This window comes from Fusobacterium varium (genome assembly GCA_021531615.1).
Taxonomy (GTDB): Bacteria; Fusobacteriota; Fusobacteriia; order Fusobacteriales; family Fusobacteriaceae; genus Fusobacterium_A; species Fusobacterium_A varium_C.
In genome coordinates, this window is record JADYUE010000011.1 from 1 (window position 1) to 50,079 (window position 50,079).

Sequence of the window (50,079 nt, forward strand, 5' to 3'; positions counted from 1 at the left end):
CATGTGAATAAACTAGGTTTACTTCATCTTCTATAAATACTTTTTCTATTAAATAATGTTTTCTTAACTCTTCTGTTGTATAGTGTTTTGAATCTTCTGGATGATTTGCATATCTTACATCTAATCTCATTTATTTTACCTCCATTATTATCCTATATATTTTAAAGCTTCAGCTAATGCTACTATTGTTAAAGATTGTCCATAAGCCATTGGAGCAATTATTATATTTTTATAATGCTCTTTATTCATTCCTATTCCTGTTCCACCTGAAACATTTAAAACTGTTCCATCTTCATCTATGTTTTCTAAGATAAATTTTAATCCTTTCATTGCAACTTCTTCATATTTTTTATCTAAAACTCCAGCTTGAATTCCTTTAAAAATTCCAGCTACTATACTAGCTGTTCCAGATGTTTCTAAATAACTTTCTGGATCATCTAATACAGTGTGCCAACCTCCATTTTCATTTTGTAACTCTGCTAGTTTTTCAACTTGTGCTCTATATGTAGCTAACATAAATTCTTTTGTTCCTTTTTCTATATACTCTTCTGAACTTTCAATAAATTCCATAAGTCCTAAAGTAAACCAAGAGTTTCCTCTGCACCAGAAGACTTCTCCAAAGTTATTATTTTCTATAAAACTCCATCCATGATAGAATAATCCATTTTTCTTTTCATATAGATATTTTATGTGAATTAGAACTTGATAAATACTTTCAGCTATCCAATCTTTTCTTTGATATTTTACTCCCATTTTATTTAAATATAATGCCATCATAAATAGAGTATCTATCCATAGTTGTCCTTCATTTAATGTTATTCCATCTCTCCCATGAAGAGCACTTGTTACATGTTGGAATCCATTTTCTTTTGTTTTTGGCAATTCATTCATTAACCAATCTGCCCATTCCAGACATAGATCTTCAAATTCTCTATCTTTATAAATGTCACATACATCAATTAAAGTAAGTAATGGTGTTGTTGTGTTTACATTTTTTGTTGGTAATCCTCTTTCTATGTTCTTTTTAAACCAATTATAGAAAAATTCATTATTGTTTTCTAAAATATTTAACTTTTGTAATTTATTGATTCCATATAATCCTACACCTTGTGGCCAATCCCATTCATCTATTCCAAAATCTCTCTCTATAACACCTTTTGCTAAATCTTCAGCCTTTGCATTTTTTATATCTCCTAATTTAGGTGGTTGTAAATTTTTCAATTTATCTAAAACTTTATTTAATTTATCTATTAATATTTCTCTTTCCATCAGAACTCCTCCTTCTATATAATCTTATATAAATGCTAATATAATATTAGGGAAAAATGTTATTATGAACAATACTGCTATTATTGCTACATAATATGGTATCAATGTTTTCATAACATTTTCAACCTTCATCTTAGCCACACTTGCTCCAACAAATAATCCTGTTCCAACTGGTGGTGTAATTGTTCCTATACATAGATTATACACAAAAATTACTCCAAAATGAACTGGATGCATTCCTACTTTTAAAGCTATAGGTAAAAATATAGGAGTGAATATTAAAATTGCTGGTGCTATATCCATAAATGTTCCTATTATTAGTAATAGGATATTTATTAATATCATTATTACATATTTATTTTGTGATATACTTAATATTCCTTCACTTATTGCTGCTGGTAATCCTGTAAATGCCATAGCAAAAGACATTATTGAAGAAGCAGCTATTAAAAACATTATTACTCCTGTCATATGGAAAGTCTCAACTAAGATTCCATACATATCCTTTACAGTTACAGTTTTATAAAATACCATTGATAGAATTACACAATAAAGTACACATACTGCTGAAGCTTCAATAGCTGTAAAGATTCCTGTTACTATTCCAATAATTACCACTAAAATCAATATAACACTAGGGATTCCTTCTATTAAAGTTTTTATAACTTCTTGTTTAGTTGGTCTTTCACAAACAGGATATTTATTCTTTTTAGCAAATATCCATGCTACAAACATTACTGCTAATCCCCATAATATTCCTGAAATATATCCTCCTATAAATAGAGCTGCTATTGAAGTTCCTCCACTTATTAGAGAATAAATTATAAACCCTGGGCTTGGTGGTATTAACATTCCTGTTGGAGCAGAAGCTATATTTACTGCTGCTGAATATGATTTTTCATATCCATCTTTTTCTTCTAAAGGAATAAGAGTTCCACCAACTGCTGTTGATGCTGCAATAGCAGAACCTGATATAGCTCCAAATAACATATTTCCTATTATATTTGTATGAGCTAGAGCTCCTGGAATTCTTCCTCCAATAAGTTTAGCTAAATTAACTAATCTTATAGCTAATCCCCCTCTATTCATTATAGTTCCTGACAAGATAAAGAAAGGAACAGCTATTAGAGAGAAACTATCTAAACTTGTTGCCATTTTTTGTGCTGATGTAAAAACTGAAATATCTCCTGGAGTAACTAATAAAATAGTAGCTAATGAACTAAATGCTATACTTATTGCTATTGGTATTCCTACCACAAATAATGTTACAAAAGTTATAGTTAAAACAATACTTGCTTCTAATATCATCTTATTCTCCTCCTTTATTTCTTAAAGATAGATCATCTTTTATATTTAAAATTGAATAGATTATTATCATTACTCCTGAAATAGGAAGTGATAAATATACAAATCCCATTGGTATTCCTAGAGCTGGTGAGATTTGATATAGTGCAATACTTACAGCATTAGCTCCCCCTTTTACCATAACAAAGAAAGCAAATATTATAAAGATTATATGAAAAACTATGTCTACTATTGCTCCCTCTTTTATATTTAACTTATCTTTCATAAAAGTTATTGCTAAGTGACTCTTCTTTCCAAAAGCATATGCAATTCCTAACATAGATAACCAAATTATTGAAAATCTTAAAAATTCCTCTGAAAATGCACTTGGATTTTTTAATACATATCTACTTAGTATTTGATAAAGAGAAACTAAAACCATGATTACAAATAGTAAACAAGCAAATATTTCTGTCAATTTATCTAATGTTTTTCTCATCTTTTCCTCCTATTTTTTATCCCCTAATTCTCTTATTTCTGTATATACATCTTTTGTTTTTTCATTTTGTTTAAATTCATCATGCATACTTGATGTTAATTCTCTAAATCTACTCTTATCAGGAATAGTATTTATTTTTACTCCAAATTCCTCTATCATTTGTTTTTGTGCTTCTGCTACTGCATCTTTCCATTTATCTTTTTGATAGATTGTTGATTCTATAGCAGCTTCATATACTGCTTTTTTCTCCTCTTCAGTTAACATATCTAAAGTACTTTTACTCATAACAACAATATCAGGAACTCTTGTATGCTCATCATATGAATAATATTGAACTACCTCTCCATGTCTTGCTGTTGTTATAGCAAATTCATTACTTTCTGCTCCATCTAATATCCCTTGTTGTAAAGATGTATATGTCTCACTATTTGACATAGGTACTGGAGATCCCCCCATAAGAGATATCATTTTTATTGCAGTCTCACTTTGCATAACTCTTATTTTCATACCTTTTAAATCTTCTGGTTTTGTTATAGGTCTTCCTTTAGTATAAAAACTTCTTTGTCCACTGTCATAATAAGTCAATCCTACAAATCCTAAATGCTCTGTTGAATTATAAAATTTATCCATTATATCTTTATTATCCATAACTCTATAAAAATGTTCCTCACTATCAAATAAATATGGTAAACCAAAGATTGAATAAATACTTGAGAAACTTTCTAATGCTGATCCACTAACCTTTGTAAAATTGATTACTCCAGTTTGAACCATTTCTATAAATTCTCTTTCTGTTCCTAATTGTCCGTCAGGATAATATTCTACTACTAATTTACCATTTGTTTTTTCCTCTAGTAATCTTCCAAATTCTGCCATAGATTTTTTTACAACTTCACTATTACTTCCATAAGCATATTTCAAAACTTTTCTATCAGTATTACGTCCTTTAAGTATAAGAAACCCTGATATTAAAATTCCTACTAACATTAAACTAAATATTTTTTTCATTTTCTCCTCCTCTTTCTCTATTCCTTTTTTATTACTCTAAGTGAAACATCTCTTTTAACTCTATTGTTACTGGACTATTATCTTCATTTGTTTCCATAATATCTGCCATAAATTTCCACCATTTTTTACATATTTCTGTCTCAGCACTTTTATTCCATAACTCTTCATTTTCTAATTCAATATACCCAAACAAAATACTTGTCTCTTCATCTAGGAAAATAGAGTAATTTCTTCCACCATGCTCTTTTATCATTGCTTTCATCTCATCACAAATTTCATCATGTCTCTTTTTATACTCTACTTCTTTCCCTTTAAATAGTTTCATTTTAAATGATTTTCTTATCATATTGTACTCCTTTCAATCATTTTTATTTTTTTCTTAACAATATCATAGTATTTTATTATATGTAAAAAAAGAACGTAATTTGCAAAATAATACGTTCTTTTTTACAATTTATTCATTTTCTAAATTATTTTTTCTAAAATTAGCTGGTGAAATTCCATATTTTTCTTTAAATTTTTTGTGGAAATAACTGTTGTTTTCATATCCTATGTTATTTACAATATCAGCTATGGATAAATTTGTTTCAAGTAATAATTGCTCTGCAATTTTAAATCTTTTTTCTTGCAATAACTCTTTAAAATTTTGTCCAAATTTGCTCTTAATAAGTCTACTTATTTGAAAAATAGAACTATTTAATTGCTGAGATATCTCTGATAAAGTAGCTGTTTTATATGTTGTTTCTATATAATTTTCTATAATTTTTATCATCATCTCTTCATAGTTTACTTTTGAATTCTTCTCTAAAGTAAAAGTATAATGAGATAAATACATAAAAAGAAGCCCCATTAACTTCTTATTTATATTACGTTCATCTAAAGATTTATTACTTATAATTGAATAAATCAAATTTTCTAATATATTTTCAATAGGAACTATTCCTTCAGTTTTAAACAATAAAAATTGTCCTTTAGTAGTATCATTTCTTAATGTATCTACAATAAAATTACTTATATAATTCTCTTCTTCTAACATTGACAATGCTTCATCAAAAAAACTAGGTTTTATAATAAAATTTATTGCTATATCATTTTTTCCACATGCTTTTATTCCATGAGAAGCGTGACAATTTAAGAAAAGTAGATCCCCTTTTATAAGAGTTAACTCCTCTCCATTAATTATATTTGTAATGCTTCCTTTCAACACATAAATCGCCTCTACATAATCATGTTTATGCTCAGCAAAATCAATAAATCTAGTATGAGTTCTTACAGATATTAAATTTCCAAATTTTAAAAGTTTATCTGCTTCAACAGTAACAAACTCTTTCTTGTTAGTATATATATCTTTTTTTAAAACTTTTTTTCCTGCTAATATTTCCTTTTCTTCCTCTGTAATCTTCTCCAAAAACTTCAATATCTCTATATTCAATTATATTTCTCCTCTTAGCCTTTTTATTCAAATTATACCAAAAACATTCTTTTAAGACAACTTTTTGTTGCAAAAAAAGACATATTTTCATTTAAATAGAGTCCTTATTTTATAAAATCTCTTGTAGTAAAATTTTGTTAAGTTATTAAGGAGGATGTTATGGAACAAAATAGATATTTTTTAGCTATTGATATTGGTGCTTCTAGTGGAAGACACATATTAGGTTATATTAAAAATCAAAAGTTACAATTAGAAGAGATATATAGATTCAAGAATGGAGTATATAATCAAAACAACCAATTATGCTGGGATCTAAAAAGTCTTTTTAATGAGATTCTAAATGGTTTAAAAAAATGTAAAGAAATAAATAAGATTCCTTCTACTTTAGCTATAGACACTTGGGGAGTTGATTTTGTTCTATTAGATAAAGAGGATAAAATTTTAGGTGAAACTGTTAGTTATAGAGATAGCAGAACTAATGGTATTCCAGAAGAGATCTTTAAAACAGTTTCTAAAGAAAATATATATCAAAGAACAGGAATTCAAAATTTAGTTTTCAATACCATTAATCAACTTTACTCTATAAAAAAAAATTCTAATATTTTAGATAAAGCTTCTACTTTCTTAATGATACCTGATTACTTTAACTTTTTATTAACTGGAAAAAAGGTAAATGAATATACTAATGCTTCTACAACTCAACTTTTAAATTTAGAAAGTTCAAATTGGGATTTTGAATTATTAGATAAATTAAATATCCCTAAAAATATATTCCAACCTATTGTTCCTGCTGGTACTTCTCTTGGTTTTCTAAAAAAAGAGATAATAGAAGAGATTGGATTTGACTTAGAAGTTATTACAGCACCTTCTCATGATACAGCTTCTGCTGTTTTGGCTGTTCCATGTTCTAAAGATAATTTTCTTTATCTAAGTTCTGGAACTTGGTCTTTATTAGGTACTGAAAGTAAAAAATACAACTCAACTTTAGAAAGTTTAAAATCTAACTTTACAAATGAAGGAGGATACAATAAAACTTATCGTTATCTTAAAAATATTATGGGACTTTGGATAATGCAAAATGTAAAAAAAGAACTTAATGATAAATACTCTTTTCCTGAATTAAGTCAAATGGCAAATGATTTTTGTGGTGAAAAATATATTATAAATGTTAATGACAATGAATTTTTAGCTCCTACATCTATGATTGAAGCTATAAAAGAGTATTGCAACAAAAAATTTAACCATATTCCTAATTCTATAGAAGAGATTGTAGCTATTATTTATAATAGCCTAGCTCTAAGTTATGCTAATACAATTAAAGAGATTGAAAAACTTACATCTCAAAAATTCAATACCCTATATATTATAGGTGGAGGTTGCCAAGATAATTATCTCAATTATTTAACTGCTAAGAAAAGTGGAATAGAAGTTTTTGCTGGACCTATTGAAGCTACTGCTATTGGTAATTTAGGTTCTCAATTATTAAATAAAAAATATTTTAGCTCTGTAAAAGAGTTTAGAAGTTTTGTATTAAATTCATTTGATATAAAAAAATATAAATAAAAAATTTAGGAGGATATAAAACTATGTCTAGATATGAAGAAGCAAAAAAAATTTACTCAAGAATTGGAATAGATACAGATAAAGCTATTGAAACTTTAAAAAATATCCCTATTTCAATTCATTGTTGGCAAGGTGATGATGTAATAGGATTTGACACTAAAGGAAGTCTTACTGGTGGAATACAAACAACAGGAAATTATCCTGGAAAAGCTAGAACTCCTGAAGAATTAATGGCAGATATTGATAAAGCTTTCTCTTTAATTCCAGGAAAACACAAACTTAATCTTCATGCTAATTATGCTATCTTTGAAGATGGTGAATTTGTAGATAGAGATAAAATAGAACCTAAACACTTTAAAAAATGGGTAGAATTTGCTAAAGAAAGAGGACTAGGACTTGATTTTAACCCTACTTTCTTCTCTCATCCTAAAGCAAGTAGTTTTACTCTTTCTAGTCCAGATGAAGAGATTCGTAAATTTTGGGTAAATCATGCTATTGCTTGTATTAGAATTTCTGAATACTTTGCTACTGAATTAAATCAACCTTGTGTTATGAATATTTGGATCCCTGATGGATATAAAGATATTCCAGCTGATAGAATATCTCCTAGAGCTAGATTTAAAAAATCTTTAGATGAAATATTAGATATTGATTATGATAAAGAAAAAGTTCTTGTATGTCTTGAATCTAAAGTTTTTGGTATAGGTATGGAAAGTTATACTGTAGGTTCTGCTGAATTCTGTTTAAGTTATGCAGCTTCAAAAGGAATTATGCCACTTATGGATAATGGACACTATCATCCAACAGAAGTAGTTTCTGATAAAATATCATCTCTATTATTATTTAATAAAAATTTAGCTCTTCATGTTACTAGACCAGTAAGATGGGATTCTGACCATGTAATCCTTCTTGATGATGAAACAAAAGAGATCTGTAAAGAAATTGTTCGTTGTGATGATATTTCAAGAATTAAAATAGCTACTGATTATTTTGATGCTAGTATTAATAGAGTTGCTGCTTGGATTATTGGAGTAAGAAATCTACAAAAAGCTTTATTATTTGGATTACTTCAACCTAACAATCTTTTATCTAATTTACAATTAAAAGGTGAGCTAACAGAATTGATGATGCTACAAGAAGAGATTAAAACTTATCCTATGGGAGATATTTGGGAAGAATTCTGTAAACAAAATAATGTTATTGCAACTGAAGAATGGTTTAATGAGATAAAAACATATGAAAAAGAAATTTTAAGTAAAAGAGCGTAATATTCAAGGAGGATCTAAAATGGATTATAATATTAAATTTATAAAAGAATTTATTCAATTAACTATTAATGGTTATGAACAAAACTGGCACGAACGTAATGGTGGAAATCTTAGCTATAGATTAAAAGATGAAGAGGTTGAAGCTATTCAAAAATATTGTGATTTTTCTGGTGAATTTAAACCTATAGGAACTTCTGTCCCTAAGTTAGCTGGAGAATACTTCTTAGTTACTGGTTCTGGAAAATTCTTTAGAAATGTATCTCTTGATCCAGAAAATAATATTTGTATTATTCAATTAGATGAAAAAGGAGAAAATTATCGTATCCTTTGGGGATTAAAAAATGGAGGTAGACCTACAAGTGAACTACCTACTCACCTTATGAACCATGAAATAAAAAAGGTAACAACTAATAATAAACATAGAGTAATCTATCACTGCCATCCAGCAAATATTATAGCTTTAACTTTCACTATGCCTTTAGATAATAAAATAATTACTCGTGAGTTATGGGAGATGGCAACTGAATGTCCTGTAGTTTTCCCTAGTGGTGTTGGAATAGTTGAATGGATGGTTCCTGGTGGAAGAGATATTGCTGTAGCTACTTCTAAACTTATGGATAAATATGATGTAGTTATCTGGGCTCATCATGGAATTTTCTGTTCTGGTGAAGATTTTGATACTACTTTTGGACTAGCTCATACTGTTGAAAAATCTGCTGAAATTCTAGTTAAAGTTATCTCTATGGGAGGAAACAAATTACAAACTATCACTCCTCAAAACTTTAGAGATTTAGCTGTAGACTTCAAAGTAACTTTACCTGAAGAGTTTTTATTTGAAAAATAATATATCTAATCTTGAATGGACTGTTGTAAAAAATAGTCCATTTTTTATTTTTTGAAAATAAAAAAGACAAGTAAGTTTAATTTTCCTACTTGTCTCAAGGTATATTAAATTAATAGATTTACTACTGAAAGTGCTCCTATAACCCACATAGTAAGTGAGATCTTTTTAAAGTCCGCACAGGCTACGTTTATAATAATATAAGAGATAAACCCTATACTAAGTCCTATTGCTATACTGTGAGTCATTGGCATAAATATTATTGTCATAAAGGCTGGTATTGATTCTTTCATAGTTGAAAGATCTAATTGAGAGATATTTCTAAACATAAATATTCCAACAATTACTAATGCAGGTGATACTGCAAATACTGGTATAGCTTCAACTATTGGTGCTATAAATAGAGCAAGTAAGAAGAATAATCCTGTGAAAATAGAAGCAAGCCCTGTCTTAGCTCCAACTTTTATTCCTGCTATTGATTCTCCATAAGTTGTAACTGTACTTGTTCCTAATAAAGCTCCTATTATAGTTGACGAGCAGTCTGCTAAAAGCATTCTTCCTAATCCTTTTTTTCTCTCCTCCTCATTTCTAAATTGAACCTCTTTGTATGTAAACATCAGTACACTTAAAGAATCAAATAGATCTATAAACATAAATGAGAAAATAGATCCTAAAAGACTAACTTTTAATACTCCAAAAATATTTAGTTTAAAAAGTAATGGTGTCATACTTGGTGGTGATGATAATAGTTTCTCTGGAATATCCACTTCCCCTAAAAACATTCCTATAATAGAGATCACTATTATACTTATTAGAACTCCACCTCTAACCTTTTTCATATCTAGAATATACATTAAAAATAATCCTGCAAAAGAAAGAGCTACTGGTAATGTTATAGGTGCTATCTTTACTAAAGTTTCTGGATTAGCCTCTATAACTCCCATACTTTTTAATCCTATCAATGAAAGAAAAAGTCCTATTCCTACTGTTGCAGCTGTTGAAAGTTGTTGAGGAATAGAGTTAATTATCTTCTCTCTAACTCCACAAATTGCCAGTATCAGATAAAATACCCCTGAAAAGAAAACTACTCCTAAAGCATCTTGCCAAGGAATTCCATTTCCCTTTACTAAAGTAAATGTGAAAAAGGCATTTAATCCAACTCCAGGAGCTAGGGAAATAGGTACATTCCCTAGAATACCCCCTAAAAATGATCCTATTGCAGTTGCTACACAAGTAACTGTTACAAGTGCTCCCTTATCCATTCCTGTCAATGAAAGAACAGCAGGATTTACAAAAATAATATAAGAAATTGTTAAAAAAGTTGTTAATCCCCCAAAAAATTCCCCTTTTATACTTCCACCTCTCTCAGAGATTAAAAATTTATCATCAAGGAATTTTACAAAATTATTTTTCTCCATCATTCATTCCCCTCTTAATTATTATTTATTATTCCAATATCCTATATGAGCTCTTGCTATCTCTTTAGCTAACTCTTCATCTGCAATTGGTCCAATTACCTCTATATTTTTTTGCCCTCTTGCTAAAATTTCTCTACAAGGCATATCAAAAGTTGGGTTATCTTCATCAGCTCCTGTTAAAGCTAAAAGTTGTTTTTCACTTATTCCATAGACAATTCTTCCTACATTTCCCCAATAGATAGCTCCTGTACACATACAACAAGGCTCAGCTGTAGAATAAAGAGTACAATCCCATAAAAACTCTCTTGAATAAAGTTTTACAGCTTTTCTCATAGCAGTAGTTTCTGCATGTCCTGTGCACTCTTTTTCAGTCACTTCAATGTTACCTGATTCAACAATAATATTTCCATCTTTGTCAACTATTAAAGCTCCAAAAGGATGGTTTCCTGATGCTACAGATTCATCTGCAATTTCAATACATCTTTTGATGTATTTAATGTGATCTAAATTACTCATAACTTCCTCCTAAAAAAATTAATAATAAAAAAGGTAACCTCTAAGGGTTACCTTTAACTTACATACACACTTCACCCTTGCAAGATGAGCAGTATTTTCACCTGCCTAATGAGTCTCTTGTGGGCGCCATTGTTACTTAATATTTAGTTTCATATAATTTATGTTAAATTATATCATACATACTTTAAAATTTCAATTAATTTTATTTTAATTTCTTCTTAAGTCCTAAAATATTTTTATTTAATGACTTTAAATAATTTATTCTTAAATCTCCATCTCTAAAAGAGCTGACGACAAACTTTTTCCATGTTTATCTAAGGCTAAAGATCTTGTTACTCCTCCCCCTAGTGCTTCATCCATTACAAAGTTTAAAGCTCCTAAATTAGGAAGTTCATATCTAATTACCTCCCCTTTTACAATATCTTTAAAGTATTCTTTTACCTTTTCTGCTGTTACTTTTTCACAAATTAGATCATAATCTTTTTCATCATAAACTATTAAAGATATATTTGAAATATTTCCCTTATCTCCTGTTCTTGAATGAGCTATTTCTAAAAGTTTCATCTTAAACCTCCTCATATATAACTTCTAATTCTATATCTTCTCTTGGAATAAATATTGAACAAATAGATACAACTTCACTTGCACTTTTTGTTACTCCTCCTCCACCTGAAGGTCCATTAGTATAAAGTGTTTCTACTTCATTTCCTATTTTCACTGCATCTTCTCTTTTTACAGTTCTACCTGCAACTCTTAATCTAACTTCTCCTAATAAAGATGGATCACACAATTTTTTTCCTATACTATTTCCATATAAAGAGTTAACTCCAATTAAATCTACTTTTAATTCATCATATTTTACTCCAGTAAAATCCAATCTTTTTTTAACTACTTCACCTGCTAATTTAGCTTTTTCATAAGCTGTAGATCCACCATAACTGATCTCTCCTGTTCCAATAAAACAATCTTTATAACCTATACTTACCTTTAAAGTAGCTGGTTTTTTCTTACCTGTTGCTCCTGTTAAAAATACTTTATTTTTTTCTAATTCTTTTAATGAGATAGTTGTAAAATTAGCTACTCCATCAGGTGTCATATAATTTTTAGGATCATGAATTTCATAAATAAGCTGTTCTTTACATGTATGAGTACTTACAACTCCACCACTAGTTTCTGTTTTAGTAATAACTACATCTCCATTTTCACTTACCTCAGCAATAGGAAAACCTACATTCCAAAGATCTTCAACCTCATTATATCCAGGTACAGCAAAATATCCACCACAAACTTGAGCTCCACATTCAAGAAGATGTCCTATCATTATACCTTTTCCTATGAGATCATAGTTTTCTACATCCCATCCAAACTCATAAATTAATGGTGCCATAAATATTGCTGGGTCTGCACAACGTCCTGTTACAACTATATCAGCTCCATTTTTTAATGCTTCTACTATTCCATCAACTCCTAAATATACATTTGCTGAAACTAATTTATCTTTAATTGTATTTAAAGGAGTTTTTAATTCAAGAACTTCACAATCTAAATATCTATCTAATTTATCAGAAATATCATCTCCAAGAACTGCTGCAATTTTCAATCCTTTTATATTCATCTCTTCTGCCATAGATTTTATCTTTTTTATTGCTCCTAAAGGATTAGCAGCTCCCATATTTGTAATTACTTTTATATTTTTTTCTTTACAAATAGGTAATATCTTTTCAAATCTATATTCAAGTAATCCATTATATCCCTTATTTGGATCTTTTAATTTTTCCTGTTGTGCAATAGCTATTGTTCTTTCTGCAAGACACTCAAAAACAATATAGTTTATATTCCCATTTAACATTAAATCAACAGCAGGTTCTATTCTATCTCCAGCATATCCTGCTCCTGAAGCTATTCTTATTTTTTTCATTTTAACCTCCTAAAATCCAAACTTTATTTATACAATACTCCTGTTATTACAGCTACAATTAACATCACTATTGTTGTTAAAAAAGCATATGGTATAGTTTTCTTTTGATGCTCTCCCAATTCAACACCTGTAAGTCCTATTAACAAGAATGTTGAAGCTGTAAGTGGACTTACTGGGAATCCAGTTGTCATCTGTCCTAAAATTGCAGCTCTAGCAACTGATATTGCAGAACTACCAAGCTCTTGAGCTGTTGTTGCCAATACTGGTAAAATTCCAAAATAGAATGAATCTGGATCAAATAATAGACTAGCTGGCATACCAATAACCCCTACCAAAATAGCCATAGAACGTCCTAACGATTTTGGTATAATATCAACCATTACTGTTGACATCTCTTTTATCATTCCTGAACCCTGCATTATTCCTATAAATGCTCCTGCTGCAAATAGTATACTAGCCATCATTAAAGCAGCCTTAGCATGTGAATCTACTCTCTCTTTTTGCTCTTTTACTGAAGGATAATTTATTACTACTGAAATACAAAATGCTATCATGAATACCACTGCTGGTGGAAGTTTACCTGATATTAAAACTCCTATTGCTAATATTATAGTAATAATATTTATTCCAAAATTTCTACTTTCTTTCTTTTCTCCTAGATTATCTGTATTAATATTTAAGTGCTCTATATTTCCAAGTCTTTTCTTTTCATCTCTTCCTAATTTTACAGCTACAAATAAAACAAAAACTATTCCTGCTAAAACAGGTATAAATAATGGATTAAATAACTCTGTAACTGAAATTTTTAGTGATGTTGCTGCTCTTAAAGTAGGTCCTCCCCAAGGAAGTACATTCATTACCCCTGCTCCCAGTCCTACAATTGTTGCAAGTGTAGTTTTTCTCATTCCAAGAGCTTCATACAATGGAAGCATTGCTGGAACTGTTACTAAAAAAGTTACTGCTCCTGATCCATCTAAATGTACAATCATTGATAAAATTGCTGTTCCTACTGCTATTTTTACAGGATCTTTTCCTACTACTTTTAATATTTTGTCTATAATTGGTTGAAATGTTCCTGCATCTGTTAAAATACCAAAAAATAAAATTGCAAAAATAAACATTGTTCCTGTAGGAGCAATAGATTTTACCCCATCATTTATAAACTTTCCAATTTTCAATCCATGTCCACCTATAATAGCTGTTATAATTGGAACACTGATAAGAGCTACTAGCGGAGATAATTTTTTCATCATTATTACTGCTAATAAAATAAAAATAGTTAAAAAACCTAATGCTGCTGCCATAATTTCCTCCCTTTAATTATATGTTTTATTTAATTCCTTTGCTTTTATAATGAAGCAAATATCATGCCAAATATATTAGCCTAATTTTTGAGAGTTTTTCTAATTTTTTTCTAATTTTTTAGAAATAAAAAAGGAAGATCTATCTCTTCCCTTTAAAATAAGATATTTTATTGTCATTCTAAAAAGTTAGAATTCTTGTTAAAATTTTCTATTTTTTTAGAAATTATCTGTTCAATTTATTATAAAAAGTAGCAAGAGAGATTCCCAATGCCTTTGCTGCCTTTTTCTTTCCTTCAACACTATCACCATATTTGGCAATAGCTTTATTTATATATTCTTTTTCTACTTTATTTATATATTCATTTAGTTCAATTATCTCACTATCTAAAATATTTTCTTCAACTTTAATTGGTAGATGCTCTTTTAAAATTACTTTTTCTTCCCTCATATTAAAAGTAAATTCTATTATATTTTTTAATTCTCTTATATTTCCACACCATTCATATTCTTTTAACAATTGAATTGCTTCTTGACTTAAAAACATATCTTTTTTGTACTTCTGCGAAAGGTCAGATATGAATTTATTAGCCAATGCAGGTATATCATCTTTTCTCTCTCTCAATGGTGGTATTGTTAAAGGGATAATAGCTATTCTATAATATAGATCCCTTCTAAATTTTCCCTCTTCCATCAATTTAAAAAGATCTTTATTTGTTGCACATATAAGTCTTACATCTATTGGTATCTCCTTACTTCCACCTATTTTTCTAATACTTTTTTCTTGCAAAACACGTAAAAGTTTTCCTTGAAGTCCATATTCTAACTCTCCTATCTCATCAAGAAAAAGTACCCCACCATTTGCTAGTTGAAATAATCCTGTTTTTCCATTTTTTTTAGCTCCTGTAAATGTTCCTTCCTCATAACCAAAGAGTTCACTCTCTATAAGACTTTTTTCAAAAGATGCACAATTTACTGGAATAAAAGGAAAATCTTTTCTTAAACTAAAATTATGTATAGCACTAGCATATAGTTCCTTTCCTGTTCCACTTTCACCTGTTATAAGAACATTTGAATCTGTAAGAGCTATTCTTTTAGCAAACTCTTTTATCTCAACACTTTTTTTATCTACTGCTATAATATCATCAAAATTATATTTTCCACTTCCTAAAGATTTTACATGCTCTTTAAGATTTTGAATTATAATTTTAGAAAGGTTTAATTTCTCAGTAAGCTTATATACATCATTAAGTTCATTAAGTAAGGAAATTCCACCAAGAACTTTATTTTTTTTCCCATAGATTGGTACCATATTTACAATATACTCAACTTCATCCATTTTTCTATGAACATTTAATTGCAACTTTCCACTTTTAATAACTTCAGTAAGATAACTTCCCTTTCTTACATCGGATAATTTTTTTCCTATAATATCTTCTTCTTTAACTTTAGTTATTCTAGTATAAGCTGGGTTTATATATCTTACTATCCCTTCAGAATCTATTATTAAAATTCCATCATATAATGAATCTAATATTATCTTTACCCATTCAGTTATCTTTAGCATATTTCCCCTTTACTTAAATAATTAATATTTAATTAAAGCTGCTGAAAATTATAATTTCCAACAGCTTTATATTTCGACAGTCTATTTTTCCAATTCCACAGTATATTTTAATCTCTTCAATCCATTTTTTATAGCTTTTATCTTCAATTTACTTAATTTAGTATCAGATAACTCCTCAATAGGTGCATCTTGAATAGATGCAAGCTCTCCATAAGTATTAATTAACTTATCAATATCCTTCTTAGTTAGCTTACTAATCTTTCCAAGAACTCTATACCCTTTAGGGCTAATCTTATTATCTAAATTGCTATAACTTTTTCTATATCCTAAAGCACTAGAAAAATTCTCTATCTCTAACAACTCTATATTTGTAAGATTTGCTATTTGTGACATAACATCTTCATAAGTTGTATCACTACTCATATAGTCACTTAAAAACTCTTCCATATCTTCATTGATATCTTGCTCCAAATCTTTAAGTTGAAGATCCATCAATCTTCCCTCTGTTCCAAGCTCTACAACATACCCTTTTAATTCATCATCAATTCTTCTCATCATCTCAAATCTTTGAAGAACTTGAGCTACATCATATAGTGTTACAATATCATCCAATTCCAATATTGTAAGATTAGCTAAAGATTTGTCTAAAACATATCTATATCTTTCCATAGTTTTTAATGCCTGAGCAGCTTCACTTGTTATCTCTGATGTATTTTTTAATTTATATCTTATATCCCCTTTATACAGGCTTACAACTTTTTTTCTTTCTGAAACAGCTATTACAAGCTTCCCTGTCTGCTTTCCTGCCCTTTGAGCTGTTCTATGTCTAGTTCCACTTTCCTCTGATGAATATTTCCTATCAACTTGTAGATGTACATTGGCATAAAGTATTTTTTTACATTCATCATCAACTATTATGGCTCCATCCATTTTAGCTAATTCAAAAACTCTCTCTGGTGTATAGTCACAATTTATTACAAATCCACCATCAAGCATTTTCTCAACTGTTTCATCAATTCCTACTACAATAAGAGCTCCTATTCCACCATCTAGTATGTTATCTATTCCATCTCTAAGAGGTGTCCCTGGAGTTATCTGCATCAACATTGATTCTAGCTTTTTATTGATCATCTTTATTCATCCTTTCTAAAAGTTCTTCTAAATTTTTTAAATATATTAATTTTAATTTATATTTGTGACTATTTTTTTCTATCTCTTTTCTATTAGCCTCTGGAATATAGACACCTTTAAAACCTAATTTTTCTAATTCTCTCAATCTTTTCTCAATAAAGAAAACCTTTCTTATCTCTCCACGTAAACCTAGTTCTCCAATAGCAGCTATTTTTTGACTTATCTCTACCCCTTTATATACAGACATTAGAGATATCAACACAGCTAAATCTGCTGCTGGATCTGCTATACTCAAACCACCAGGAATATTTACAAAGAGATCTTTCATTCCCAATGCCATGTGCATCTTTTTCTCAGCTATCGCTGTTAAAATCTGGATTCTATTTCTATCAAACCCTTGAACTATTCTTTTAGGTATTCCTATGGTAGTTTCTGTTATCAGAGTTTGTATTTCAAGTAAAAATACTTTTGTTCCTTCCAATACAGGTACAACCATACTTCCTGCATTTTTTTCATCTCTTTCACTTAAAAAATATTCAGAGGAGTTTTTTATCTCTTTCATTCCATCCTCTTCCATACTAAAAACTGCCAACTCATTAGTTGATCCAAATCTATTTTTAGTACTTCTTAAGATTCTATAAAAGAGTCCCTCTTCTCCCTCAAAGTTAAATACAGCATCAACCATATGTTCTAACATCTTAGGTCCTGCTACCTTACCATCTTTAGTTATATGACCAACAATGAAAAAAGAGATATTATATTTTTTAGCAAGTTCTATGATTTTTAAAGTGCATTCTCGAATTTGTGTAGGTGTTCCTGGAATTGAATCTATATTTGAATTATATAATGTTTGAATAGAATCTACAACTACAACTTTAGGTTTTTTTGAAATTAGATACTCATATATATTAGCCATATCTGTTTCAGCCATTAAAAATAGATTATCACTCTCTATTTTTAATCTCTCACCTCTATTTTTTACTTGAGAGGGAGATTCTTCACCTGAAATATAAATTACACTTCCATAAGCAGTATACTCTTTAGCTACTTGTAAAAGAAGAGTAGATTTTCCTATTCCAGGGTTTCCAGTAACTAATACTACTTCACCTTGAAGTAGCCCTCCACCTAAAATTCTATCAAACTCTCCAATTCCTGTGATATATCTATAAGTTTGTTCCTGTTTTATCTCTTTAAAAGAGAATACCTTTTCAGATATCTCTTTTACTGATGCTGTTGTTGCCACAACTGGAGCTCCAACAGTTACACTTTCTATCTCCTCTTCAAAAGTTCCCCACTCATTACATTGAGGACATTTTCCCAACCATTTAGGAGATTTATATCCACATTCACTACACACATAAAAACTTTTATTTTTTGCCACAACAACACCTATCCTTTGATAGTTTTTGCTTTTTCCCTCACTATCTCAGCAATTTTATCATCAACAAATATATCTAGTCTTGCTCCTACCATAGCAGCTTCCCTTACAGAACTTGAGCTTAAATACATATATTCTCTTGCTGCTGGAATAAATATTGTATCAACATCTCCATCTGAAAGATCATGATTTGCAAAAGCATAACCTAACTCATACTCATAATCTGATACAGCTCTCAATCCTCTTATTATTATATCAGCATTATTTTCCTTCATAAAATTAATTAGAAGTCCATCAAAACTTTTTACTTCTATCTTGTCACTATCTTCTCCAACTAAAAGCTTTATCATATTTTTTCTCTCTTCTAAAGAAAACCAACATTTCTTATTAGTATTATTCATAACTGCAACAATAAGTTTATCAGTTATTTTAAGAGATTTTTTTATTACATCATAATGTCCTTTTGTTATTGGATCAAAGCTTCCTGCATAAACACCTATTTTCATGTTCTCTCCTCTATTTAACTAGAATTATCTCATATTGAGTATCGTTATTTATTCCTACTTCTAGCTCTATACTTTTCCCTTTATTTTTTAGATATTCTCTCATTATATCAAAATATACTTCAGTAAAAGAGTCTTTAAGTCTCTTTGAAAGTACAACTTTTATCTTACTTATATCCCTATCATCTGAAGATAATTTTATCTCTTTTATAAGCTCATGAACTAAAGCATCTTGAGATTTTACCTTACCAGTTCCATTACAATATGGACATACCTCTTGATAGTAATAAGCTAGTGGCTTTCCAGTTCTCTTTCTTGTCATCTCAACAAGACCTAAATCTGTAAAATGCACTATATTATTTTTAATTCTATCTTTTTGTAAATTTTTCTCTAGCTCTTCAATAACTCTAACTTTATCCTCTTCCACTCTCATATCAATAAAGTCAATTATTATAATTCCACCAAAGTTACGAAGCCTCAACTGCCTTGGTATCTCTCTAGCTGCCTCTACATTGGTATTTACAACTGTTTCCTCTAAATTATAACTACCTGTATTTTTTCCTGTATTTACATCTATACTTATTAGTGCTTCTGTCTTTTGAATTACAAGATAACCTCCACATTCAAGCCATACAACTTCATTTAAAGCCTTCTCTATCTCTTCACTTATTCCATACAGATCAAAAATCTCTTTCTCATCACTATCTCTATATAGTTTAATCTTAGTTTTCAATGTCTTTTCACTAAAAGCATTTACATAGTCTATTATCTCCCAATAAACCTCTTCATTATCAACTATAAGTTCATCTATATCATTTGAAAAGATATCTCTCAATACAGTTGTCACTATTCCATTATCTTTATATAGAACCTCTCCTATCTTAGCTCCCTTAATTTTTTTCTCAATATCTTCCCATTTTTTTACAAGATACTCTATCTCTCTTTCAAAATGAAATTCACTTTTTCCATAGGCAGCTGTTCTAATAATTACTCCCATATTAGCAGGCTTTATATCTTTAAAAATATTTTCTAATCTTTCTCTCTCTTCCTCATCTTTAATCTTTTTAGAGATAGCTATATGATCATTATTTGGCATCAATACCAAATATTTTCCTGGTATTGTAAAGTGTGTTGTTACTCTTGCTCCCTTATTTCCACGAGGTTCATTTAAAATTTGTACTACTACTTCATCACCAACAGTTAAAATATCCTCTATTGGTCTATTGCTATTCAAAATTCCATCTAAATATTTCTCTTCAAACTCTCTTAAATCATTTACATAAAGAAATCCATTTTTTTCCAATCCTATATTTACAAAAGCTGATTCCATTCCTGGAAGAACATTGGCAACTTTTCCCTTATAAATACTTCCATTTATTCTTCCTTCCTCTTCTCGCTCCACTAGGATTTCAACCACTTTTCCATCTTCAATTATAGCTGCTCTAGATTGAAAGTCATCTATATTGATTACTATTTGATTCATTGCTCTCCTCTCTAAGGATCTCTACTCTTGAATATATTTTTCCATTTACAACAACTATATCTTTTGATAAACTGTTGTCTATTTTTATATTAAAATACTCCTTTAATCTTAATCTATTCGCTTTTTTTATTCCAACTATTTTAGATATATTTACCTCTGCTGTTTCAATATCTAATTTTTTCTCTCTATCTGCAATTTTTTTCAAAAAATTATAATAGATCTCTGTTTCAACTAATTCTCTAAAAGCAGGGTGAAATGGACCACCTAAAACTACACCATCTTCTCTTAGATCTTCACTTGGTTGAAGTCCAACTCTAATTACATTAACACCATTTAATTCAAGAAGTGTATATATTTTTCTAGTTCTTTCTACAGCCTCTTCAATAGAGAGAGCATGATACTCCCCTTTTAAAAACATCTCCTCTAACTTAGTATTTTTTATAACTAAAGTTGGGTATATTCTAGCTACATCTGGTTGCATCTCTAAAGCTCTCAATGCTGTTAAATAATCACTTTCTATTGTTGCCTCTGGTAATCCTATCATCAGTTGAATTCCTAGCTCTATTCCATACTCCTTTAAAAGTTTACAAGCCTCTGCTACCACTTCAACTGGATAATATCTCGCTGTTGCCTTTAAAACTTTCTCATCTAAAGATTGCACCCCTAGTTCAACAGATGTTACACCATACTTTTTTAATTGCTCCACTATCTCTCTGTTGATACAATCTGGTCTTGTAGACAGTCTTATTCCATCTATTAACCCTTTTTTTATATATTCATATACTGTTTCTAAATATTCTTTTTGAAGTTTTAAAGAAATTCCTGTAAAAGTTCCACCAAAAAATGCCACCTCTTTCTTGGAATTTTTTGGAAGAGTTTCTAAATACATTTCTATAATTTTTCTGACATCTTCCATAGTCACATCAGTTTCACGACCATTTATCTTCTTTTGATTACAGAATACACAAGCATTTGGACAACCAAAATGGCTTATAAATATTGGTATATTATAGTGTTTCATGGATTTTTACTCCTAATTTTTTACATAGTTCTTTAGCTGCAGATTGCTCAGCACTTTTCTTATTTTTTCCAGTTCCACTTCCAACCATTTCCCCAACTGTTACTGCAATTTCAAATACTTTTTGATGATCTGGTCCTGTTTCATTTACAACTTGATAAATAGGTATTAATTTATACTCTCTTTGACTATACTCTTGTAATATAGTTTTAAAGTCTAAAATATCCTCATTTTTATCAACATGATCTATCGAATCTTGTATATGACTTAAAGCATATTTTTTAGCAGTTTCAAAATTTGAATCTAAATAGATAGCCCCTAAAATAGCTTCAAAAGCATCTCCTAAGATAGAACTTCTATCTCTTCCACCTGTCATCTCTTCTCCCTTACTTAAAAGAAGATATTTTCCTACATCCATTTTCTTTGAAATCTCTGCTAATACTGGCTCACTTACTACCATAGATTTTATTTTGGCTAAATCTCCCTCTGTTGAGTTCTCATGACTTTTATACAAATATTCAGTAACAACAAGATCTAGAACTGCATCTCCTAGCAGTTCTAGTCTTTCGTTGCTTATTTTTTTGTATCTTCTGTGTTCATTTCCAAAAGATCTATGGATAAGTGAATTTTTTAAAAGCTCTTTATTCTTAAATGAGTAACCTAAATTTTCTTCTAGCTCTAAATAATTCTTCTTCAACTTATCCTCCTATATTTAATTACTTATATTTTCTCATTGCTATTACAGCATTATGTCCACCAAATCCAAGAGAACTTGACATTGCTACATTAATTTCTCTTTCTACTGGTGTATTTGGTGCATAGTTTAAATCACATATTGGATCTGGATTATCATAGTTAATTGTTGGTGGTATTATTCCTGTATCTATTGCCATAGCTATTAATACAGCTTCAATTCCTCCAGCAGCTCCTAGTCCATGTCCTGTTGCTCCCTTTGTAGATGAAACAACTAATTCATTTGCTCTATCTCCAAAAGCTGTTTTTATTGCCATTGTTTCGTTTTTATCATTAGCAGGTGTTGAAGTTCCATGTGCATTTATATAGTCAACTTCTTCAGGATTGATATTTCCCTCTTTCATAGCCATTTTAAATGCTCTTGCTGCTCCTTCTCCTCCATCAGCTGGTGCTGTAATATGGTAAGCATCGCAAGTTTCTCCATATCCTACTACTTCAGCATATATTTTAGCTCCTCTAGCTTTTGCATGTTCTAATTCTTCAAGAATAAGGATTCCTGCTCCCTCTCCCATTACAAATCCATCTCTATCTGCTGAGAATGGTCTTGATGCTTTTGCTGGCTCGTCATTTCTAGTAGATAGTGCTTTCATATTCGCAAAAGCATTCATAGCAAATGGAGTTATAGCTGCCTCTGCTCCTCCAGCTATCATAACTTTAGCTCTTCCATTTTTTATCATTTCAAAAGCATCTCCTACTGAATGAGTTCCAGCAGCACATGCAGTTACTATTGATTTATTAGGTCCTTTTGCTCCATAATAGATTCCAATGTTTCCAGCAGCCATATTAGCTATCATTCCTGGGATTGTAAATGGAGATATTCTTCTAACTCCTTTTTCTATCATTGTTCCATGTTGAGCTTCAAATATCTCAATTCCTCCTATACCAGAAGAAACAATAACTCCAACATCTTCACAGTTATTTTCATCTATAGTTAATTTAGAATCTTCTAAAGCCATTTTTGTTGCAGCTAAAGCAAATTGAGTATTTCTAGCTAATTTTTTTATCTCTTTTTTCTCAATTCCAAATTCTAAAGGATCAAAATCTTTAACTTCTCCTGCTATTTTTACTGGCATATCTGTAGTATCATATGATTTTATTAGATCTATTCCAGTTTCCCCTGCTAAAATTCTTTTCCAACTTTTTTCTAGACCTGTTCCCAATGCTGTTATTAGTCCTAGTCCTGTAACTACTACTCTATTCATCTGTTCACCTCTATTTTTTTTAATATATATAAGTAACGGGGTACTTTTTGAATACCCCGTTACTTAAAATATCTGATTTTTTTCTTATTTGTGAGCTTCTACATAATCAATAACATCTTGAACTGTTTTGATTTTTTCAGCTTCAGTATCAGGAATTTCTACTCCAAATTCTTCTTCGAAAGCCATTATTAATTCAACTGTATCTAGTGAATCTGCTCCTAAATCTTCTACAAAGCTAGCCTCTGCAGTTACTTGTTCTGGATCAACGCTTAGTTGTTCAACAACTATTTCTCTTATTTTATCTAACATTTTTTTCCTCCTTAAGTTTCTTATATCTATAGTATTATACTTAGATTTTACATTATATTTTCAAAATCTTCAAGCTTTTCTATATTTTTTACTTGGATTTCTTTATCTATTTTTTTAATAAGTCCAGCTAAAACTTTTCCTGGTCCAATTTCATAGATTTGTGTAACCCCTTCAGCTTTTAGTTTTTGAATAGTTTCAACCCATCTTACTGGACCAAAACTTTGTTTATATATCTCTTCTTTTATCTCATCTACATTTTGAAGAACTTCAGCTGTAGTATTAGCAACTAATTTAACATCTGTCATTTGGAAGTTATATTTTTCAGCTTCCTCTTTTAATTTCTCTCCTGCCTCTTGCATAAGTAATGAGTGGAAAGGTCCTGATACAGCTAGTGGCATTGCTCTTCTTGCTCCAGCTTCTTTTAAAGCTACACAAGCTCTTTCAATAGCATCTTTTTGCCCAGCTATAACTGTTTGTTTAGGCTCATTAAAGTTTACTGCTTCAACAATTCCTTCTACTGTTTTTAATGTTTCTACTATTTTATCTGAATCAAGTCCAATAATTGCAGCCATTCCACCATTAACTTTAACAGCTACATCATTCATGAACTTTCCTCTTGCACTTGTAAGTTTTACTGCTTCATCTATACTTAAATATCCTGCTGCTCCAAATGCTGCATACTCTCCAACAGAGTGTCCTGCTACAAAATCAGCTTTTATTCCTTTTTCTTCTAGTAATTTAGTAAGTATTAAACTCATTGAAACTATTGCTGGTTGAGTATTTTTTGTTTCTTTTAATGCTTCTTCTGGTCCTTCAAACATAACTGTTTTTAGATCAAAATCTAAACTTGAGAAAAGTTTATCAAACTCTTTTCTAGCTAGTTCATTATTTTCATATAATTCTTTTCCCATTCCTACATATTGAGCTCCTTGCCCTGGGAAAACAAAAGCTATTTTAGACATAATACCGTTGCCAAAAATCTATAAAAATATAGAAATTCGTTTATTTCCTTCTTCACAGAATCCGATTTTGCCGTAGCTACTTTCGTTTGATATAACTCTCCAAAGGCTTAAATTCGGATACAACGAATCCTACACATTAGCATTTTCTTATTTGTGAAATTATGCTAATTTATACATAGATAAATTTAGTGAAGCATTATAATCTCTATCAATCACTGCTCCACAATGTGGACACCTATAAATTCTATCTTTTAACTTTAAATCTCTTTTTATAAAACCACATTTACTACAAGTTTTTGATGATGGATAAAATCTATCTGCTACTACTAATTCAATTCCATTTAATTCTGTTTTATATGTTAGATATTTTTTAAACTTATTAAAACATTGTTTTCTTACTGAATCAGACAGATGTTTATTTTTCATCATTCCAGAAACATTTAAATCTTCTATTACAATTCTGTTTGGTTTGGTTTTCACTATACTTGTTGTAACTTGATGAAGATAGTTATTTCTAATATTTGTTAATTTCCTATGTATTAGTTTTGTTGTATTTTCTAACTTTTCTATATTTTTAGTTTTGATAAATTGACAACTTCCTCCTTTCATAATTTTATTTAATTTATATTTTCTACTAATTTGCCTTTGTTTATGTTTTAATCTTTTTTCTAATTTTTTAACTTCTTTAGTTTTATTAATATTTTTAAAAACTTTTCCATCTGAACAAATAGCTAAATCTTTTAATCCTAAATCTACACCTAATGAAATATCTGTTAATTCTTCCTGAATTTTATTAACTTCTACTCCTACAGATATATACCAATACTTATTATCATAAGTAATTCTAGGATTATTATATTTAACTTCAACAGGTATTTGTTCATTTGTTTTTATCCAACCTACTTTTTCAATTAATACTTTTTTCTCTTTAACTTTTAATTTAATAGGGTCATTATAAAAACTAGCTTTGCTTTTCTTTCTACTTTTAAATTTTGGCTTATTAGCTAAACCTTCAAAAAATCTTTTATAGCCATTACAAGCATCTTTTACAGCTTGTTTAGTTACATTATTCGATACTTTATTTAACCATGATAGTTCTGACTTTTTAAGTTGAGTTAATTCTTTTCTAATGACTCCATCGCTAATAAACTTGCCAGCATTTCTATAATTTTCTTCTTGTTTTGCAAGAGTATAATTATAGATAAATCTAGCAGTTCCAATAGATTGCCACAATTTTTGTTCTTGCTCTTTAGTTGGATAAAGTCTAACTTTCTTTGCAAGTATCATCTTCTATTAACTCCTTAATCATTTTTTATTTTAATTAGGTTTGTACAATAAACTATAAACTATTTAGATATTATTATAGAAATTTATATATTTTTAATACTAGTTCTAACCCCCTTCTATTAATTACACCTGTTTTTTTAATATATCACAGCTTAAAAATTATGTCAATAATTAATAAGCCCATTTCATTATTATTGATCCGTAAGTAAGTCCTCCACCGAATCCAGTAAGGGCTATTAAATCTCCTTTTTGAATTAATCCTTTTTCTTTTGCTTCACCAAGTGCTAATCCTATTGATGCAGCAGAAGTATTTCCATATTTATTTAAATTTAAATAGAATTTCTCCATAGGTACATGAATTCTCTTTGCTGCTGATTCAATAATTCTAACATTTGCTTGATGAGGGAATATCATTTTTAACTCTTCAGCTTTTACATTAGCTATTTTTAAAGCCTTATTAGTAGCAAGTGGAAGTGCATGTACAGCAAATTTAAATACATCATGTCCTTTCATTACTAAGAAGTTTTCTTTATTAGCTATTGTTTCTGCATCATTAGGTTTTTTACTTCCTCCAGCTGGTATTTTAAGGATCATATCATCTTCACCCTCAGCTCCAAGGTGAGTAGAAAGCATTCCATAACCATCTTCAACTTCTGAAACTATTGCTGCTGCTGCTCCATCTCCAAAAAGTATACAGTTGCTTCTATTTTCCATATCTACTATTCTTGAAAGAACTTCTCCTCCCAATACTAAGATATTTTTGTATACTCCTCCTCTTACCATAGATCCTGCTATTGTAAGAGCATACATAAATCCACTACATGCTGCATTTACATCAAAACAAGGGATTTGTTTTACTCCAAGCTTATTTTGAACTAAACAAGCTGTACTTTGTGTAATATAGTCTGGAGTAACAGTTGCAACTATTATCATATCTAAATCTTCAGCTGTCATATTTGCATCTGCTAAAGCTTTTTTAGCAGCTTCTACACATAGATCTGAAGTTGCTTGTTCAGGAGCTGCATATCTTCTTTCCTCTACTCCTGTCATTGTTCTTATCCATTCATCAGTTGTATCTAGTATCTTTTCAAAATCAAAGTTTGTCATAACTTTTTCTGGCACATAGTATCCAAGTCCTTTTATTCCTACGCTTTTGAATTCCATCTATCCTCCTATTTCTCTTCTACTTCTATATTATCTATATCTATAACTTTCTTCATCTCTTCCACGAAATTAAGTTTTGCAAATTTTTCAGCAACTTTAATTGCATTTTTAATTGCCACAGCATCTGAATTTCCATGAGCTTTGATAGAGATTCCATTCAATCCTAAGAAAATAGCCCCTCCATACTCTGAAGAATCCATTTTTGATTTTACAACTTTTAAAGCTGGCATTAAAAGCAGTGCTCCTAATTTATATATAAAGCTCTTTGAAACTTCTGTTTTAATAACATCTAGTATAAATTTACCTATTCCCTCTGCAGTTTTTAAAACCATATTTCCTGTAAATCCATCAGTTACTACTACATCTATATTCCCATTCATAACTTCTGTACTCTCTACATTTCCAACAAAATTTATACTTTTATTTTCTTTTAATAGATTATATGCCTCTCTAGTAACTTCGTTTCCTTTTCCCTCTTCAGTTCCTATATTTAAAAGTCCAACTTTAGAGTCCTTTCTTCCTAATAAAATCTCCATATACTTAGATCCCATCATAGCATACTGATTTAAAAATTCAGGTTTACAATCAGCAGTAGCTCCAACATCTAACATTAACATATGTCCCTTTTTATTTGGAAACATTGTTGCAATAGCTGGTCTTAAAACTCCTTTTATTCTTTTTAATTTTAATTGACTAGCTGTTATTAAAGCTCCAGTATTTCCTGCTGAAACAGAGGCATTAACTGTTCCATCTTTTACAAGCTCTAAAGTTTTATTCATAGATGAATCTTTTTTGCTTTTTACAGCAACAACAGGCTCATCAGTCATCTCTATTATCTCTCTAGCATCAACTATTTCAATTTTTTCTTTATTATATTTATATTTAGAAAGTTCAGCTTCAATAACCTCTTTTTTTCCAACAAGAACTAATTCTAATTCACTTACTTCCTCTAATGCAGCGACAGCCCCTTTTATTGTTTCCAAAGGTGCATTATCCCCACCCATAGCATCTAAAGCTATTTTCATCTTATCCTCCTAAATTTAAAGTCTATCTTCATATATTATACATTAAATTTTTTATTTATAAAACCATATATTTCAAATATTATAAAATTAATTTATTTTTTAAACTATCTAGAATATCATAACACAATATCCAAAAAAAACAAGCTAATTCTTATCTTTAATCTTTAGAAACAAAAAAATAAAAAAAGACAAGATTTCATCCTCTTGTCTTTTTTTATTTTTTAACAACTAAGTTTTAATTACTCAGCGTCTCCAGCTAAAACTTTTTTACCATTGTAATCTCCACAGTTTAAACATACTCTGTGAGGTCTTTTTGGTGCTCCACAAGCTTCACAAGTTGTTAGACCAATTCCAGTTAAAGCATGATGAGATCTTCTCATGTTCTTTTTAGCCTTAGATGTCTTTTTCTTAGGTACTGCCATCTTAGTTTCCCTCCTACTACACTCATATTTAAAAATTTAATTTTTTATTTGTAATAATTGTTGCCACCTAGAATCTATTCCATGATTGCTATATTTTTCTATTTCAGAATCATCTTCACATTCAGGATCACATTGTGGATATGGGGGCAAATCAAGTATTATATACTCTCTAACCAAATTAACAAGATCTATCTCTCCATCTATGATTTCATCATAAATTTCATTACTGTCAATTTCACATTCAACTTTTAGATTTCTCATATATTGTCTATATGCACTTTCATCTAAAAAAGTTCCTGTAAACTCTCCAGCTAGATCTTCTCCAATGTTTTTTAAACATCTTACACATTGAACTTCAATTTTTGTAGAATACTTTCCACTAACTTCAACCTTACCACTTCCATCTGAAATAGCTGTTCCAACAATATGAAGTTTATCTTTAAGCACTACATCATCTATTGTATCAACGTAAAAATCAAATCCTATTGTATTATTAAGAGCGCTGCTAAAATCCTTTATCTTTAATTTCAAGACAACCTCCTCCAATCTATACCTAGATATTTTACTAATTTTTTTAAACCTTGTCAAGTAAAATTTCTTAACATTTATTTTATTTTACACATTGAAAAGGAATTCCATTAAATCTCCATCTTTAACTATGTACTCTTTTCCTTCAAGTCTTAAAACTCCAGCTTCTTGAGCACCTTTCCATCCTGAATATTTAATGAAGTCATCAAAAGAAACAACTTTTGCTCTGATAAATCCTTTTTCAAAATCTGTATGAATTTCCCCTGCTGCTTTTGGAGCTGTATCTCCTATTTTTATAGTCCAAGCTCTTACCTCTTTAACTCCAGCAGTAAAATAAGTTTGAAGTCCTAATAGTTTAAATCCTGCTCTTATAAGTCTATTTAGTCCAGCTTCTTCTACTCCAAGAGCTTCTAAATATTCTTGCTTGCTCTCTTCATCATCCATCTCTTGTAACTCTGCCTCAACTTTAGCTGAAACTATTACAACTTCTGATCCTAAATTAGCTGCATACTCTTTTACTTTTTCTACATATTCATTTCCTGCTGCTAAATCATCTTCAGATACATTTGCTGCAAAAATCATAGGTTTTAAAGTTAGTAATTGGTATGTTCTTAATAATTCTAACTCTTCTGGTGTTAATTCCATAGTTTTTAAAAGTTGAAACTCTTCTAAGTGAGCTTTACATTTAGTTAAAACTGGCATTAACTCCATTGATTCTTTATTTTTATTTACAACTAATTTTTTATGTTTTTCTATTGCTTTATCTATTGTTTCCATGTCAGCAAAAATAAGCTCTGTATTAATAACTTCAATATCTCTTATAGGATCTACAGAACCACTTACATGGATTACATTATCATCTTCAAAACATCTTACAACTTGGCAAATTGCTGCTGTTGTTCTGATGTTTGAAAGGAATTTATTTCCTAGCCCCTCTCCCTTAGCTGCTCCTTTTACAAGCCCTGCTATATCTATAAATTCAACTGTTGCTTGTACTATTCTTTGTGGATTGATTATTTCAGCTAATTGATCTAATCTTTTATCTGGTACAGTTACCATTCCAACATTTGGTTCTATTGTACAAAAAGGATAGTTTGCTGCCTCTGCTGCTCCAGCCTTTGTTATTGCATTAAAAAGTGTAGATTTCCCAACATTTGGAAGTCCTACTATTCCGATTCCTATCATTAAAAAGCCCCTCCTAAAAATTTATATTACTCTAAATTTTAACATATATTAGAGGTTTTGTAAATACTAAGAAAAAAATGAGGCTAGTCAATATGACTAGCCTTTATTTATGATTTTAGGGTCTCACAACAAAAATAGAAAATTCTTTCAAACATATTATTTAAACATATTTATAAAGAATGTAATAACTGTTGCATTTGTAAAATCTATAAATAATGCTCCTACTACTGGTAATACAAAGAATGCTCTTGGAGCTGGTCCATTTTCCTTAGTGAAAACTTCCATATTTGCCATTGCATTTGGTGTTGCACCTAAACCAAATCCACAATGTCCTGTTGCCATAACTGCAGCATCATAATCTTTTCCATTAAATCTAAATGTTATAAAGTATGCAAATAATGCCATTATTGCTGTTTGAACTAATAATATACTTATAATAGGAATTGCTAAATCTGCTAGTTCCCATAATTTTAATGTCATTAGTGCCATTGCTAAGAATAAAGATAGGGCTATATTCCCTGTAATAGCTATTTCATTCATAGGAAGATTTTTCTTTTGCATATCAGCTATATTTCTAATTATAGCAGCAATAAACATAGGTCCTATATATGCTGGAATTACTATTCCATATTTTTTTAAGAATGGAGCAATACAATATCCTATACCCATTGATAATGCAATTACAACAACTGCACTAAATAAAGTTTCTTCTGATACTGGTTTCTCGTCATTTTCTTCTAAAGCTTCTACTGTTCCTTCCCTATCTTCTAAACTAGGTTTTAAATTATGCTTATCTCTTAATCTCTTTGCAACTGGTCCTCCAATTAAACATCCAGCTATCAATCCATAAGTAGCTGCTGCTATTGAAACTGATAATCCTCCAGTTACTCCAAACTCTTCAAGCACAGGTCCAAAAGCTCCTGAAGTTCCATGTCCTCCAGTTAGTGGAACTGATCCTACTGCTAGTCCTAAAAGAGGGTGTTCACCAAACATTTTTGCCATAGATACACCAACAATATCTTGAATTATAACTAAAACTGTAGCTGTTATTAAGAATACAACAACTCCTACTCCACCTTTTTTCAATAATTTTCCACTAGCTGTAAATCCTATTGTAGTAAAGAATATTGTCATTAAAAAATCTTTTAAAACGTTGTCAAAACTAAAGCTAAAAGCTCCTGTATTATGTCCTATCAATAAAAGTATCGAAAATATTACTCCACCTACAACTGGAGCTGGAATAAAAAATCTTTCTAAAAAATTAACTCTTTTCTTTATCTCTCTCCCTAATAAAAGTACTAATATTGATATTGCCAAAGTTTCCGCCATATTAAAGTTTAATTCTAACATAAATTCCCTCCAAATTATTTAATTTTAATCTAAAAAGATTAAAATCCTATAATCTGAGGACTCTTTTCTCATCTCTTTGTAATATAGTTTTCCTAAAATAAGAGATCTCTTTTATTCTTGAATTTATCTTTTCTAATGAAATCTCTATCTTAAGAACCTGTTCTAACTTCTCCTCTAAGTTTTCAAGAGGATTATTACTGTTGTTATCTCTATCTAGTTTGGAAATTTCTCCTTTTATTTCACTAATTATTAAAGGAATGTAATTTTTTAAATTTGTATTATATGTTGAAAGAATCTTTGTTATCTCTTTTTTTTCTTGTGGGGAATTATTAAAAGATAGTGAATTTCTATTTATATTAACTAATAGTAGAAAAATAAATAAAAAACTATAACCTAAAAAAGTTAATTTTCTTTTCATAATTTCACCCCCCATCTTTTTATAATTTTTATACCATTTTAGTATGGAAAAGTCAATATTTTTAATAATTTATTTTAAAACAATACAAAAGGGAAAGATGTTTTCTTTCCCTTTTAAAGTTAATTAATTTCCTGCTGAATGTAAAGCTGCTTCATCAGCTTTCTTTTCTTCTGCTGTTTTCAATCTTACTTTTGGTTCTGATGGTAATCCAAACTTAGGAATAAATCTATCAAATCCTGTTAATGTTAGTAATAACATACTTGCTACTGCTACATATGCTATAAAGTTATATTTGATTATATCCATTGGAACAAAGTCATGAATAGGATATACTGTTGTTGCTATTCCTATATAGAATCCTATGTATACATGCCATGGGATTAATTGAGATCCAAATACACCCATTGCGTCACTAAATGTTGCGTTTCTTAGTTTTAATGTATACATATCTTCTTCACTTGCTACTACGTTCTTTTCTACTAGGTTTCTAATGATTGGTCCTATTGTTACTATTTGTGCCATCTCATCTGCTAGTGCCATATTTCCAAATATTGATAACATTCCATTCCAGAACATTAATTGTCTTACGTTTCTTGAAATCTTTCCTACTAATGTTGATATAGGTTTAAAGGCATCCATTACCTTCATTATTCCTCCGAAGGCTGCTACCCACATCATCATTACTACAACCCATGCTCCTGCATCTGCAAAACCTTTCATTACTAGATCATTTAAATAGTCAGTTGTACTTCCTACTGTTCCAGCCATTTTTCCTAATGCATATGCTACTGCTATTCCTGCAAATAGACAGATAAATGTTTGATATCCCATAAATGCTAGTGCAAGAACTACTATTAAAGGTATAATCATGTAGTAAGGAACTCCATCTCTTACTTGATTTAGAAGTGTTACTGCTGATTCTCTCTCTTCTGCTAGTTTTACCCATACTTCTTGAGGTATTTGGTTAATTGCATCTGCTCCATTTCCTGCTGTTCCTGGTAGTCCCATTGTAATTCCAGCTACTCCAAATAATACAATTCCTGTTAATAGAACTAATCCTGACCAAACTCCTTGGTGTCTAATTCTTCTAACAACTTCTACCCCTTGAATTCCTGAACTTACTATTGTTGTATCTGAAATAAGTCCTATATTATCTCCAAAACAAGCTCCTCCTGCTATTGCTCCTACTGTTAATGGTAAACTTCCACCAACAATATGGTTAAGCCATAAGAAGATTGGTGCACATGCTGCAAATGTTCCCCAGCTTGATCCTGTTGCAATAGATAGTACAGATGTTACAATAGCTCCTACTAAAGCTACTGTTTTAGCTGTAATTCCTAGATTTAAAGCCATATTGATAATTGCTGCTCCAACCCCTGTAGACATAAATGTTTCCGCCATTGCATAAGCTGCCATCAAGATAAATAAAGCTATTGTTATCTCTCTTACATTAGCTATTGCTGCATCAAGTATAAATGCAAACTTTTTCTTTTCTGTCCACATTGCTACTAATGCTGCAACTATTGTTGCTAAAGGTGCTGCTATTAAAGCATCAAAACCACTTATCATTAATATTGCTAGAACAACTACTGGACTCAATTTCAATATCGCGACCATATTTTTACCTCCAAAAAATTTTAATTTCAGATAAAACAAGTATTTATAACTTTAGTCGTTTCTATTTCTACAAAAAGAATAAAAAAATATACTCCCTAACCTATACTTTCCTTTTCTCTCTGTTCCCTAAAAAATAAGAAAACACCTAATAGTTCTATCATATTTGTCATCCTTTAATATCTTTTTAGCATTTTTTTGTTTAAATGTCAAGCTTAATATTTATTTTTCAAACATTTATTCTGGAGTTTTTATAATTATTTTTTCTTTATTTTAAAATTTTTTCTTATAACATAACTAAAAAATACACCTTTTATATTAAAAAAATAACATAAAAAGTGTATTTTATCTCTTTATTCTTCTTCAATTGGCACAGCTCTATGCCCAAGACCTATAACTACCTCATCTAATCTAAACATTCCTATTGTTAAAAAAATACATACTGATAGATGTTCTTTACATCTTGCTATTCCTATTTTTCCTCCAACATTAAATCCCACTGCTTTATCCATAATTTGAGCAATAGCCTCTCTTGTTGCTCCTGTTAAAGCTCCTTCATAAACATGAGATTCAGAGATTATTCCATTTCTTTTTGAAGCAACTAATGCTCTCTCTAAAATCTTAGATATAGAATCTACAACATTTCCTCCTATATCTACTGCTGCTGTTTTTATTCCTTGCTTTATATATTTTTCTTTTAATTCTATCTCTTCTTCTCTAGAACTCATTGCCATTATAACTGAAGCTTTAGCTATATCTTTACTCTTATATTGCATTCTATTACCCCTTTCAATCAATTTATTCTCAAGTTTAATCTATTTTTATTTTTCAAGGAGTACAACACAATATGATTTTACTCCACTTTCATCTCCAGTAAATCCTAATTTTTCCTCAGTTGTTGCTTTTACACTAACTTGTTCTATTTCTAATTCTAAAACTTCTGCTATTCTTTTTCTCATAGTTTCTATATATGGTTTTACTTTAGGTTTTTGCAATACAATTATAGAATCAAGATTGATTATCTTATATCCCTTTGAATATATCAACTCTTTAACTTTACTTAATAATAGCATACTATCTATATTTTTATACTGCATATCTGTATCAGGAAAGTGTTGTCCTATATCTCCTAAAGCTAAAGCTCCTAACATTGCATCCATTATTGCATGTACTAAAACATCTCCATCAGAGTGTCCCAACACCCCTTTTGTATGAGGTATTTCAACTCCTCCTAATATCAATTTTCTTCCTTCTGTTAAAACATGAACATCATATCCATTACCTATTCTTAGCATTTTATCACTATTCCCATCTTTCATAAATTCTCTTATAAAACTCTAATATTTCATCTTTTGTTACAGTAGAAGTTCCCATTTTACCTACAACTACCCCAGCTGCTGTATTAGCTATTTTTGCTGCTTCATGCCAAGAAACTCCAGATGCTGCTGCAAGAGTAAATACAGATATAACTGTATCTCCAGCTCCTGTTACATCATAAACCTCTTTAGCAAAAGTTGGAATATTTACTATCTTATCCTCAATAAAAAGACTCATTCCCTCTTCACTTCTAGTTAAAAGTAGATTGTCTAATTTTAATTTTTCCTTTAACTCCTTACCTACTTCTTCCATATTAGTAGCTCTTTCCATTCCTAGACACTCTTTTGCTTCTTTTCTATTTGGTGTCATTGAAGTCGCTCCATAATAGTTCATAGCATTTTTAGGTTTAGGATCAACTGTTACTATTTTTCCTCTATCTCTACACATTCTTACTATCTCTTTAGCTACCATTGGAGTAAGAACCCCTTTATCATAATCTGAAAGTATTACTGCATCAAGTTCATCTATCTTTGATTCTATATTTCTTAAAAGTGCATATTCTAAAAAAGTAGATATTGGAGTAATATCTTCCCAATCTATTCTTAAAAGTTGTTGGTTACTTCCAATTATTCTTCTCTTCACTATTGTTGTTCTCTCTTTATCTCTGATTAATCCTGAAACATCTATTTTTTTATCAGCAAAAGCTCCTAATAATCTCTCTCCGTTTGCATCATTTCCTATAACTCCAAAACATATTGTTTTAGCTCCTAAAGATGCTAGGTTATTTACTACGTTAGCTGCTCCTCCTAATACAAATTTTTCCTCTTTTACATTAACTACTGGAACTGGAGCTTCTGGAGATATTCTCTCAACTGTACCATAGATATAATCATCTAACATCAAATCTCCAACTACTCCTATTTTGATATTTTTAAAATTATCTAGTATTTTTTTTAAATCAAAATCGTTTTTTACTTCCATACCTTATCTCCTTTTATTAAAATGCAGGATATACTTTTCTATTCTCTAGCTCTTCAACCTGCTTATTTATTTTATTAAATTCCTCTTCTTTTTCTTCACCTTCTATATCTACCTTTAGTCTTACATAGATATCTGTTTTTTCCTTCTTTATCTCTTTATTCTTAAAAAATACACCTAATACAGGTACATCTCCTAAAAGTGGAACTTGACTATTTATATCGTAAGCTGCTGAACGTTTTAGCCCTCCAATAAATATAGTCTCTCCATTTCTCATTTTTACAGTAGTTTCTATACTTCTTCCTATTTTAGATCCACCATTTGAGTTATATGTTCCTGTATCTTCAGTAATATTTTCATTTTTTATTTTCTTCAGTTTAAAATTACTTACTTCTATTTTTACTTTTAAAAAAACAGTATCATTTTCTCCTATTGTAGGTGTTACTTTTAAAATTATCCCTGCTTCTTTAAAAATAGGGGTATATGTAGTTTTCTCTGTATTATCATTTTCCTGTTTCTCTTCTCCTACAATTACCTCTTCTGTTATTTTAAATTCTCCCTCTGCTCCATCTGTAACCACTATTGAAGGCATTGCAGTTATAACTAAATCCTGTGTACTTTGTAAAAGATTTAATCCCATTCCTAAAATATCACTACCACTATTAAACTGTCTTATCAAACTTATTCCAGAGCTCAATACATTTCCTGCTCCCTCTACACTGCTATTCCCCAATATTCCTATATCTGTTCCTGAACTTTTATCTATACTTCCACTTGAACTATATAACCAATCAAAGCCTAATTCTTCAAAAAGATTTTCTGTTACATCAAAAATTTGAGAAGTTATTCTCACCTGTTTAATATCCCTATCTATATCTTTTATAAAGTCTTCAACTTCAATTATAATTTTTTCATTCCCTGTTATTACAATAGAATTATTTTTTTCTAAAACAGCTATATCAATTATATCTCCATAAATTTTATTTAAAATCTCTTGTATCTCTTTAGAATTTATATTTTTTAACTTTATCTTTTTACTACAAAACTCTTTATAACCTCTCTCTTCCTCTTGTAAGTTACTATTTTGATATATTTTACTACTTCTATTTTTTCTCATCCTTATCTCTATAGTACTCAAATTTTCTACAAGTTTTATAATTTTACTGGTACTTTCATATCCTGCTTTCTCAAATTTTACCATATAAATTCCAGGTTTCAAATTATTTATAATAAAATTTCCATCATATATAGTTTTAACTGAATCCATAGCCATATCTTTTATAGTAATTTTTACATTTTCTAGACCTTGATTTTCCTCTTCGTCTAAAACCTGTCCAGCTAAAGAAAACTCTCCTAAATCACCTGTCTTATTCTTAGTCAATACTATTATATTAGCCATCTCTTTAAGTTTTAAATCATTTGTCATACATATTGACTCTAAAATATCTTTTAAGTTCTCTCCCTTAGAAAAAAACATATCTAATTTAATATCCTTGCTCTTGTCATCAACAACTATACTTTTCCCTGATTCCTTTGATAAAATAGCTACAACATCAGATAATATCATATCTTTTAACTCTAAATCTTGCTCTATTTTTATTAAAGTTAAATTATTTTTTCCTGTTTCTCCATTACTATTATAACAAATAAAAAAAATTAATAAAAGTATTAGATATTTTTTCATCTTATCTCCCCACTATTTAAATATATTCCATCTTCTTTAATTTTAATTCTATATTTTTTTCCATCTTTTTCTATCTCTTCATTCTCACAAAAAATATTTCTTCCACCTTTTTTATATTTTAAAAGTAGATATCTATTTTTATTTAGATTTAAAATCTTTTTCTCTAAAATATCTAATTCATCAAAAGAGATAAAAATTATCTTCTCTTTAGTTAAGCTTTCTCTCTTTTCTACATCTTTTTCCTCTACCTCTTTTTCTAAAAGATTTAAAATATATCCTGCTATCTTTAACTTAATTTTACTTTCTTCCTCTTTTATTTCCAAATAAATTGGAGTTTCTACTAAGGAAATTAATTTTTCTCCATTTTCCAGCTCCTGTATAAACTCTTTTATATTTTTTTCTTTTCCTATTATCTCATAGCTAATATAGGCTTTCCCTTCTGTTTCACCACTCAATTTTTCTACTCTTCCAATTATTTGAGAATATAGATTATATTTTTTTAGTTTTTCTAATATAGTTTTTTCAAATTCATTTATATTTTTAAAACTTTTGGCTATAATTTTCTCTCTATTATTTTTAAATCTATTTTCTATCTCTTTCTCTTTTTCAATCTTACTATTATATATCTTCTCTACTATCTCTTTTTCTTTACTAACTTTCTTTAATTTTATTTCAGCCTCTCTAACTGTTTCTCTTTTTAGTTTTAATTTATTGTATGGAGCTATACAACAAAAATAAAAAAATATTATGTTTAATCCTATTAAAAATACTCCTATTATTTTCTCTTTATTCTCTTGAAAAATATTGATATTTATCATAAACAAACCTCAACCTCTAATTGAAAATCATAAATTTCATCTTCTCTTTTTATATAATCATGATTTAAGTTTTTAAATTTACTATGTTCTACTATTTTTTCTTGAAATTTTAATATTTTTTCCTCATTTATACTTTTTCCAAGAATCTTTAACTTATTTGTTTCATTAAGTTCTATATTTAAAATAGTCACTCCCTTAGGTTTAAACTCATCTAAATTTTTTAATAGAGAACCTAATTTTATATTTTTAAATTCTATTCTCTTTAGCTCTTCCTCTCTTATCTTTTCTTTCTCTTCTATTTCAATTATTTTCTCTCTTATCTCTTCTATTTCATCTTTATAAACTCCTATATTCTTTTCTAAATCACCTATTTTCTCAACATTTAAATTAGAAAAATAGTGAAATATCATTCCCAATAATATTTGTAAAATAAAAACAGTAAAAAAAATTATTATCTTTTTCTTTATTGAACTTCTCATTTTCAAAGATTCTAAATATTCTAATGGTAAAAAATCATAATTATAGTTATACTCTATCTCATTTTCTTTCCAATTATTAATCTCTACATCTATATTATCTATCTCCTGAAAAATCTCTCCTATCTCTCTATCTTTTTCATAAAATGATATCTTCTCAAACTCTGTTAAATCTATTTCTAATAGATCTTGTAAAATCTCTTCTACTTCACTTTCTAAAATTTTTTCTTTTTCTATTTCAAGTTCATCTATATTTTTAATTTTTCCATCTTTAAGTTCTATTTTTATCACTTTTTCTTCATCTATATCTATAAACAATTCAGCTCTATTTTTATCTATTTCTATACTTCTAAGAAAAAAAGCTGGAACTATCCCAGATATTCTTATCTTCTTTTCCTTTCCCTCTTGAAGAATCTCTTCAACAATATCTCTTTTTAAAAGAATTATTACTATCTCTTCAAACTCTTCATCTTCTCTTAAAACTATCTCTTTCTCAATATATTCAACAGGATTATAATCATCTACTCTCTCTTCTAAAATCTCTTCAATCTCTAATTCTCTCTCTTTTTCATCTAATCCTTTCTCTAAACTTATCTTCTCTATCTTAAAATATCTATTTTCTAGAACAATTATTCCAGATTTTAATTCTCTTTTCATCTCTTCTAAAGTTATATACACTATTTTCTTTTCTGATTTGAATCTATCTTTAAACATATTTACTCACCATAACTTCCTCTATTTTTTCTAAATCAGGGGTTTCTAAATTTATATTTTGAAATTTATACTCCAATACTACTTTAGCTATAAATTTTAACTTTATCTCTCTATTCTCAATATTTTTTTCTAATTCTATTTTAAATTGATTTTTTACTCTACCATTTTTTAATATTGTTGTTAATTTGGTGTAGAAATTTCCATTTCCTGCTCTATATACCTCTTTTCCCTCATAAAGTATCTTTCTTATTTTATAGCCACCATTACTTATGAGAATTGTTCCAGTTTTATTTTCCCAAACTCTTTTTACCTCTTTATTTCTTGCAAAGTAATCTAAACTATTTTCAAATTTTCCCTCGTTTATTCCTAAATCTATCTTATAAAGCTCACTATAAACTATTGTTTCTATATTTTCTCTTTCAATATTTAATTTTTGTCCCTCTATATAACTTATAATTCTTTTTCCTTTAGAATATACTATTCTATATCCTATAAAAAGAGTTCCCATTATCAAAGTTATAATAAAAAATACACTTAACATCAGAAAACCTCTTTTTTTACAATTTTCTTCCTTTAAGTGCATACTCTTTCAACTCCTTTATATAATTTTTTTCTTTTTTTACTTTCATAACTATTTTTATTCCTTTTTTATCTTGCTTAAAATAACCACTTACATAATCAAAAAGAATAAATTCCTCATTTGTATAGATATTTTTAAATTGGTTGGTGCATTGTGAAACTAAAAAAGTATCCCCTACAAATCTATACATATAATATTTTGAATATATCTTTCCATTCTTTACACAAGGAATTTCTAAAAATAGCATATTTCCCTCTTCTTTCATATCACTAAAAAAATTCTCATCTAATGATGAAGGCTTAACTCCTACTAATTGATATATCCCCTTTCCATTTATCAGTTTTTCTTTTCCTCTATACTCCTCTTCTCCAAAACTACTACTCTCTATCTCCTTAGCTAACATCTCAACTAATCTGGAGCTATTTCTCTCTATTCTCTCTTGAAAGAGAAAGTTTCCCTCTAATTTTAAAGTCATTCTTAAAATTGAAAAAATCATAGAGAAAAAAAGTAAAATTAAAGCTAAAGAAATTGTTATCTCAATACTTGTCATTCCCCTATTTTTATTCATAATACTCCTCTATATCTGTTATTAATTTTGTTATTTCAAGTTTTTTATATAAAGTTTCATACTCTACTTTTAAACATAAAATATCTTTCTCCTCAACAATAGATCTATTATCCAGTCTCTCTATTTTTACAAAAATTTTCTCCCCTTTTTTCCCTAAAAATGGAACTTCAATATTTTCTAAAACTCCATTTCCATTTATAAAATAACTATCTTCTAGAAATTCATATCTATATTCTCCTACATAGTTATTAAGTTTTTTATATCCTTTGCTCCTAATAGTTTTCTCTACCAGTTCTATATTTTTCATCCCTTTTTCAATAGAATAATATTTTCTATCTATCTCTAATATTAATCTATTAAATTCCATAGCAGGTATTATTGCTATAAGAAAAATAGTTATAGAGACAACTATTTCAATATATGTAAATCCATCGTCTTTTTTCATAATCTTTTCCATAACACTATATAAAGAGCTAAAATTAAAAATGGTGAGAAAGGCATCTGCATTTCTCTATCTCTATTTTTTATCAAAATAAAAACTCCGTATACTCCACCTATTAAAAAAGATAAAAGATAAAAAAAATACAGGTCATAAAAATCTGTATATCCCAATAAATATCCTGTACTAATCATAAATTTTATATCACCAAAGCCAACAACCTCTTTTTTTAAAAGATCTGAAACATATCCATACAATATAATAAGAGGCAGGGGATATATCCCTGCTCCTATTACACTATTTTCAATATCATTTCCCTTGTAAACTATTACTCCTATTAAAAATAAAAAGTTTAATATATTAGGAATATATAATTTTTTTAAATCTATTTTCATTATTAATAGTGTTAAAATAAACAATAGTATTTCCATTATTATCTCTAATACTCCACCCATTTTTTCTTTCCTGTTGTATCATATGGTCCTACATCTCCTAGAGGCTTAAACCATATATATACCCCATCTCCTTTAACTTTTGAAGTTGTCTCTGGATTTGTAAATGTAAAAGTTACCTCTCCTCCATATTTTATCTCTGCTTTTTTAACCTCTTCTTCATTTTCTCCAGCCTTACTTCCTCCAATTTCAACTTTACCATCTTTTAATTCAGCTTCTGCTTTAGAATCTAAATAAGGTAATAGATTTTCCATAGCTTTTTTTATACTCTCTTCACTTTCTGCCTCTTCTAAAGCTGATTTTTCATTTTCTACATAATATAACTCTGAAGCAGTTCTTAAAGCTGTCAATGTAGCTACTGCTTTAGCATCCTTTCCCTTAGCTAATTGTTCTCTAACTTTAGGAACAACCAATGTAGATAAAACTCCTACCAATGCAACTGCAATAACCATTTCAATCAATGAAAATCCACCATTTTTCATCTTCATACTTCTTCCCTCCATATTTTATTAATATATTAAATTGGACATATTAAAGATAGGCAAATATATTGCTATAATTATTATGCTCAAAATTAATCCTAAAACTATTATTAAAATAGGCTCTACTAAAGTTAGTAATTTTTTTATGCTATTTTCTATTCTCTCCTCTTCTAATTTTGCTATCTGTTCAAATATTTTTATAAGTTCTCCACTCTTTTCTCCCACTACTACTAATTTTCTATATTTTTCTGGAAATAAACTATTTTCTTCCATTACTTCACTTAATTGTTGTCCATCAAATAATGATTTTTCTAATCTTTCAATCTCTTTTTTTATAACAGTATTGTCGAAAAAATCTCTTAATAATTTCAAAATATCAAGTATTAACATTCCAGAAGAAAGCATAATAGAAATATTTTTAGAAAATCTTATAATATAGTTTCCTATTATAAAATCTCTTACTAAAGGAATCTTTAATAACACTCTATCTAAATATTCTTTTGTTCTACTATTACTTTTAATGTTTTTTAAAGAAAAAATTATTATTATTAATATACATATAATTATGAAAATAATACCATAAAAATTCTCACTCACCTTTATTAAAATTCTAGTAAGAAGTGGTAACTCTGTTTTGCTTTCTTCAAAAATTTTAATAAAATTTGGAAAAACAAAGATCATTAAAAATGTTAAAATCAAAACTGAAAAAGTTAAAACAATACAAGGATAAAAAGCAACTTCTTTTAATTTTTTTACTACTGCTAATTCCAATTCTAGATGTTCACAAATTTTTTTTAAATTCTCAACTAAGTTCCCAGAAATATCTCCTAAATTAACCATTCCAACATAAAAATTCCCAAACACCTTCTTGTTTTTTATAAAAACTTCTCCTATACTATCTCCATTTAAAAGATTTTCTCTCATCTCTTTTAAAATATTTTTAAAAGAACTTTTATACTGCCCCTCTTGAATCTCAAAAACCTTTATAATACTAATTCCACTTTCTAACATAATTATTATCTCTTTAGTAAAATTTAGTATCTCTATCTTTGAAATTTTCACATTCTCTTTTATTTCAAAAAATTCTTTTAATCTTAATCTCTCTTTTCTTAAAAAAATTTTCAACTCTTTTTCATCTTTAGCAACTAAGATTCCCTTTCTAAGTTTTCCATATTTATCATAAGCTTTATACTTATATTTTCCCATCAACATTGCCTCAACAATTCATTTAATGAAGTAATTCCCTTTCCTGCTTTCTCTATTCCATCTTCTAATAATTTTTTCATTCCTTTTTTCAATGCAATTTTTTCTATTTCTAAGGATGATTCTCCTCGATTTATCATATTTTTTATCTCTACATCTGGAATAAATACTTCAAAAACTCCTATTCTTCCTCTGTATCCTGTAAAATTACATTTTTCACAACCTTTTTCTACATAAAAATTTAAACCTTTATATTTTTCTGCTTCATATCCTAAACTCTTTATTTTCTCTTTCCAATATTCATCCTTTACTTTACATTCTGGACAAAGTCTCCTCACCAATCTTTGAGATATGATACAAGAAAGAGAGGCTGATATCATATAAGCTGGAATACCTATATTGATTAATCTATCTATTCCCCCTATTGAATCATTTGTATGAATAGTAGATAAAACCATATGTCCAGTTATTGAGGCTTTTACTGCTATCTCTGCTGTTTCATAATCTCTTATCTCCCCTACCATCAATATATCTGGATCTTGTCTTAAATAAGCTCTCAACATTACAGCAAAAGTTCTTCCAATCTCATTTTTACTCTGAACTTGATTTATCCCATCTATTTCATACTCCACAGGATCTTCAACTGTTAAAATATTTTCCTGCCCTGTATTTAATCTTTTTAAGATACTATATAAAGTACTTGTTTTTCCTGAACCTGTTGGTCCGCTCAATAGAAACATTCCACTTCTTTTATTTAATTGAAAAAGTATCTTTTCTAACTCAAAACTATCAATATCAAGTTTTTCTAAGTCAAAATCTATAATATTTTGATTCAATATTCTTATTACACATTTTTCACCATTAATTGTAGGAATTATAGATACTCTAAAATCTATTTTTTTCCCATCTATATCAAGTTCAAATCTACCATCTTGTGGCATTCTTCTTTCTACAATATCTAAATCTGCCATTATTTTTATTCTTGAAATTATATATTGCAAAAAAATAGTTCCCTTTATTTTTCCTACCTCAATTAAAACTCCATCAACTCTATATCTAATTCTAATATATTCTTTGTAAGACTCTATATGAATATCACTTACCTTCTCTTTTATAGCTTTCAGCAACATTGTATTAACTATCTTTACAACAACTGAATTTTCTTCTAAATCACTCTTCTTTTGAAAATATCTACTATTCTCAATATTTTGATTTTTTTCTAATTCTTTAAAAAGAGTTGTCATATCAAAAATATTCTCTTCTAAATTTTCAATCTTTGATTTTTTCATATTACTCCTCTCTTTTTATTATTTTAAAACTATTAGAATAATCTGGACTAGAAAGTTGAACATACCTAAAGTAATTTGTAGCACCTATTGTTATTCTTATTTTTATTAGCTCCTTACTTCTAACTTCACTAACTATAACTTTAAAGCAAAGAATAAAAAACATTAAAAATATCATTATTTTTTTCATTTATTCAATCCTCCAGTGAACACTATCAGGGTTAAATTTTTTATGATATAGCATTAAATTTTTATATTTCCATTTTTTATCACTTAGATTTCTATACACATTTATTTTGAGAAATTTAACTTTATCAAAACCATAAAAAGAGAGCCTATATTTTACAATTTCATCATAACCAAAAATATATAGACTAAATGATGGAGTAATATTTCCATGTTTTGTTATCTTTACATCTAATTTTTCTACCATTTCATTGTCAAAAACTGAAGAATACTTTAATTTTTCAGGTAATAACTCCTCTCTTTTTATTCTTCCCATATCTAAAACCTTTATTTTCTTTTGAGCATGTTCTATTTTTATGTTAAAATCATTTTCTGTATCAAAGGCTTCTGAAGTATATTCAGAAAACAAATTTAAAATCAAAGTTTTAGCTCTCTGTACATCTTGTCTCTCTTGAAGTTTCTCATAATAAAATACGCTTAAATAACTTATTCCAAGCACTAATACCACTGATATAATGATCTCTATATAAGTGAACCCTCTATCTTTTTTCATATATCCTCTTTTTTATGTTTTTAACAAATCTTTAATATATGATACAATGGTTTCTTATCTTTAAAAAGGATTTAGAGAATTAAATTTGCACTTTTAAATTTTAATGAGCCTTATAAATATTGATATTTTAACTAGCAGAAAAACAATTATAATGTTAAAATAAATTTAACTACAACTATTTTAAAACTTTGGAGAAAAGATGAAGGAAAAAAATATTAATATTTTAAAACGATCATTTCTTGTAGCTATTGCTGTAGCTATCTCAATTCATGTATGTAATTTTTTTAATCTATCCCACTTTTATGCTGGTATTGGAGCTTTAAATGTTTCAGATTTAAATGATTCAAAAACAAGAAAACAAGCTTATGATAGGGTTATAACTACTGTTTTTGGGGGAACAATTGCTTGTATCATATGTATGTTAGGATTTCAAGAAAATCTTATTATGTATGTATTTGGTCTATGTCTTGTCTGTTGTTTTAATGAGATAGTAGTCAAAGTCCCCTCTGCTGTAGGTTGTATTGCATTTACATATATTATGTTAAATGTTGATCCTGATAAAACTCCTATTAATTATCTTTTAGAAAGAGTTATCGGAACTTTTGCTGGAGTAGCAGCCATCTCTATTGTTATCACTCTGTATAACTATCTTTTTAATAAAGAAGAGATGAAGAAAAAAGTACCACCTACTCCAAAAGGAGATTTAAAAAAACTATTTCTAAAAGGATTAGAGCCTGGACTTGCTGTAATTTTAGGACTTTTTCTAGTTAAATTTGTAAATCATTTTTTTGATCCTGCATATATTACAAACTATACTTTATATTATTGTGCCTTAGCTATTGTTGTTCCTTTCAGACTTGAATGGTCTGAACTTCTTCTGAGAACTAAAGAGAGATTTTTAAGTACTGTCTTTGGTGGTGTAATAGCTTTTATTCTATATTTTTCAGGATTCCAAGGTACTTTTTGGTGTAGTGTGGGAATTATTTTAGTTATAATTATTACAGAGATATTTGTAAAAGTTCCTGCTTCATTAGGTGGAATTGTATTTATGTTTATCATGGTAAATATGAAAAGACCTGGATTGACACCTATGATCTACTATACAAATAGAGTCTATGGAACTGCTATGGGAATTATTACAATAATAATATTTTCATTTCTTTTTAATAAAATAGTTGAAAAATATAAACTTAAAGGTGTAAAATTAGAAAAAACAAAATTTAATAATTTATCTAGGAGGAAAAAATGATTTTTGATACTTTAAAAAACATTAAAAACTACAAAGGGATATCAACTAACCTTGACAAAGCAATTGACAGTATTATGAAAGGAGAATATTTAACAGCTCCTGCTGGAGTAACTAACATAGATGGAAAAGAAGTTTTCTTCAATGTTCAAGAAAATGTAATTCCTAAAAATGTTGAAGATACAGCTTTTGAAATTCATAAACAATATATAGATATTCAACTTATTATAGATGGAGAAGAAAAATTTGGATATGCTACTTTAGAAAATACAACTGCTAAAAATGAATTTAGCCCAGAAAAAGATTTTCAAGCATTAAATGGAGATGTTGAACTTACTTATACAATGAAAGCTGATAGATTTATTCTTTTCTTCCCTGAAGAACCTCATATGCCTTGCTTAAAATCTGGAGATACTGAAAAAATTAAAAAAGTTGTTTATAAAATAAAATTTTAAAAATTTAATTGACAAAAAAATTTTATAGGTATATAATCACCACAATAGTAGAGTCGCAAAGGCGACAAGTAGAATAGTAGAAAGTCTTAAAAATAAAAAACTTGTAGAATTGTAGAATAGTAGGGATCATAAAATATAATAATCAATACACTGTTTTTAGTGTATCTATTTGTGTATAACTGCCTTTTTACAATTTTGTAGAAAGGCTTTTTTATTTTTAAGGCAAAGGGAGGAAAAATGAGAACAAGTAGAATAGTAGGATTTGTAGAGATGATTTTTTTAACACTTTTAATATTTCTTTTACAGGTTATACCTGTTAAAGCTAATGAAAAATTTACCATTGGAATAACTCAATTTGCAGAACATCCAGCTCTTGATGCTGTAAGACAAGGTTTTGAAGATGAACTTAAAGCTCAAGGAGTTGATGCAAATATTATCTATAAAAACTCACAAGGAGATACAGGAGTTGCAGGGGTTATAGCTCAAAAATTTGTTGCAGATAAAGTTGATCTTATCTTTGGAATAGCAACTATCTCTGCTCAAACAGCTAAACAAGCTACTGATACTATACCAGTTCTTTTTAGTGCTGTTACTGACCCTGTACACTCTCAATTAGTTAATTCTTTAGAAGATGTTGGTGGAAATGTTACTGGAACAACTGATGCTTGCCCTATGGATAAGCAACTAGCACTATTTAAAAAATTAAATTCTGAAATTAAAAAAATTGGTATTATTTACAATACAAGTGAATCTAATTCAGAAATTCAAGTAACACAAGCTAAAGAGATTGCAAAAAACTTAGATTTAGAAATTATTGCTGTTGGAGTAAATAATATAAATGATATTCCACAAGCTATTAACTCTCTCGCATCTAAAGCTGATGCTCTATATGCTGTAACAGATAATATTGTTGCTTCTGCAGCAGGACTTATAGCTAAATCAACTATTGAAAGAGGATTGATCTCAATAGCTGCTGAAGAGGGACCTGTAAAAGGTGGACTTCTTATGACTGATGGACTTAGTTACTATGAATTAGGAAAACAAACTGGCGCTATGGCTAAAAAAATTCTTGTTGATAAAGTTAATCCTAAAGATCTTCCAGTTGAAAGCTTAAAAAATACAACTAAAATCGTCAATGAAAATACAATGAAAAAATTAAAATTAGAAAAAAATAATCCAGCTTTTGAAAGAGCTATATTTATAAAATAATCAAAGGGGTACTTATATGAATTCACTTATTACTATATCATTAGAACAGGGACTTATATTTGCAGTTCTTGCAATAGGAGTATTTATTACATATAAAATATTAGATTTTCCAGATATGTCTGTGGAAGGAACTTTTCCTTTAGGAGCATTTATCTTTGCAAAATTTATAACAAATGGATTTAATCCTATTTCAAGCACAATATTTGCTTTTATCTTTGGTTCTCTAGCAGGAGTTATAACATATTTTCTTCATATAAAAATGAAAATGGCATCTCTTCTTGCTGGGATACTTACAATGACTATTCTTTATTCTGTGAATTTAAGAATAAACTCAAAGGCAAATATTCCACTATATAATAATAGTTCTATTTTTGATTATGGTAATAAAATTGTTGTCTTAATAGTTATAGTACTTATAATAAAAATTCTTATGGACCTTTTCTTAAAAACAGAGATTGGATATCTTCTTATAGCTACTGGAGATAATGAAACATTAGTAAAATCTCTAGGTGTCAACTGTGATAAATTTAAACTTCTAGGTCTTGTTTTATCTAATGGTATTGTAGCTATAAGTGGTGCTTTAATGGCTCAATCTCAAGGATTTTCAGATATCAATATGGGAACTTCAATTATCGTATCTGCCCTTGCTTCAATAATAATTGGAGATACAATTTTAAAAAGAAGTACTAAAATAAAGGGAACTACTAGAGCTATATTAGGAGCCATAAGCTATAAATTAATTGGTGGATTTGCAATAGATTTAGGTTTTGCTCCTACTGATTTAAAAGCTATCAGTGCTGCAATTGTTATTATTTTTATTGGATACAATAATATGTCACTTTTCAATTTTAAAAGAAATATTAAAGAGAGGTAATAACTATGTTAACTATAAAAAATCTTAGTAAAAGTTTTAATGAAGGTACAGAAAATGAGATAAATATTTTTAATAATTTTAATCTTGAAGTAGAGGAAAGTGAATTTGTAGCTGTTCTTGGTTCAAATGGTTGTGGAAAAAGTACTCTCTTCAATCTAATTAGTGGTTCATTAAAAGAAAATAGTGGTACAATAACTTTAAGTGGAAAGAATATAAGCTCTTTAAAAGAGGAAAAAAGAGCTCTTAAAATTGGAAAGGTTCATCAAGATCCTTCAAAGGGAGTTTCTCCTTCTTTGACAATTTTAGAAAATCTTTCTTTAGCTATAAAGAAAAGTGAAAAATTCTCTTTAAGATCTTTAATAAAAAAAGATAATATTGAGAGATTTAAAGAAATTTTAAAAGAACTTGATTTAGGGCTTGAAAACAAACTTAATACTCAAGTTAAATTTCTTTCTGGTGGTCAAAGACAAGCTCTTTCTCTTATTATGGCAACACTTAAAAAACCTGAACTTCTTCTTTTAGACGAGCATACAGCAGCACTAGATCCTAAAACTTCTAAGATGATAATGGAAAAAACTAAACAACTTATTGATAAACAAAAAATAACTGCTATGATGATTTCTCACAATTTAAAAGATGCTATAAAATACTCTGACAGAATTATCATGCTTGATAAGGGTAGAGTTATTCTTGATGTTAAGAGCAAAAATATAACTGAAGGAGAACTTTCTAAAATCTACACTTCTAAAATGGAAAAAGCTAGTTAAAAGAATAAAAAGAGGTACTAGATTGATAGTTAAACTACCAATTTAATACCTCTTTAAAATTAAGTTTCAATTATCTTCCTATCATACCATTCCATTGAGCTTCTTCTTCGAGGGTGTGAACTTATTTCTGTAAATTAGTACTTTCTATGATAAAATTTATTTATTTAAAAGTTTAG

The 50,079-nt window shown here is 28.8% G+C and carries 54 protein-coding genes; 8 read left to right on the plus strand and 46 right to left on the minus strand.

Annotation, left to right across the window (positions count from 1 at the left end; genetic code table 11):
• The 7 genes from I6E31_05585 to I6E31_05615 form a co-directional block, all read right to left on the minus strand.
• Nucleotides 1–130: 5-dehydro-4-deoxy-D-glucuronate isomerase (locus I6E31_05585; protein ID MCF2639445.1), on the minus strand; the 130-nt coding region annotated here is incomplete at its 3' end.
• Nucleotides 131–147: 17 nt separating this feature from the next.
• On the minus strand, nt 148–1,269 hold the full coding sequence (locus I6E31_05590) for a glycoside hydrolase family 88 protein (protein ID MCF2639446.1): 1,122 nt from the start codon (nt 1,267–1,269) through the stop codon (nt 148–150).
• 24 nt (nt 1,270–1,293) lie between these two features.
• Nucleotides 1,294–2,577, minus strand: a complete 1,284-nt coding sequence (locus I6E31_05595) for a TRAP transporter large permease (GenBank protein MCF2639447.1) — start codon at nt 2,575–2,577, stop codon at nt 1,294–1,296.
• A 1-nt stretch (nt 2,578) separates the two neighbouring features.
• A complete protein-coding gene (locus I6E31_05600) occupies nt 2,579–3,052 on the minus strand; it encodes a TRAP transporter small permease (GenBank protein MCF2639448.1) in 474 nt (157 codons plus the stop codon).
• 9 nt (nt 3,053–3,061) lie between these two features.
• Nucleotides 3,062–4,060 (minus strand): TRAP transporter substrate-binding protein, encoded by a 999-nt coding sequence (locus I6E31_05605; GenBank protein ID MCF2639449.1) that lies wholly within the window; start codon nt 4,058–4,060, stop codon nt 3,062–3,064.
• 31 nt (nt 4,061–4,091) lie between these two features.
• The gene (gene rhaM, locus I6E31_05610; GenBank protein MCF2639450.1) at nt 4,092–4,406 is read right to left on the minus strand and encodes an L-rhamnose mutarotase; all 315 of its coding nucleotides are present in this window, start codon (nt 4,404–4,406) and stop codon (nt 4,092–4,094) included.
• 108 nt (nt 4,407–4,514) lie between these two features.
• Complete coding sequence (locus tag I6E31_05615) at nt 4,515–5,492, minus strand: helix-turn-helix domain-containing protein (GenBank protein ID MCF2639451.1); 978 nt, start codon at nt 5,490–5,492, stop codon at nt 4,515–4,517.
• A gap of 159 nt (nt 5,493–5,651) precedes the next feature.
• Here I6E31_05615 and rhaB point away from each other — a divergent pair, with 159 nt between their 5' ends.
• The 3 genes from rhaB to rhaD are packed head-to-tail and all read left to right on the plus strand — an operon-like array spanning nt 5,652 to nt 9,167.
• Entirely contained in the window at nt 5,652–7,055 is a 1,404-nt protein-coding gene (rhaB, locus tag I6E31_05620; protein ID MCF2639452.1) for a rhamnulokinase, read from the plus strand.
• A gap of 23 nt (nt 7,056–7,078) precedes the next feature.
• On the plus strand, nt 7,079–8,323 hold the full coding sequence (locus I6E31_05625; protein ID MCF2639453.1) for an L-rhamnose isomerase: 1,245 nt from the start codon (nt 7,079–7,081) through the stop codon (nt 8,321–8,323).
• Nucleotides 8,324–8,342: 19 nt separating this feature from the next.
• Nucleotides 8,343–9,167, plus strand: a complete 825-nt coding sequence (gene rhaD / locus I6E31_05630; protein MCF2639454.1) for a rhamnulose-1-phosphate aldolase — start codon at nt 8,343–8,345, stop codon at nt 9,165–9,167.
• A 104-nt stretch (nt 9,168–9,271) separates the two neighbouring features.
• Here the strand turns inward: rhaD and I6E31_05635 are convergent, their stop codons facing one another.
• The 39 genes from I6E31_05635 to I6E31_05825 form a co-directional block, all read right to left on the minus strand.
• Nucleotides 9,272–10,582, minus strand: a complete 1,311-nt coding sequence (locus I6E31_05635) for an NCS2 family permease (protein ID MCF2639455.1) — start codon at nt 10,580–10,582, stop codon at nt 9,272–9,274.
• 21 nt (nt 10,583–10,603) lie between these two features.
• Nucleotides 10,604–11,098, minus strand: a complete 495-nt coding sequence (locus I6E31_05640) for a nucleoside deaminase (protein MCF2639456.1) — start codon at nt 11,096–11,098, stop codon at nt 10,604–10,606.
• 264 nt (nt 11,099–11,362) lie between these two features.
• Nucleotides 11,363–11,662: a hypothetical protein gene (locus I6E31_05645; GenBank protein MCF2639457.1), complete on the minus strand. Its 300-nt coding sequence runs from the start codon at nt 11,660–11,662 to the stop codon at nt 11,363–11,365.
• Between the two features lies 1 nt (nt 11,663).
• Complete coding sequence (locus I6E31_05650) at nt 11,664–13,016, minus strand: DUF1446 domain-containing protein (protein MCF2639458.1); 1,353 nt, start codon at nt 13,014–13,016, stop codon at nt 11,664–11,666.
• A 23-nt stretch (nt 13,017–13,039) separates the two neighbouring features.
• A complete protein-coding gene (locus I6E31_05655; GenBank protein MCF2639459.1) occupies nt 13,040–14,320 on the minus strand; it encodes a citrate transporter in 1,281 nt (426 codons plus the stop codon).
• A gap of 223 nt (nt 14,321–14,543) precedes the next feature.
• Nucleotides 14,544–15,884 carry a sigma 54-interacting transcriptional regulator gene (locus I6E31_05660; GenBank protein ID MCF2639460.1) on the minus strand — a complete coding sequence of 447 codons (1,341 nt, stop codon included), beginning with the start codon at nt 15,882–15,884 and terminating at the stop codon, nt 14,544–14,546.
• 81 nt (nt 15,885–15,965) lie between these two features.
• Nucleotides 15,966–17,015, minus strand: a complete 1,050-nt coding sequence (disA, locus tag I6E31_05665) for a DNA integrity scanning protein DisA (GenBank protein MCF2639461.1) — start codon at nt 17,013–17,015, stop codon at nt 15,966–15,968.
• A complete protein-coding gene (gene radA / locus I6E31_05670) occupies nt 17,005–18,396 on the minus strand; it encodes a DNA repair protein RadA (protein ID MCF2639462.1) in 1,392 nt (463 codons plus the stop codon). Before radA ends, disA begins: the two co-directional genes overlap by 11 nt.
• 8 nt (nt 18,397–18,404) lie before the next feature.
• Entirely contained in the window at nt 18,405–18,899 is a 495-nt protein-coding gene (gene coaD, locus I6E31_05675) for a pantetheine-phosphate adenylyltransferase (protein ID MCF2639463.1), read from the minus strand.
• 10 nt (nt 18,900–18,909) lie between these two features.
• Nucleotides 18,910–20,379, minus strand: a complete 1,470-nt coding sequence (locus tag I6E31_05680; GenBank protein ID MCF2639464.1) for an Rne/Rng family ribonuclease — start codon at nt 20,377–20,379, stop codon at nt 18,910–18,912.
• Complete coding sequence (locus I6E31_05685; protein ID MCF2639465.1) at nt 20,351–21,400, minus strand: radical SAM protein; 1,050 nt, start codon at nt 21,398–21,400, stop codon at nt 20,351–20,353. The genes I6E31_05680 and I6E31_05685 overlap by 29 nt, the downstream gene beginning before the upstream one ends.
• Nucleotides 21,387–22,094, minus strand: a complete 708-nt coding sequence (rnc, locus tag I6E31_05690; GenBank protein MCF2639466.1) for a ribonuclease III — start codon at nt 22,092–22,094, stop codon at nt 21,387–21,389. The genes I6E31_05685 and rnc overlap by 14 nt, the downstream gene beginning before the upstream one ends.
• 19 nt (nt 22,095–22,113) lie before the next feature.
• Complete coding sequence (fabF, locus tag I6E31_05695) at nt 22,114–23,352, minus strand: beta-ketoacyl-ACP synthase II (GenBank protein ID MCF2639467.1); 1,239 nt, start codon at nt 23,350–23,352, stop codon at nt 22,114–22,116.
• A gap of 84 nt (nt 23,353–23,436) precedes the next feature.
• Nucleotides 23,437–23,661 carry an acyl carrier protein gene (gene acpP / locus I6E31_05700; GenBank protein MCF2639468.1) on the minus strand — a complete coding sequence of 75 codons (225 nt, stop codon included), beginning with the start codon at nt 23,659–23,661 and terminating at the stop codon, nt 23,437–23,439.
• A 47-nt stretch (nt 23,662–23,708) separates the two neighbouring features.
• Complete coding sequence (gene fabD / locus I6E31_05705) at nt 23,709–24,623, minus strand: ACP S-malonyltransferase (GenBank protein MCF2639469.1); 915 nt, start codon at nt 24,621–24,623, stop codon at nt 23,709–23,711.
• Between the two features lie 159 nt (nt 24,624–24,782).
• Nucleotides 24,783–25,910 carry a transposase gene (locus tag I6E31_05710; protein MCF2639470.1) on the minus strand — a complete coding sequence of 376 codons (1,128 nt, stop codon included), beginning with the start codon at nt 25,908–25,910 and terminating at the stop codon, nt 24,783–24,785.
• A gap of 171 nt (nt 25,911–26,081) precedes the next feature.
• The gene (locus I6E31_05715) at nt 26,082–27,074 is read right to left on the minus strand and encodes a ketoacyl-ACP synthase III (GenBank protein ID MCF2639471.1); all 993 of its coding nucleotides are present in this window, start codon (nt 27,072–27,074) and stop codon (nt 26,082–26,084) included.
• A gap of 8 nt (nt 27,075–27,082) precedes the next feature.
• Nucleotides 27,083–28,099, minus strand: coding sequence for a phosphate acyltransferase PlsX (gene plsX / locus I6E31_05720; GenBank protein ID MCF2639472.1), 1,017 nt, complete (start codon nt 28,097–28,099; stop codon nt 27,083–27,085).
• Between the two features lie 239 nt (nt 28,100–28,338).
• Entirely contained in the window at nt 28,339–28,521 is a 183-nt protein-coding gene (gene rpmF, locus I6E31_05725) for a 50S ribosomal protein L32 (protein MCF2639473.1), read from the minus strand.
• A 36-nt stretch (nt 28,522–28,557) separates the two neighbouring features.
• Nucleotides 28,558–29,052: a DUF177 domain-containing protein gene (locus I6E31_05730; GenBank protein MCF2639474.1), complete on the minus strand. Its 495-nt coding sequence runs from the start codon at nt 29,050–29,052 to the stop codon at nt 28,558–28,560.
• An 84-nt stretch (nt 29,053–29,136) separates the two neighbouring features.
• Nucleotides 29,137–30,234, minus strand: coding sequence for a redox-regulated ATPase YchF (gene ychF / locus I6E31_05735; GenBank protein MCF2639475.1), 1,098 nt, complete (start codon nt 30,232–30,234; stop codon nt 29,137–29,139).
• Between the two features lie 156 nt (nt 30,235–30,390).
• Nucleotides 30,391–31,584, minus strand: coding sequence for a sodium/glutamate symporter (gene gltS / locus I6E31_05740; GenBank protein ID MCF2639476.1), 1,194 nt, complete (start codon nt 31,582–31,584; stop codon nt 30,391–30,393).
• 46 nt (nt 31,585–31,630) lie between these two features.
• Nucleotides 31,631–32,002, minus strand: a complete 372-nt coding sequence (locus I6E31_05745; protein ID MCF2639477.1) for a hypothetical protein — start codon at nt 32,000–32,002, stop codon at nt 31,631–31,633.
• A gap of 123 nt (nt 32,003–32,125) precedes the next feature.
• The gene (locus I6E31_05750; protein ID MCF2639478.1) at nt 32,126–33,619 is read right to left on the minus strand and encodes a Na+/H+ antiporter NhaC family protein; all 1,494 of its coding nucleotides are present in this window, start codon (nt 33,617–33,619) and stop codon (nt 32,126–32,128) included.
• 350 nt (nt 33,620–33,969) lie between these two features.
• Complete coding sequence (locus tag I6E31_05755; GenBank protein MCF2639479.1) at nt 33,970–34,392, minus strand: HutP family protein; 423 nt, start codon at nt 34,390–34,392, stop codon at nt 33,970–33,972.
• Between the two features lie 45 nt (nt 34,393–34,437).
• Nucleotides 34,438–34,911, minus strand: coding sequence for a 2-C-methyl-D-erythritol 2,4-cyclodiphosphate synthase (locus tag I6E31_05760; GenBank protein MCF2639480.1), 474 nt, complete (start codon nt 34,909–34,911; stop codon nt 34,438–34,440).
• Between the two features lie 7 nt (nt 34,912–34,918).
• Nucleotides 34,919–35,914 carry a D-glycero-beta-D-manno-heptose-7-phosphate kinase gene (gene rfaE1, locus I6E31_05765; GenBank protein ID MCF2639481.1) on the minus strand — a complete coding sequence of 332 codons (996 nt, stop codon included), beginning with the start codon at nt 35,912–35,914 and terminating at the stop codon, nt 34,919–34,921.
• 16 nt (nt 35,915–35,930) lie between these two features.
• Complete coding sequence (locus tag I6E31_05770; protein ID MCF2639482.1) at nt 35,931–37,595, minus strand: type II secretion system protein GspD; 1,665 nt, start codon at nt 37,593–37,595, stop codon at nt 35,931–35,933.
• A complete protein-coding gene (locus I6E31_05775) occupies nt 37,592–38,413 on the minus strand; it encodes a hypothetical protein (GenBank protein MCF2639483.1) in 822 nt (273 codons plus the stop codon). The genes I6E31_05770 and I6E31_05775 overlap by 4 nt, the downstream gene beginning before the upstream one ends.
• Complete coding sequence (locus I6E31_05780) at nt 38,410–39,603, minus strand: hypothetical protein (protein MCF2639484.1); 1,194 nt, start codon at nt 39,601–39,603, stop codon at nt 38,410–38,412. The genes I6E31_05775 and I6E31_05780 overlap by 4 nt, the downstream gene beginning before the upstream one ends.
• Nucleotides 39,596–40,144, minus strand: a complete 549-nt coding sequence (locus I6E31_05785) for a hypothetical protein (GenBank protein ID MCF2639485.1) — start codon at nt 40,142–40,144, stop codon at nt 39,596–39,598. Before I6E31_05785 ends, I6E31_05780 begins: the two co-directional genes overlap by 8 nt.
• A gap of 16 nt (nt 40,145–40,160) precedes the next feature.
• A complete protein-coding gene (locus I6E31_05790; protein MCF2639486.1) occupies nt 40,161–40,751 on the minus strand; it encodes a hypothetical protein in 591 nt (196 codons plus the stop codon).
• Nucleotides 40,744–41,196 (minus strand): prepilin-type N-terminal cleavage/methylation domain-containing protein, encoded by a 453-nt coding sequence (locus I6E31_05795; protein ID MCF2639487.1) that lies wholly within the window; start codon nt 41,194–41,196, stop codon nt 40,744–40,746. The genes I6E31_05790 and I6E31_05795 overlap by 8 nt, the downstream gene beginning before the upstream one ends.
• Nucleotides 41,193–41,624: a prepilin peptidase gene (locus I6E31_05800; protein ID MCF2639488.1), complete on the minus strand. Its 432-nt coding sequence runs from the start codon at nt 41,622–41,624 to the stop codon at nt 41,193–41,195. The genes I6E31_05795 and I6E31_05800 overlap by 4 nt, the downstream gene beginning before the upstream one ends.
• Nucleotides 41,625–41,629: 5 nt before the next feature.
• A complete protein-coding gene (locus tag I6E31_05805; GenBank protein ID MCF2639489.1) occupies nt 41,630–42,124 on the minus strand; it encodes a prepilin-type N-terminal cleavage/methylation domain-containing protein in 495 nt (164 codons plus the stop codon).
• A 27-nt stretch (nt 42,125–42,151) separates the two neighbouring features.
• Nucleotides 42,152–43,330: a type II secretion system F family protein gene (locus I6E31_05810; GenBank protein ID MCF2639490.1), complete on the minus strand. Its 1,179-nt coding sequence runs from the start codon at nt 43,328–43,330 to the stop codon at nt 42,152–42,154.
• The gene (locus I6E31_05815) at nt 43,330–44,616 is read right to left on the minus strand and encodes a type II/IV secretion system protein (protein MCF2639491.1); all 1,287 of its coding nucleotides are present in this window, start codon (nt 44,614–44,616) and stop codon (nt 43,330–43,332) included. The genes I6E31_05810 and I6E31_05815 overlap by 1 nt, the downstream gene beginning before the upstream one ends.
• Nucleotide 44,617: 1 nt before the next feature.
• Entirely contained in the window at nt 44,618–44,803 is a 186-nt protein-coding gene (locus I6E31_05820; GenBank protein ID MCF2639492.1) for a hypothetical protein, read from the minus strand.
• Entirely contained in the window at nt 44,804–45,352 is a 549-nt protein-coding gene (locus I6E31_05825; protein MCF2639493.1) for a type II secretion system protein, read from the minus strand. It abuts the gene before it with no gap.
• Between the two features lie 199 nt (nt 45,353–45,551).
• On the opposite strand from I6E31_05825, the gene I6E31_05830 reads away from it, so the two are divergent.
• The 5 genes from I6E31_05830 (at nt 45,552) to I6E31_05850 (ending at nt 49,903) form a co-directional block, all read left to right on the plus strand.
• On the plus strand, nt 45,552–46,601 hold the full coding sequence (locus I6E31_05830) for an FUSC family protein (GenBank protein MCF2639494.1): 1,050 nt from the start codon (nt 45,552–45,554) through the stop codon (nt 46,599–46,601).
• On the plus strand, nt 46,598–47,053 hold the full coding sequence (locus I6E31_05835) for a YhcH/YjgK/YiaL family protein (protein MCF2639495.1): 456 nt from the start codon (nt 46,598–46,600) through the stop codon (nt 47,051–47,053). The genes I6E31_05830 and I6E31_05835 overlap by 4 nt, the downstream gene beginning before the upstream one ends.
• Before the next feature lie 270 nt (nt 47,054–47,323).
• Complete coding sequence (locus I6E31_05840; GenBank protein MCF2639496.1) at nt 47,324–48,262, plus strand: ABC transporter substrate-binding protein; 939 nt, start codon at nt 47,324–47,326, stop codon at nt 48,260–48,262.
• A 16-nt stretch (nt 48,263–48,278) separates the two neighbouring features.
• A complete protein-coding gene (locus I6E31_05845; GenBank protein MCF2639497.1) occupies nt 48,279–49,136 on the plus strand; it encodes an ABC transporter permease in 858 nt (285 codons plus the stop codon).
• Nucleotides 49,137–49,141: 5 nt separating this feature from the next.
• A complete protein-coding gene (locus tag I6E31_05850) occupies nt 49,142–49,903 on the plus strand; it encodes an ATP-binding cassette domain-containing protein (GenBank protein ID MCF2639498.1) in 762 nt (253 codons plus the stop codon).
• Nucleotides 49,904–50,079 lie beyond the last annotated feature (176 nt).

Excerpts from the sequence above, each read along its gene's own strand:
- I6E31_05590 (MCF2639446.1), bottom strand. The coding sequence starts at position 1,269 with ATGGAAAGAGAAATATTAATAGATAAATTAAATAAAGTTTTAGATAAA.
- I6E31_05595 (MCF2639447.1), bottom strand. The coding sequence starts at position 2,577 with ATGATATTAGAAGCAAGTATTGTTTTAACTATAACTTTTGTAACATTA.
- I6E31_05600 (MCF2639448.1), bottom strand. The coding sequence starts at position 3,052 with ATGAGAAAAACATTAGATAAATTGACAGAAATATTTGCTTGTTTACTA.
- I6E31_05605 (MCF2639449.1), bottom strand. The coding sequence starts at position 4,060 with ATGAAAAAAATATTTAGTTTAATGTTAGTAGGAATTTTAATATCAGGG.
- rhaM (MCF2639450.1), bottom strand. The coding sequence starts at position 4,406 with ATGATAAGAAAATCATTTAAAATGAAACTATTTAAAGGGAAAGAAGTA.
- rhaB (MCF2639452.1), top strand. The coding sequence starts at position 5,652 with ATGGAACAAAATAGATATTTTTTAGCTATTGATATTGGTGCTTCTAGT.
- I6E31_05625 (MCF2639453.1), top strand. The coding sequence starts at position 7,079 with ATGTCTAGATATGAAGAAGCAAAAAAAATTTACTCAAGAATTGGAATA.
- rhaD (MCF2639454.1), top strand. The coding sequence starts at position 8,343 with ATGGATTATAATATTAAATTTATAAAAGAATTTATTCAATTAACTATT.
- I6E31_05635 (MCF2639455.1), bottom strand. The coding sequence starts at position 10,582 with ATGGAGAAAAATAATTTTGTAAAATTCCTTGATGATAAATTTTTAATC.
- I6E31_05640 (MCF2639456.1), bottom strand. The coding sequence starts at position 11,098 with ATGAGTAATTTAGATCACATTAAATACATCAAAAGATGTATTGAAATT.
- I6E31_05645 (MCF2639457.1), bottom strand. The coding sequence starts at position 11,662 with ATGAAACTTTTAGAAATAGCTCATTCAAGAACAGGAGATAAGGGAAAT.
- I6E31_05650 (MCF2639458.1), bottom strand. The coding sequence starts at position 13,016 with ATGAAAAAAATAAGAATAGCTTCAGGAGCAGGATATGCTGGAGATAGA.
- I6E31_05655 (MCF2639459.1), bottom strand. The coding sequence starts at position 14,320 with ATGGCAGCAGCATTAGGTTTTTTAACTATTTTTATTTTATTAGCAGTA.
- I6E31_05660 (MCF2639460.1), bottom strand. The coding sequence starts at position 15,884 with ATGCTAAAGATAACTGAATGGGTAAAGATAATATTAGATTCATTATAT.
- disA (MCF2639461.1), bottom strand. The coding sequence starts at position 17,015 with ATGATCAATAAAAAGCTAGAATCAATGTTGATGCAGATAACTCCAGGG.
- coaD (MCF2639463.1), bottom strand. The coding sequence starts at position 18,899 with ATGAAAATAGGTGTTTATGCAGGAAGCTTTGATCCAATAACAAAAGGA.
- I6E31_05680 (MCF2639464.1), bottom strand. The coding sequence starts at position 20,379 with ATGAATCAAATAGTAATCAATATAGATGACTTTCAATCTAGAGCAGCT.
- I6E31_05685 (MCF2639465.1), bottom strand. The coding sequence starts at position 21,400 with ATGAAACACTATAATATACCAATATTTATAAGCCATTTTGGTTGTCCA.
- fabF (MCF2639467.1), bottom strand. The coding sequence starts at position 23,352 with ATGAATAGAGTAGTAGTTACAGGACTAGGACTAATAACAGCATTGGGA.
- acpP (MCF2639468.1), bottom strand. The coding sequence starts at position 23,661 with ATGTTAGATAAAATAAGAGAAATAGTTGTTGAACAACTAAGCGTTGAT.
- fabD (MCF2639469.1), bottom strand. The coding sequence starts at position 24,623 with ATGTCTAAAATAGCTTTTGTTTTCCCAGGGCAAGGAGCTCAATATGTA.
- I6E31_05710 (MCF2639470.1), bottom strand. The coding sequence starts at position 25,910 with ATGATACTTGCAAAGAAAGTTAGACTTTATCCAACTAAAGAGCAAGAA.
- I6E31_05715 (MCF2639471.1), bottom strand. The coding sequence starts at position 27,074 with ATGGAATTCAAAAGCGTAGGAATAAAAGGACTTGGATACTATGTGCCA.
- plsX (MCF2639472.1), bottom strand. The coding sequence starts at position 28,099 with ATGAAAATAGCTTTAGATGCTATGGGTGGGGATAATGCACCTTTGGAA.
- rpmF (MCF2639473.1), bottom strand. The coding sequence starts at position 28,521 with ATGGCAGTACCTAAGAAAAAGACATCTAAGGCTAAAAAGAACATGAGA.
- ychF (MCF2639475.1), bottom strand. The coding sequence starts at position 30,234 with ATGATAGGAATCGGAATAGTAGGACTTCCAAATGTTGGGAAATCTACA.
- gltS (MCF2639476.1), bottom strand. The coding sequence starts at position 31,584 with ATGTTAGAATTAAACTTTAATATGGCGGAAACTTTGGCAATATCAATA.
- I6E31_05745 (MCF2639477.1), bottom strand. The coding sequence starts at position 32,002 with ATGAAAAGAAAATTAACTTTTTTAGGTTATAGTTTTTTATTTATTTTT.
- I6E31_05750 (MCF2639478.1), bottom strand. The coding sequence starts at position 33,619 with ATGGTCGCGATATTGAAATTGAGTCCAGTAGTTGTTCTAGCAATATTA.
- I6E31_05755 (MCF2639479.1), bottom strand. The coding sequence starts at position 34,392 with ATGCAATATAAGAGTAAAGATATAGCTAAAGCTTCAGTTATAATGGCA.
- I6E31_05760 (MCF2639480.1), bottom strand. The coding sequence starts at position 34,911 with ATGCTAAGAATAGGTAATGGATATGATGTTCATGTTTTAACAGAAGGA.
- rfaE1 (MCF2639481.1), bottom strand. The coding sequence starts at position 35,914 with ATGGAAGTAAAAAACGATTTTGATTTAAAAAAAATACTAGATAATTTT.
- I6E31_05770 (MCF2639482.1), bottom strand. The coding sequence starts at position 37,595 with ATGAAAAAATATCTAATACTTTTATTAATTTTTTTTATTTGTTATAAT.
- I6E31_05775 (MCF2639483.1), bottom strand. The coding sequence starts at position 38,413 with ATGATAAATATCAATATTTTTCAAGAGAATAAAGAGAAAATAATAGGA.
- I6E31_05780 (MCF2639484.1), bottom strand. The coding sequence starts at position 39,603 with ATGTTTAAAGATAGATTCAAATCAGAAAAGAAAATAGTGTATATAACT.
- I6E31_05785 (MCF2639485.1), bottom strand. The coding sequence starts at position 40,144 with ATGTTAAGTGTATTTTTTATTATAACTTTGATAATGGGAACTCTTTTT.
- I6E31_05790 (MCF2639486.1), bottom strand. The coding sequence starts at position 40,751 with ATGAATAAAAATAGGGGAATGACAAGTATTGAGATAACAATTTCTTTA.
- I6E31_05795 (MCF2639487.1), bottom strand. The coding sequence starts at position 41,196 with ATGAAAAAAGACGATGGATTTACATATATTGAAATAGTTGTCTCTATA.
- I6E31_05805 (MCF2639489.1), bottom strand. The coding sequence starts at position 42,124 with ATGAAAAATGGTGGATTTTCATTGATTGAAATGGTTATTGCAGTTGCA.
- I6E31_05810 (MCF2639490.1), bottom strand. The coding sequence starts at position 43,330 with ATGGGAAAATATAAGTATAAAGCTTATGATAAATATGGAAAACTTAGA.
- I6E31_05815 (MCF2639491.1), bottom strand. The coding sequence starts at position 44,616 with ATGAAAAAATCAAAGATTGAAAATTTAGAAGAGAATATTTTTGATATG.
- I6E31_05820 (MCF2639492.1), bottom strand. The coding sequence starts at position 44,803 with ATGAAAAAAATAATGATATTTTTAATGTTTTTTATTCTTTGCTTTAAA.
- I6E31_05825 (MCF2639493.1), bottom strand. The coding sequence starts at position 45,352 with ATGAAAAAAGATAGAGGGTTCACTTATATAGAGATCATTATATCAGTG.
- I6E31_05830 (MCF2639494.1), top strand. The coding sequence starts at position 45,552 with ATGAAGGAAAAAAATATTAATATTTTAAAACGATCATTTCTTGTAGCT.
- I6E31_05835 (MCF2639495.1), top strand. The coding sequence starts at position 46,598 with ATGATTTTTGATACTTTAAAAAACATTAAAAACTACAAAGGGATATCA.
- I6E31_05840 (MCF2639496.1), top strand. The coding sequence starts at position 47,324 with ATGATTTTTTTAACACTTTTAATATTTCTTTTACAGGTTATACCTGTT.
- I6E31_05845 (MCF2639497.1), top strand. The coding sequence starts at position 48,279 with ATGAATTCACTTATTACTATATCATTAGAACAGGGACTTATATTTGCA.
- I6E31_05850 (MCF2639498.1), top strand. The coding sequence starts at position 49,142 with ATGTTAACTATAAAAAATCTTAGTAAAAGTTTTAATGAAGGTACAGAA.